The organism is Psychrobacter sp. T6-4, assembly GCF_052258425.1.
Lineage (GTDB): Bacteria > Pseudomonadota > Gammaproteobacteria > Pseudomonadales > Moraxellaceae > Psychrobacter.
In genome coordinates this window covers 1-57,671 of sequence record NZ_JBQQEZ010000012.1, presented here as the reverse complement: position 1 = coordinate 57,671, position 57,671 = coordinate 1, and the positions used below count along the sequence as shown (strand labels likewise).

The window sequence follows — 57,671 nt, the reverse complement described above, 5'->3', positions numbered from 1 at the left end:
ATTATGCAATAGCATTGGGCAATGGTACTTTAGCTCTAGATTTGGCACTACAAGCTTTAGGTATTGGCATAGGTGACGAGGTCATCGTTACGCCGCGTACCTTTATCGCGAGTATCTCATCTGTGGTTAATGCAGGGGCAACGCCTATCTTCGCTGATGTCGACGACGTATCAGGCAATATAACGCCTAAGAGCATCGCCGCGGTTATCACTAATAAAACTGAGGGCATCGTCTGTGTGCATCTAGCGGGCTGGCCCTGCGATATGGATGGCATTATGGCACTGGCCGAGCAGCATAACCTATATGTCATAGAGGACTGTGCACAAGCTCATGGCGCACGCTACAAGAATCGTAGCGTTGGGAGTATCGGTCATATAGGGGCATGGAGCTTTTGTCAGGACAAGATTATGACCACAGGCGGTGAGGGCGGTATGGTCACTACCAACGATGAGCAGCTATGGCGTAAGATGTGGGCTTACAAAGATCATGGCAAGAGCTTTGCTGCTGTTTATGAGACTGAGCATGCGCCGGGCTATCGCTGGCTACACGAGAACTTCGGTACCAATTGGCGTATGACTGAGATGCAAGGAGTGATCGGTCGCATTCAGCTTGAGCGTATGAATGATTGGACAGCCGCCCGTACTAAGAACGCGCAAGCTATACTAGCCGCTTGTGATAAATGGGCGGATAAAGGCTATTTATCTGTACCTAGGTTGGAGCAGACACTAGGTTTTGAGCAATCCCAGCATGCGTATTACAAATTATACGTCTATGTACAACCGAGTATACCTTTGGGCTGGTCAAGAGATCGCATCATCATGGAAGTAAATGAGAGGGGCGTCCCTTGCTTTTCGGGTTCAGCGTCCGAAGTTTATCTAGAAAAAGCCTTTGATAACACCAGTTTGCGTCCTGAAACTAGATTGCCTGTTGCAAGAGCGCTTGGGGAGACCAGTTTGATGTTTTTGGTACATCCAACCTTGACCTCACAAGAGATTGAAAAGACCATTCTTGCTATCGATGATGTATTTACCAAAATAGACAGAGCTTAGCTAAGCTGTAAGTAAAAAATGCTACCTATTATTAATAGATACTGTTACAAGCTTGTACCAAGATTGGTCAAATCAGGCATTGGTGGCAGCTCGTCCAAAGATGTCAACCCAAAAGCATCCAAGAACAGCGAAGTAGTATGCAATAGCGCCGGACGCCCTAGAGTCTCCTTAAACCCATCCTCTTTGATCCAGCCTTTATCGAACAGTTGGCGCAGCATGCTGCTCGATAAGGTGACGCCGCGTACGTATTCAATATCGCTACGGGTTACAGGTTGCTTATAGGCGATAACGCTCAAAGTTTCAAGCAGTGCCTGACTCAAGCGCTCTTGACGCTGCGGAAATACCTGCTGAATAAGCGCGCTATACTCATCCGCTATTTGTAGTCGGTAGCCGCTCGCGGTTTTATTGAGTCTTAATGCACCAGTAGCTAATCGCTGCTCTAGTTGTGCTAAAGCTAACTTCAATACTTTATCAGATAAAGACAAGTGCTTTTTGATCGCCTGAGCGCTAAGTGGGGCTTCTGAAGCGTGGAGTAATACCTCTATCTGTAGGCTATGAAATTCGCTATTACTTTCGGCAGGGTTAGGATTGTTATTTGCCATTAAGGATTGCTCTTTTCATTGGAAATAATTTGATAGTGCTATATCTGCTACGAGAATTTAATAAAACTAACCACAGCCTACGCCAACCATTCTAAGTGCAAATGCTCACCATCGTCATACTTATCACTTGCAATCACCCCAACCAACTGGCGTTTCATCAACTCTAGCACGGCGACGAAGCTGACGACCACGCCAATTTTGCCTTGCGCTTTATCTAGGAGCTGATAAAAATATTGCGCCTTGCCTGTACTGAGCTGTCTGCTGATACTAGCGATACGATCAGAGAGAGGGACACTATCAACTTTGATAGTATGCATTTGATAATCGGGCTTAAGTTGCATTTTAAATAGGCTTTCAATCAAAAGATTGGGTGAGTAGCTTGGCAGCTCAGCACGCATGACATCAACATTAGGTAGGCTAACCATGGCGTTGAAAACGTCACGTTCAAGGCGAACGAGCGCATCTAAGCGCCGGCTTGCCTCTTTGATCTGCGCGTAGGCCTCTAAGCGCTCAATCAGCTCAGCTTTGGGGTCGCGCTCATCGGTCGGGGTCTGCGCTTTTGGCAGTAGCAGCTGCGTCTTTATCGCAATCAAGGTCGATGCCATCAGCAGATAGTCACCTGCCAGCTCAAAGTGCTTGGTATCAAGCTCGCTGATATAAGCCAGATACTGCTTGGTGATCGGCAAGATGGGCAGTTGCGTTAAATCGACATTGTTTTTCTTAACTAAGTACAACAAAAAGTCTAACGGCCCTGCAAACTGCTCTAGCCAAATTGCAAAAGCTTGTGGCGGCACATATAGATCATCTGGCAGATGTGTGATAGGCGTCTGATAAATACGTAGTTCGCTATCATCGCGTGTCCTATCCTTAGTATCAGTGTTTTTAATGACAGACCCCGTGCTTAACTATAAAAGCTATCAACTTAAGCTTGACCCGTTACTTTAACTTAGCTAGCGGACGGATACCGATAGCGCGGCGCGTTTTATCCAGTTGCTTGCGGCTATGACGACGGGCCTTTTGCGCGCCCATTTGCAAGATTTCCTCTAACTCTTTTGGATTAGCCATCAGCTCTTCATAACGCGCACGAAAAGGCGCAATTTCGCTGTTTATTTTGTCGAACAATACTTGCTTGGCGTCGCCCCAACCAATTCCCGAAGCGTATTGCGCGCGCATATCAGCGATCTCGCTAGGGGTAGCAAAGGCTTTGTAAATCTCAAAAAGCGCCGAGTCGTCAGGGTCTTTTGGCTCCTCTGGCAATTGCGAGTTGGTGACGATTTTCATAATGGCTTTGTGCATCTGCTTCTCTGAGCTCACTTGTGGGTTGCCATCGCCAAATAATGGAATAGTATTGTTGTAGCTTTTGCTCATTTTGCGCCCATCAAGTCCCGTTAGTAGCGGCATATCTTCGTCAACAACAGCTGAGGGTAGGGTAAATAGCGGCTTGTATTTATGATTAAAGGTACCTGCAATATCACGCGCCATCTCAATGTGCTGTACTTGGTCACGGCCGACGGGTACGTGAGTGGCATTAAACATCAAGATATCTGCTGCCATAAGCACAGGGTAGCCGAACAGTCCCATCGTCACGCCTTGGTCAGGGTCGACGTCCGCTTTTTCTGTATTGACATCGACTGCTGCTTTGTACGCATGAGCGCGGTTCATCAGACCCTTAGCGCAGGAGCAATTTAGAACCCAAGTCAGCTCAGGTATCTCTGGCACGTCCGACTGACGATAAAAAGTGACACGCTCAGGGTCAAGACCGCAGGCGATCCAAGTGGCAGCGATAGCTTTGGTAGATTCATGAATGATAGCAGGATCATAACAGCCGATAATACCGTGATAATCGGCTAAGAAGAAAAACGCCTCATCATCGCTATTTTGAATAGACTCGATAGCAGGGCGAATCGCGCCGACATAATTGCCTAGATGCGGAATACCTGTAGGTTTGATGCCTGTTAAGATGCGTTTAGGCGCGTCAGTTTGATTACTCATAATAAATCCGTTAGTCGTTATTATAAAAAGGTGCTGAGTCACTGAAAATGACTCAATTTAATGGCGCAAAGTATAGCAAAATTCTTGATGGCTTTGTTTATGTATAGAGCATCAGGCTTACTTGTAGATATTACTACGGCCTTTAGGTCCGTGTTTGAAACGCCGATGAAACCACATCCACTGCGTTGGATCGATACGAATGAGGCCCTCTAATACTTCATTGACACGCGTTGCATCAGCTACTTCATCGCGGCTTGGATAATTATCTAAGGCAGGAGTAATAGTAATATGATAGTGCGGGCGCTTGCCGCGCGGCAGATTATCTGGCGTTTGCCGATAAGTATGTAGCGCTATCACTGCTGGCGGGTGTTTTTTGCTGCCAAGTTTGGCGAGCCTGCGCGGCATAGTAATCGTCGCGGCAGGCACGCCAAAAAATGGCGCCATTACGCCTTGCTTAAGACCATAGTCTTGATCCGGTGAGTACCATATAACATGACCTGAATTAATAGAATCGACCAGGCTGCGCATGTCACGGCTGGATATCTGCTTGCCAAAGATATTGGTACGACCGTTATAGATGAACCAATCTAACAGTGGATTGTTTTGCGGGCGATACATACAATCAGTAGCAAAAAACTGCGTGCAGAGCAGGCCACCCAGATCGAGCATGGTATAGTGAGCGCCCAATAAAATAACGGCGCGGCCTTCGTTTTGCGCATTGACTAGATGCTGTAAGCCTGAGATGGACACAGTGCGAGTAAAGACATTAGGACGAAACCAAGCGCACAAAGTCTCAAACACACCGATGCCTTGATTAACAAAGACTTGCTTGGCCATCAGCTCACGTTCAGCTTCAGGCTTCTCTGGAAACGCCAAGCTTAGGTTGATCATAGTATCGCGCCGCCGTGAGCCTGCTACTTTATAAATTCCAATACCAAGCTTGCGCCCAAGCCAAAACTGCCAGCGTAGTGGCAGATATATCATTGGCAAAATCATAGCCATGAGTAGCCAAATCGCCCAATATTTCGGGTGTAAAAACTGCCATAAAAAAGGCTTTTTGTCAGCATGTGCCGTTTTTTTTTGAGTGTCAGTGATGCTTGGTGTACCCTCAGGTAGTGCTGGCGACTTTGTCGTTTGCGCACTTGCTACTTTAGGGTCTGATTTATTATGCTTACTTGGATCGTATTGTTCAGGCGCTTTCATAGAATTAGATCAGTTATAAAAGGTATAGGTATGATGAGGTAGGGCGGATGACTTTGCAAGCAAATATGCAATCATACTTGAGCTGTATATCTAAGTTTAATAACATCACAAGCACAAAAAAGCCTTATAAGCACATTGGCACTTATAAGGCTTTGCAAATCTAGGCTTATTTATCGCGAGTCTTAAATTGCAATAAGTAATAGGCCGTAGCTTTGATTAACGCTTCGAGAATTGTGGACGCTTACGTGCTTTACGTAGGCCAACTTTCTTACGTTCAACTTGACGTGAGTCACGAGTGACAAACCCAGCCGCTTTTAGGGCAGGCTTGTTAGTCTCGTCAAGCTCGATTAGGGCACGAGTGATACCGTGACGAATCGCGCCTGCTTGACCACTGATACCACCGCCTTTGACAGTAATAAACAAGTCATAAGCGACAGGTGAGTCAAGTAATTCTAGCGGTTGACGAACGACCATGCGTGAGGTTTCACGGCTAAAATACTCATCAAGTGGCTTGCCGTTAACGACAATGCTACCAGTACCTTTAGCTAAAAAGACACGAGCGGTAGAGGTCTTGCGGCGACCAGTTCCGTAATTGCGTTCCATAAAATTATCCTTAGATGTCTAGTTCTTTAGGTTGCTGGGCTTCATGTGGATGCTCAGAGCCTGCATATAGCTTTAGCTTTTTGATCATCGCATAGCCAAGAGGACCCTTAGGAAGCATACCCTTAACTGCTTTATGTAGAACATCTTCAGGCTTATGTGCAAGCAGCTTATTGAAGTTGGTTTCTTTGATACCGCCTGGGTAACCACTGTGACGATAGTATTTCTTATCTTGCGCTTTTTTACCCGTTACTGTGATTTTATCAGCGTTGATAACGACAATGAAGTCACCAGTATCAACATGCGGGGTAAAAGAAGGCTTATGCTTACCGCGTAAACGAGTTGCGATTTGCGTAGCTAGGCGACCAAGGGTTTTGCCGTCAGCATCGACAACAAACCAGTCATGGGTCACTTCAGCTGGTTTTGCACTAAGTGTTTTCATGATAAAACCTTAAATTAGAATTCATTGAGAGTTTAGCTGGGAACGGGGCTCTCAAAAAACAGACTGCACATTATAAGCAGTAGCGCTTAAGCTTGCAAGCCGCATTGGGGTTTATTTTTGCGCATATCAGTCAAAAGCTAACATTTGGCTTGAATGTCAGCTATTAAAAAAGATTTGAGCATTAAAAAAGATAAAAGGATTATGACAACGACAGCTGATAAAGTCCAGCGACAACTTGTCCAACTTGAGTATGTTTTATACAATCAAAACCTTTTATATCTACGTGAGCTGAATTTTCACGCAAATTTATCGCTAATGCCTCAAGCTGAGGGCGCAAGTCTTTATCGGCTTCTAGATAAATAAGCGTCTCTCTAGTGATTAGAGACTGAGTGAGTAAGGCAGATAGTATGGGCTGCCACAAATCATCGGCATAAGGCGGATCGATAAACACAACGTCAAACGGCGAGTCTGGCATATTCATCAGTACTTGTTCAGCTGCACCATTGATAACGTGATAGTTATCAGGAGTAATATTAAGCTGCTTTGCGCTTTGGATGAGCATCTGGCTTTGGGCGCGGCTGGTTTCGATAAAGGTGCAGTACGCTGCGCCGCGAGATAGCGATTCAAACCCTAGCACGCCGCTACCTGCACAGCTATCTAACACGCGGGCGTCATGAATATCAGCCAGCAACCAATTAAAGAGTGTCTCACGCAGTCGATCTGGCGTCGGACGCAACCCTTCACTATCAATAAAGCCAATGCCGCGGCGCTTGTATTGACCACCGATAATACGCACGTTGCTGACAGCTTGGTGATCGGCGCGCCTAGTATTAGCTGGTACGGTATGAGTCGATACTTTTTGCTTACGGTTTTTGTGTTTTGCAGCCTTTGCCATAATCCTTTGACCCATAGGTATTTAAATTATTTTATTCGTCAGTCTGTACTCGCCGCCGCTTTTAGTTGTGCGGTTAGCTCAGCCTCTTGCTCACGCAGCAGATCACGCGCCGCTTTTTCTATTGCCTTTTGCTGTTTGATCTGTTTTAACTCATCAGGACTTGGTGGCAAGATAGGATTTTTTTTGCGCTGCATAACCCAATAGTCAAACAGCGCACGGCCAACAGGCGCAGCTACGGCACTACCGCCGCCACCGTTTTCGACCAGTACGGCTAAAGCGATAGAGGGCTCCTCAACAGGTGCAAACCCTGTGAACCAAGCATGATCCCAGTGGCGCTTATCGAGCGTTGATTTGTCGTAGCTTTTGCCCTGAGCGATAGACTTGACCTGCGCGGTACCTGTCTTGCCTGCAATACGGTATTTATCGGTATAAATGCCGCGAGCAGTACCTCTTTGAACCGTCTCTTCCATAGCATTGTGCATCAGCAGCCAGTCAGAGGGTTTGCCGTTATAGTCAATTTTGCCATCTGGCTTTTCGATGACTTTTACAGGTGCGGCGCCGTCACTACGCTTTAGTAAGTGCGGAGTAATATGATAGCCCTTGCTGGCAGTCATAGCAGTTGCGTTTGCAACTTGTAGCGGCGTCGCCAAAAAATATCCTTGACCAATACTGACTGAAATGGTTTCACCAGGCAGCCAGTTTTTGCCATAAGTCTCTTGCTTCCATTTAGGGGAGGGCATGATGCCAGATTTTTCATGAGGCAAATCGATACCTGTCTCTTTACCAAAACCAAAACGGCCCATCCAATCATGTAAGCGCTGAATACCCATCTCATAAGCCAGCTTATAATAATAAGTATCAACCGACATCATGATAGATTTTTTGAGATCGACGGTGCCATGACCGCCGCGCTTCCAATCTCGAAATCGGTGTGAGTCTCCAGGTAAGCTAAAATAACCAGGATCATAGATAGTGGTATTCCAATCACGCAGACCGTAATGAATACCGCCTAAACCCTCGAAGGGCTTAATCGTCGACGCAGGTGGGTACATTCCTTGTAGAGCGCGGTTGTATAGCGGCTGATCGAGATCCTCGCGCAGCGCGCCGTAATCTTTAAACGAGATACCTGAGATAAAGGGATTAGGGTCATAACTTGGGTTACTCACAAAAGCGAGTACGTCACCGTTACTTGGGTCTATAGCAACGATGGCGCCGCGCCTGCCATCGAGCTGCTGCTGGGCAATGGTTTGTAAGCCATAATCTAAGCTCAAGGTGATATCGTTACCTGCAACGGGCGGCTTGGATTCAAGCTGGCGTATGATATCGCCATGAGCGTCGGTCTCAACCGACTGATAGCCAGGTTGACCCAGTAAAATATCCTCGTAATAATCCTCTATACCTATCTTGCCGATTAAATCCGTGCCAGCATAGCGCTCTTTGTCGATGCGCTTGCTTTCTTTGTCATTGATGCGACCGACATAACCAATCACATGAGCAAACAGCTCATCATAAGGATAAGTACGGGTCAATTTACTCTGAATAGTCACACCGCGAAAGAAGGGTTTGCGCTCACTAAACTGCGCCAATTGCGCTTCAGTGAGATCAATTTTAATCGTCACAGGATCGTTTTTGTTTTTGCTTAGTCGCGCCAAAATATCAGTAATGTCAGTGTCAGTCAGACCAAAGATAGGGGCGAGCAAAGTCAACGTACGCTCTGGATTTTCGACTTCATCAGGGCTTAGCATAGCGGTAAAGACAGGTTTGTTATCAGCGAGCAAAATACCGTTACGATCATAAATATAACCCCGACTCGGCGGCGCTGATATGAGTTTGATGCGATTGTTATCAGCCTGCGTAGTGTACTGATCATGGGCGTAGACTTGCAAGTAGCCATAACGCAAGAGCAAGCCACTTAAGCCTAAGAATATTAATAACCCAAGTATGAGTATACGCCGCATAAAGATACGGTTGACGTAATCGGTGTCAGGCGAAATCATTTTATTCATAGACCATCAGTATGTAGCAATCAGATAAAGGTATAACTTACGACGTTATTTGTAATAAATTCAAGAATATAGCGTGACACTAGCACATCAGCTGATAAGCAGGTAGCCGAAAAGGATTATAGCAGAAGACAGGAGTAAAAGAGCAACTGCTCTCATGGTGCAAAGCGCTGCGCCTAGTCGTCTTTTGCTTATAAATTATGGGGCATAGTAGGTCAATTTCAATCATACCAGGCCTGCAAAGTGTGTCACCTTTAGTCACAACTAAGCCTAGCGTTAGCAGTGCTAATAAATGGCAAGTATGCTAAAATCAGGCGATTTATTTGTCTTACTTTTTTACTGATAAGCTACTAATAAGCCGCTTTGCATTTAATGATATAAAGCGAGCAACATTTTACTTCAATAATGGTTACGCTAGGGACATAAAGAGTTATGGTCGCAACTTCATTATGGCAGACGATCGTCCAGCATCCTCAGTTTTTTGCCATGCTGACCATTCCGCCTGTGACCGCATTTGTCACTTGGGTGCATGTATGGATGGCGCTTAAAATGCTATTTTACCCCATTAAGTTTCGGGGTATCAGGATTCCTAACTTTCCATTTTTTGGACTGCCTGGTATTGGCTGGCAAGGCATTGTACCGCGTAAGGCGGGCAAGATATCTGGTGTCATCGTCGATCAGACGCTCTCAAAGCTTGGCTCTCTCGATGAGTTCTTTCAAGCGATGGAGCCTGAGCAGATGGCCGTGTTTATTACAGACACTGTCGATCAGCATCTAGAGGCGCTTATTGATGAGATTATGCTTGAGCACTCGCCAGCACTATGGGGCAATCTGCCTTATGCACTCAAGCGCCGTATCTACGTGCAAGCGCACAAAGAGCTACCTGAGATTATGCAATCGCTAGTGACTGATTTGACTTATCATGTCGAAGATTTGGTCGATATGCGTCAAATGATCGTCAACAAGATGGAGAGTGACCGGCGCTTGATGGTCAATATGTTCCTAAAAGTCGGTCAAAAAGAGATCGATTTTATTTGGCATATTAGTGCTTTGATTGGATTGGTATTTGGTGTGATCCAGATGTTTATCTTTTTGGTCGTGCCGCAGCACTGGACGGTACCTTTCTTTGCCGCCATTTGGGGCTTTTTGACCAACTGGATTGCTATTTGGATGGTGTTTAATCCCGTTGAGCCGCATTTTATTCCTTATATTAAGATATTTGAGCGCACAAGCGGCTTTCCCTTTATTAAACCGCGCCTGCCGCATATCGCTCAGTTTCGCTTTCAAGGCGGCTTTATGAAGCGTCAAGAGGAAGTATCAGAGGTGTTTGCCGAGATTGTCGTCAGTGACTTGGTGACTCTTGAGAACATCATGAACGAGATGATGTACGGCGCGCGCGCGGCGCAAACGCGTGAGCTGATGAAATCGCACCTATATCAGATTTTGGAATCGCCTGTGGTCAGTACGACACTGCGCGTAAGCCTTGGTCGCCGCGATTATGGACAGTTAAAGAACACGATTATCGACAAATCCATTACCGCTACTATGGTGCCGCTGCGTGATCCTGAACTCAATGAGAGCCGCGCAAGCAAAATATTTGGTCTGTTTCGCGACCGTATTCGCGAGCTATCGCCTCGAGAATTTCAAAATCTTTTGCGTCCTGCCTTTCAGGAGGATGAAACCACGCTGATTATCTTGGGTGGTTTAACAGGGTTCTTAGCGGGTTGGCTACACTTGGTTTTGGTGTTCTTTCCCTCAATGTAGATAAGTATAGTAGCCGTTGTCATTAGAGTGCTGTCGTCAGATTATCGCTATCAAACCGTTGTTATCAACAAGCCTTTTGAGCGTTACTTGTTAGCACTCTTAGATTATGTAAATTGCCCTTAGGGTAAAAAGGTTAGAGACGTATGTTAATCACAGAATTGGGTTATTTTGCTTTGCTAGTCGCTTTTATGCTGGCTATCTTGCAAGTGGTACTACCAACTATTGGTGTCATGCGTAATATTGTCGCTTGGCAGCGATTAGCACCGAGCTTAGCGTGGGCACAGTTTGGAGCGATGATAACCTCATTTGTCGCTTTGATGGCAGGCTTTTATTACAATGATTTTAGTCTCGTTTATGTGACGCAGCACTCCAATACGTTACTGCCTTGGTATTATAAGTTATCAGCGACGTGGGGCGGACATGAAGGCTCGCTACTGCTGTGGATGACTATTATGGCGACGTGGTGTGCGCTGGTCTCCTACTTTAGCCGCGGTCTACCGCTATCCATGCGTGCGCGGGTGCTCATCATTCTGGCAGGCGTGCAGATGATGATGCTGGCAATGCTTATTTTTACCTCATCACCCTTTGATCGCACGCTGCCCAACATACCTGTCGATGGCGCGGATCTAAACCCAGTGCTGCAAGATTTTGGTCTGATTATCCATCCGCCTATGCTGTATATGGGCTATGTTGGTATGGTAGTACCCTTTGCCTTTTGTATGGCAGCGCTTTGGGAAGGGCGTTTGGACGCGGTATGGACGCGTTGGTCGCGCCCATGGGCGCTTGCCGCTTGGGGTTTTTTGACTATCGGTATCGGGCTTGGTTCATGGTGGGCGTATTATGAGCTTGGCTGGGGCGGCTGGTGGTTTTGGGATCCGGTTGAAAACGCCTCATTACTACCGTGGCTGGCGGGTTTAGCGCTTATTCACTCGCTTGCAGTGACTGAAAAGCGCGGCGTATTCAAAGCGTGGACGATCATGCTAGCGATTTTTGCCTTTGCGCTTAGTCTGCTAGGCACGTTCCTTGTGCGCTCAGGGGTCATTACCTCTGTGCATTCATTTGCCGCTGATCCAACGCGTGGCCTTGTTATCTTGATTATCTTGGGCATTATCGTCGGCAGTGGTCTGCTGATGTTTGCCGTGCGTGGTTGGCGCTTGACCGTCGAGAGTCAGTATCAGCTTATCTCACGCGAGTCGTTTTTAGTTATTAATAACGTCATTATCTTGATTGCGACTTTGGTAGTACTACTAGGTACGCTCTATCCAATTATCGCTGATGCCTTTAATTTGGGCCAGGTATCGGTGGGCCCTCCATACTTTAATGCGCTATTTGTGCCCTTAACTTGGCTGTTGTTAATCGCTATGGGTATGGGCTCCAACATCCGCTGGAAGCAGGACAAGCGTCCGCTACTCGGCGTAGGTATGGTCATAGCCGCTAGCAGTCTAGTATTGGCAGCGATTGTCACTTACTTTACCAGTCCGTCGGCCATGCTCAACATTGGCGTCACACTAGCGGTGAGCTTTTGGGTGCTCTTGTGGATGGTGGTTGATTTTAAAGATAAAACCAAGAACGCACCGAGCCTTGTTAAAGGCCTACGCCAATTGCGCCTTAGCTATTGGGGGCAACAAACGGCTCATATTGGCGTCATCATCGCTGTTATTGGCGTCGCTTTCACTAGTACTTTGAGTATCGAGCGTGACGTGGCACTTGGACCCAGCGACAGCGTCAATGTTCAAGGCTACGACTTTACGGTAAAAGACTTCCGTGAAGTGAAAGGTAGCAACTTTGATGGCATGCAAGCTGAGGTTGAAGTGACCAAAGATGGCCGCGACATCACTACCCTGTATCCTGAGAAGCGTACTTACATCATCAGTATGATGCCGATGACTGAGGCTGCTATTGATGCCAATCTTATGCGCGATCTGTATGTGGCATTGGGCGAGCCTATCTCGGAGGAGAGCAACCAATGGGCAGTACGTATCTATGTTAAACCGCTGATCCGCTGGATTTGGCTGGGTGCGATTATTATGGCATTGGGCGGACTGATTAGTATGCTGGATAAGCGCTATCGTCTTAAAAAGACCAAAAGATCTGCGCAAGTGATGACAAATACAGATACTTCTGTACGTATCGACGCTCCTGTAATCAATAAGGAGGCTTAATATGCCTGACAAAAACACAGCACCTGCGTCCAAAACTAAGACGATGAATAAAAAGCAGATGAAGATATGGTTTTTGATTCCGCTTATCGTCTTTGCAGGCTTTATCGTCATGCTCTATATGCGTTTAGGTCAGCCGACAGATATCGTGCCTAATACTGCGCTTGAGCGCCCTGTACCGACGTTTGAGCTACCGCTATTGTCAGATACGACGCGAGTCATGACCAATGATAATTTGCCCGAGCAGCCCTTTTTAATTAATGTTTGGGGCTCTTGGTGCCCTACTTGTATCGTTGAGCATCCATTTTTGATGGAGTTAGAAGAACGCGGCGTCAATATCGTCGGCATCAACTATAAAGATGAGATCGGTAATGCGCTAAGCTACCTAAACCAGCGCGGCGATCCATTCTCGATGTCTATCCAAGATCTATCAGGTCAATTTGCATTAGATTTAGGGTTAACCGGTGCACCCGAAACCTTTATCGTCGATGGCGAAGGGGTGATCCGTCAGCACATCATTGGTGAGATTAATGAGGCTAATTGGCAAGCGCGTATTACGCCATGCCTTATGGTACTCAATAAAGCCAATGAGACTGCTAGCACACCAGATGCTACTCAAGTTGAGGAGGCCTGCCAATGAGTATCAGTATCTATAATGTCATCAATAAAAATGGCTTTAGTAAACGAGTCATAAGGTTGGCAAGCGTGTTGCTAGCTCTAGTACTATCTTTGGTAATAGGAGTGAATGCTAATGCGGCAATTGACGTCTATGATTTTGACTCAGTGCAGCAAGAAGCGCAGTACCGAGGCTTGATCGAGGAGCTACGCTGCCCTAAATGTCAAAACCAAAATCTAGCAGGATCTGACGCACCTATCGCGCAAGATCTCAAACAAAAAACCTATGATATGGTCAAAGATGGCCGTAGTGATGGCGAGATTCGCGTTTATATGCAAGAGCGCTATGGCGACTTTATTAGCTACAAGCCGCCAGTACGCCCCTCAACTTGGATATTATGGTTTTTTCCGCCGCTGCTGTTGATTTTATTGATTGGTGGCTGGTTTTGGCAAAGTCGCCGTCGTCAGATCGCAGCTCAAAGTCAAACAGGTACTGCTGCCGAGCATACAGAGGCGTTGAGTGCGGCAGAAAAAGCGGAGCTGGATCGCTTACTATCACGAAGCAATGCGCGCGATAGAGTAGATCATGATATCACCAGCATAAAGGATAAAAAATGACCCTATTTTCTACTTTTGGCTTATTTATCGCCCTAAGCCTATTAATCAGCTTAGTATTAGCGGTCATCGTTGTTATGCCTTGGCTGCGTGCGGCTCGTAGACCTGAAAAGCCAGTAGATAATCAGCTACTCGATATCAACGTCGCTGTGTTCCGCGAGCGCCTCGCTGAGCTACAAACAGATAAAGACAGCGGCGTCATAGATGACACTCATTATCAAAACCAAAAGCTTGAGCTTGAGCGCCAACTGCTCGATGCGCAGCGTCAAATCACGCCGATGGTCGTACCCGGCGTCAAAAGCCGTTTGATTGTGATGATATGGGTACCTGTTTTGGCAGCGCTAGCTTATTTATTAATCGGTGATCGTACGCCTGTATTCAATCTCTGGGCAAGCGAGGACAAAGTCGGTCAAGTGGCTGATGATCTATTAACGGGTAAAATTGATCAGCCGCCTGCGTGGGCAATTGAAGATGGCAATCAGCTTATAAGTGCCATGCAGACCAATGTGCATCGTCATGCTGATGACCCTGATCGTTGGATGCGCTTATCCGAGCTATTCTTATCGCTTGAGGCCACGCCGTCTGCGATTGAAGCCCTATCGCGTGCGTACCGCCTCTCTCCAGATAACGAAGAGATTGCCGCCACTTACGCCCAAATCAGCTTTTTTGCTAATGAGGGTCAACTCAACGCCGACAGTCGCCGCGTATTGCAAGATTTGCTGGCCAAAAACCCGCAGCACGAAGGCGCGCAGATGCTCATGGCAATGGGCGAGGCGCGTAGCAGTAACTTTGACGAAGCGCAAAGTTGGATCAGCCGTTTGCGCGGCAGTATTGCCGCTAAGCCTGGTGATCATAGCCAGGCGCTGGCAAGTTTGGATGAACTCAGTGCTAACGTAAACGCGCAGCAAGAGCAAGCGGCTCAAGGTGTCGAGGTAACTGTAACGGTCAATAGTAGTTTGTTGCCTTTGATTAAAGGTGATGATGTGCTCTTTGTCGCTATTCGTGATGTCAACGGCGGACCACCGTTTGCTGCTAAGCGCTTGCCTATTAGTGTGATTAAGCAGGGCGAGGCGAGTATCAGTCTTAGTGATCTGGATGCGATGATGCCTGAGCGTACGCTAGCACAAGCACGCGCAGATAAAGTACAGCTGGCAGTCGTGGCACGTATTAGTCATAGCGGTAATGCTATTGCAGAGTCTGGCGACTTATCGGGCAATCCTGTCGTTATTAGCAGCGAGCAAAATCAAGTCAATGTTGCGATCAATCAGCAAGTACCCTAATGATTTTAATGAGCTGAGAAACTACTTTAAGACAAACTACCTAGCGCCATAATGGCGCGCAATAGTATTATTTGAACAGTGAAGTCATGACAATTGATGTCTAAGTTATGAAAAAACTTGAGCTTTGCAAAGCCACAAGGTAAGGTGAGCTTGCAATCAACCAATCCCTGATTACAATTTGTTATAAAACCTTATCCCAAAACCCTTTTAAGGAGAGTCGCTACATGATGCGTATTATTTTGCTAGGTCCACCAGGCGCTGGTAAAGGCACCCAAGCCCAGTTCATCTCAAAAGAGTATGATATCCCGCAAATCTCGACGGGCGACATGCTACGTGCGGCGATCAAAGAAGGTAGCGAGCTTGGCAAACAAGCTGAAGGCGTGATGAACGCAGGTGGTCTGGTATCAGATGATCTCATTATTAATTTGGTCAAAGAGCGCATCGCTAAACCTGATTGTGCTAATGGCTGTATTTTAGACGGCTTCCCGCGTACCATTCCGCAAGCGCAGGCACTAGCTGCAGCTAACGTCGATATCGACCATGTTATCGAGATTAGCGTCCCTGATGATGAGATCGTCAAGCGTCTATCGGGTCGTCGCCAGCATGCAGGATCAGGCCGCGTTTATCATATCGATCACAATCCGCCAAAGGTTGAAGGTATCGATGATGTCACAGGCGAGCCTTTGATCCAGCGTAAAGATGACAAAGAGTCGACGATTCGTGATCGCCTAGCGACTTATCATGAGCAGACCTCAACGCTAGTAGGTTTTTATCAAGAAAAAGCCAAAGAAGGTAGCAGTGCACCTAACTATGATAAGTTCGATGGTACGCAGCCTATCGAAGACGTTAAGGCACAAATTTTGTCAGCGCTAAAAGGCTAGTTTTATTTAAGGCTAATTTTATTTATAGTTATAAAAACCTCGACTGCTATGGTCGAGGTTTTTTGTATTTTAAAACCAAAAAAACCGCCAACTAAAAAAGAGGGCGGTTTTTTTACTCACTTAATGCTTAGCTTTTAATACAAGAGCTTAAGCATTACCTTGCGCGTCTACTTGTGCTTGCTGTTGGCTTTGCGCGTAGGCTTGGTCAAAGTTGACTGGCGCAAGCAATAACTGCGGGAAGCTACCACGAGTGACGATATCACTGATGACTTCACGAGCATAAGGGAACAAAACGTTAGGGCAATATGCACCTAGGATTTGACCGATTTGATCTTCAGGGATGTTCTTTAATAAAAAGATACCGGCTTGGTGAACTTCAGCGATAAAGGCCGGCTCTTCAGCATTCTTTGCATTGACACTCACCGTCAGAATCACTTGATAATGATCATCATCAAGTTTTTCAGCATTGCTTGATAAGTTGATATCAAGCTCAGGATTCCACTCTTTGGTAAATACGCCTGCGCCTGGGACTTCAAGTGACATGTCCTTAACATAAATGCGCTCTAGTGCCAATTGCGGTTGTGCTTGTTCTTCAGCCATGATAATTCCTTATAAATTTAAACAAAATATAGCCAATATGACGATAAGGCCAAACGACTATTTAATAGGTCACAAGATTTAGTAAGTAAAAAAGGTAATATAGCAGATTAACCCGCTAGTAGCTCATCGAGCTTGCCTTGCTGATTAAACTGATTGAGCTCATTAAACCCGCCAACAAAAGTATCACCGATAAAGATCTGCGGCACTGTGCGGTAGTTATTGGTTTTTTGCATCAAAGCGCGGCGCTCATCACTGCTGATGTCGTGCATGCCAATCTCTTCAAAGCTTACGCCTTTGGACTCTAATAGTTTTTTGGCGTTAGTGCAATATGGGCAAATAGGAGTGGTATATACTTTAACAGGTACGCTCATAATAGTTCTTCCTTAATAGTTATTGGAGTAGGGATGCAACGTTATCATTAGTAGACGCTACAGTAGTGAATCGTATAATAATAAAGTGAATCGTATAATAGACAGTATAGACAGCCATATTATCAATTGCCAATGAGTTAATGGCAATGATAACTTTAATTATTGTCATCTATAGAATGGGGCTTGGCCTATTAAAATCAAGTTTTAAGCATTCAGAGTGTTTTGCTTTTATCACTAAAGTGAGAAACAAAGCATAAAAAAAGACACCATATAGTTATGATGTCTGGTTTGAATATCTAAATCGCTACTGCTTATTTACTTAGTTTTGGCTTAGATTTGCCCTTTTTATTCTGCGTGTCTTTTAGGCCAACGAGTGGCATACCAGCGCCTTGCCAGCCGCCAATACCGCCCTCTAGACGATAGACGTTGTCTTTGCCAATCATTTGTATCGCCGCGCCTGCTTGTACACCGATGTCACAGATGATAATTACTGGATCTTCGATAGCCCGTATCTCATCCAAGCGATCTTTGAGCTGAGTGAATGGAATATTACGACTGCCTTGGATATAGCCTGTCGTATATTTTTTGGCAGGTCGAATATCAATCAGCTGCGCGTTTTGCGAATTGACCATCATACCGAGAGTGTTTGGAGATATCTTTTTGCCGCTACGCTTGCTCTCAATAGTAAAAAACAAGATAGCAAGTACGGCTAAAATACCGAATAAGAACGGGTGGTTACCCATAAATTCAAGTGCACGATCCAAACTAGACCTCCAAAATATAAGTGTTCTATCAGTTGGCCTGATAAAAATGAACAAGGGGCTATTATACCGACTAGGTTGTCTATAGTAAACGTATGAAAACTACTCAATGCGTCTGTCTTAATAAGGTTTGGTATCTGCCTCATCGGTAAGGGTCACTAAGTTCTCAACGCGGCGCTGAAGAACCTCGCCATCAGCGACTGCCTGCCATAGCGCGCAGCCTTTGGAGTTATGAGTATGGCGACAGTCTCGGAACTGACAGTAGCCTGATAGCGGTGCAAGCTCAACGAATCCTGAGATGATGTCATCTGGAGTCAGATGCCAGATACCATACTCACGAATACCTGGGGTATCGACGATGCCACCTTGAGTTAGATCAGCTGGATTGAAGGGTAGCAAACGGCTAGTCGTTGTCGTATGCTGCCCAAGCTGCGAGTTCTCTGAGATGATGTTAACGCTTTGCGCCGACTCTGGCAGCAGCGCATTAATCAGACTGCTCTTACCGACGCCAGACTGACCGGCAAATATCACCAGCTTGTTATCGATATAGCGTTTGAGCTCGCCAAGTCCTTGTTGTTCACCCGTCTGTAATACATTCTCTGGACAATCCACTGAGGTCAAGACACTATCATAACCAAGCGCTGCATATTGCGTTAATAGTTCACGCGTATTGACAGTAGACTCGCCCTCTAATAGATCCGCTTTATTGAGTACCAGCAGAGGTTGTACGCCTGCATGATGACAAACCACAAGATAGCGATCGATCAAGGTAGGCGCGGCAGCAGGTAGCGGCGCAAAGACAATCGCTAAGATATCGATATTGGCGGCAACCGGTTTGAGCTTATGGTAGCGGTCGGGGCGAGATATCATCGAGGTGCGCGGTTTTACTGACTCAATACGGCCAAAACCTGTGTTGGAGTCCGCCGTCCAGCGCACTTGGTCACCTGCAGCCAGCATCGGCAAGTTGGTACGCACATGACAGCGCCAGACATCACCCAAGGCCAACTCCTGCCAAAACGGCTCAGGGTCATCAGGGGCAAACTCAGGCTGCTTAGGTATCACAGCAGGTAAGCTTGTGACTTGTACCTCCAATTGCTTACCAAAGTGCGCCATCACCACGCCATCCATCAAGCTATCATCGATGCTGTCTTGGCTGGCAAGTTGTTGTTTGTCTATACGACGAATCTGCTGTTTAGTGAGTTTGCGCTGCCGTATCAATGCCATAAGTACTGCCTGTGTTGTTTTAATTGCGATAAAAATATGTCTCAGTGTAGCGTGAAAATTTGATAACATACAGCCTAAGCTTGACAGAGGTTTTGTAAAGCCTGCAAACCACTTGTACATCATCACTGTGCATACTACTAATAGGATCGCTTATGAGTACCGATGACCATCCCAACAAGATTAAAATTAAAAACCAAGGTAAGAAGGGTTTGGTCTGGATTGACCTTGAGATGACAGGGCTTGATACCTTGAACGATGAGATCATCGAGATTGCGACAGTGGTGACGGATGAGGATTTGAACGTATTAGCCGAAGGGCCTGTTTTTGCGATTAAAGTCTCTGACCAAATCTTGAACAAGATGGATGACTGGAACACCAAGCAGCATGGTCAGTCAGGTCTGGTCGATCGCGTACGTCGTAGTAAAGTGACACTAGCTGAAGCCGAAGAGGAAACCATTAAGTTTTTGAATAAATGGGTCGATAGTGGTAAGTCGCCGATGTGTGGCAACTCGATTTGCCAAGACAGACGTTTTATGGCGCGGCAGATGCCTGAGCTTGAGCGCTTTTTTCATTATCGTAATTTAGACGTGTCCTCGATCAAAGAGCTGTGCTTTCGCTGGCGTCCTGATATCCTAAAAAACTTTGAAAAGGGCGGTAGTCATTTAGCTTTAGATGATATCCGCGACTCAATTCGCGAGCTTAAGCACTATCGCCAGCACTTTTTTAAATTGATGGATTAAGGTTTTTGTCGGAGTTGTAGGTTGCGCCTTACGCACTAATTGACGATGATTAAGGTCTGGATGGTGCGTGAAATGCACCCTACAATCTACACTAAATAAATCATCTCACTAAATACTGAAACTCAACCAGTGCAAATTCTGCTTCATCTAAATGCTCGTCTGCCACTACTGCGCCAATCACCGCGCTCACTTTTGGCTGTCTTGACTCTGTATCGATCAGTCGCCAATCACCTAACACATAACGTATTTTGTTATTAGTCGTTTGATGAATATCTGGGCGATGCGTATGCCCATGCAATAAGGCATCATCGTTATTAACCGCCTGCGCGACGGACTGCTCATTGACGTCCATAATGTAGGCCGCCTTTTTACTATTATTTTGCTTACTTTTGGTGCGTATGTTGTCGGCGATGGCGAGGCGCTTCTCTAATGATTTATTGAGCAGATACCATTTGGCCAGTGGACTGCGAATCGCTTTACGAAACAGCTGATATTTTTTATCATCTGTACATAGCGCATCACCGTGCTCTAGGCGAAAATCTTGCTCACCAATCGTCAATGGATAAGGTTCAGCAATCAGCTCACCGCCAAACAGATTGAGAAATCCTCGATCCAGTAGAAAATCTCGATTGCCATGCATGACCAAGATCTCGCAGCCCTGCACACGTAGCTGTTTTAGCCTATTGATTAAAGGGGTTAGCCAGTGGCTTGTGCGTGCCTCATCCTCTAGTGACAGATACATATCATCACCGAGCCAGACCTCAAACCAGTCGCCTAATATAAACAGCCGTTTAAGATTTGGCAGCGCTAAGCAGTCATTTAATAGCGCTAAAAAAGCCTGCACAAGGGCAGGCTCATCAAGCGATAAATGCAAATCGCTAATCAGTACTTGCCGTATATCATGCGGGCGAGTGGTGAGTAAGTGATCAAAGCTTTGCATCTATCATAACCTCTTTTATCTTATAGGCTATTTACAACTAAGGGGTAAATAGCCGAGCAAAAACTACTCAGAAACGACTTTAGCAGAGTTGATAACGACCGCCTCTTTTGGCACATCGGCATGCATACCGAAACGACCAGTCGGAACGCCGCGCAGTTTTTCGATGACATCCATACCACTGGTAACTTTACCAAAGACAGTATAACCCCAACCCTGCGCGTTTTTACCGCTATGGTTCAAAAAGTCATTGTCTTTTACATTGATAAAGAATTGGCTGGTCGCTGAATGCGGGTCTTGAGTACGCGCCATAGCGATGGTGCCTTTATCATTTTTTAGACCATTATCCGCTTCATTCTCTACTGGCGCATTGGTCTTTTTCTCATTCATTTGGGCGTCCATACCGCCGCCTTGAATCATAAAGCCGTCGATGACGCGATGAAAGATTGTTCCTTCATAATGCCCAGAATTGACATAATTTAAGAAGTTCTCTACTGTTTTTGGTGCTTTTTCTTCATTGAGTTCAATAGTGATGTTACCCATTGAGGTCTCCAACTCTACGACTGGCATGTTGCTCATGGTTATCTCCTGATTGTTTGCGTTGGTTAATGGATCGGGCTGACTGTCTGTAGTGGTCGTACTAGCGCTATTGGTGCTACTAACGCAACCTAATATAAATAAAGGGGCAAATAAGCTGGCAAACCCAAATGATTTGATAGCGTGCATAGATCTTCCTTGTGTCTCTAAAAGGCAATCCTAATTTAGAGGCTAGTCTAACGGCTTTTTCATGTCATGTCATGTATCTGGCTGTTAATGAGTTTGCAAAAGCTGATAGAATAACGCTAATTTATTTTTTATATAAAATTAGAGCCTACCGTAAAAGGCTTAGGAGCACAAATTAATGACTGAGCATACAAAACCTAACGAGCCAAAAAACGATTTTATCCGCAATATTATTCGCCAAGATGTAAAAGCACAAAAATACGAGAAAATCGTTACTCGTTTTCCGCCTGAGCCTAATGGTTACTTGCATTTAGGGCACGTTAAATCCATTTGCCTTAACTTTGGCGTAGCAAAAGAGTTCGATGGTATCTGTCATCTGCGCTATGACGACACCAACCCAACTGCTGAAAAGCAGGACTACATCGACAATATCAAAAACGATGTGAAATGGCTCGGTTTTGAATGGGCAGGGCAGGCACTACACGCGTCTAGCTACTTCGATCAGCTCTATATATGGGCGGTGCAACTGATAGAGCAAGGCGATGCTTATGTTGATTTGCAAACCCCTGAACAAATCAAAGAGAATCGTGGCTCATTTAATGAGGCTGGCACACCGTCACCGCAGCGCGATGCTAGTGTCGAGGACAATCTCAAGCGCTTTGCTGATATGAGAGACGGTAAGTTTGCCGATGGCGAGGCCGTACTACGTGCCAAGATAGACATGTCTGATGCTAATATGAATATGCGCGATCCGATACTCTACCGCGTCATGCATCAAGAGCATCATCAGACGGGTGATAAATGGTGCATCTATCCGATGTATGATTTTGCCCATCCTTTATCCGATGCATTAGAAGGCATCACGCATTCGTTATGCACGCTTGAATTTGAAGATCATCGTCCATTTTATGATTGGGTTGTGGCAAAGATTGGCTTTGAGACGCCGCCGCATCAGTATGAGTTTAGTCGCTTAAACGTCGATCATACGTTGACCAGTAAGCGTAAGCTCAAGCAGCTCGTAGACGAAGGTATTGTTGACGGTTGGGATGATCCGCGTATGCCAACGGTTGCAGGTATGCGCCGCCGTGGTTATACGCCTGAGGGCTTGCGCGACTTTTGTGATCGTGTTGGTGTATCAAAGGCAGATGGCGTAACTGATATGCGCCTGCTTGAATTTAGCATTCGCCAGTCCTTAGATGATACGACAGCACGCGGTATGGCAGTACTCAAACCGCTAAAAGTAACCATTACGAACTTTAGCGACGCGGTTAGTCAGTGGCAAGATTTAAAAGCCGATAGCGTCAACGCCCGCTGGGACGCAGACGCGCAAACCTTGTGGCTGACCCAGCCCAAGCACCCTAATGTCGATATGGGCGAGCGTGAGATTCCTTTTACTAAGGAGCTGTACATTGATCAAGGCGATTACGAGATAGAGCCGCCAGCAGGTTATAAGCGTCTGTCGCCACAAAAGCCTGAGATACGCCTGCGTAATACTTATGTACTCGCAGTCACAGAGCATATCACCGATGATAGCGGCAACGTTGTTGAGCTAAAAGCTACCATAGATCCGACCACTTTGGGACAAAATCCTGAAGGCCGCAAGGTCAAAGGCGTCATTCATTGGGTATCGGCGAGCCAAGGTATTCCTGCCACAGTACGACTTTATGAGTCGCTATTTAGTGTCGAAGACCCAAGTAGCGTCAGCGATGTCCACGAAGCACTGAACCCCAATTCATTAACCGTACTCAACGCAGTCGTCGAACCTTCGTTAGTTGAAGCGGATGCAGGCACGCGCTTTCAGTTTGAGCGCGAAGGCTACTTTATCTCAGATAGCCAAGAGCACAGTACCGATACGCCAGTATTTAATCAGATTGTCAGCTTACGTGATAGCTATAAGCCGGCTTGATGCCAATTTACAATCGTCTTATATCAGAAATTTGTCTGGCTTTATAAGGCAGACTCAACTTTTAATATGTAAACTCATAGCAATGATAAGAGTAACGCGTTTATGACTAAAAAATCGATTAACCTAGCACTACAAGGTGGCGGCTCGCATGGCGCTTTTACTTGGGGCGTTTTGGATCACTTTATGGAAGATGGCCGCGTCAGTATCGAGGGCATCACAGGTACCAGTGCTGGCGCGATGAATGCGGCGGTACTGGCGCAGGGCTACATGGAGGGCGGCCCAGATGGCGCGCGCGAATCGCTTGAGAAGTTTTGGAGTCGAGTGGCCTACATGGGCGCGCTTAGTCCTATCAAGCGTAGTCCTTTGAGTATTCTGACAGGGAGCTGGGCGATGGATGACTCGCCCGCTTATCTTATGATGGACTTATTTAGCCGCGTAGCCTCACCTTATAATACCAATCCTTTGAATATCAATCCGCTACGTGATCTGATTGAATCCACTGTCGATTTTGACAAGGTTAGAGCTTGTAGTGTACTAAAGCTGTTTGTAGCGGCAACCAACGTCCATACGGGCAAAATAAGAGTGTTTGACCGTGACGAGTTGACCGCAGATATGCTGCTGGCTTCAGCATGTTTGCCTTCTTACTTTCAAGCGGTTGAAATTGATGGCGTACCGTATTGGGATGGCGGGTATGTGGGTAACCCGCCTCTGTATCCTCTGTTTCATACGACTAAGTCCAAAGATATTATGATCGTGCAGATCAATCCGATTGAGCGCAACGAGACACCCAAAAGCGCGATCGAAATACAAAACCGTATTAATGAGATTACCTTTAACTCATCATTACTTAGAGAACTGCGCGCCATTGATTTTGTTAGTCGTCAATTGCGTGAGAACAAGCTTGATAGAACACGCTACACTGAGGTTCTAGTACACCGTATTGAAGCGACAGAACAGATCAATCCACTGTCAGCATCTAGTAAGATAAACTCTGAGTGGGCGTTTTTGACACATCTACGTGATATTGGCCGCGCTTCAGCGAAAGCCTTTTTAGACGAAAACTATGACAGACTAGGTGAGGAGTCTACCTTCGATTTGCGCCGCGAGTTTTCATAAACACGTGATACCAGCCTTAAACTCAACATTAGTAGTTTGCAATTAAGCCCATTTCAAGTAAGCTTGAGATGGGTTTTTTATAAGCGCAAAATATTAAGGACGAGGCAATGGCGAAATTTTTAAACAGTAGCGGCACAACTTACCATTTAGAAGAGCTGATTAAAAATGCTTCTGATCGGCTGATTATTATTAGCCCTTATCTAAAGCTGAACGAGCGTATCAAAGAGTTATTAGAAGACCGTAATCGTCTCAAAATTGATATTCGTATCGTTTATGGCAAAAATGATCTGCATCCAGAAGAGATCAATTGGCTCAAAAACCTTACCTTTATACGCACTAGCTTTTGCAAGAACCTGCATGCTAAATGCTACTTAAATGAGAATGAATGCATCATCACTAGCCTCAATCTGTATGAATTTAGCCAAGTGAATAACAATGAGATGGGTGTACTAATCTTTCGCAATGATGATGCCAAGCTATATGCAGATACTTATGAAGAAGCGCAGCGTATTATCCGTATCAGTGATGAGGTACGCATGTCACTTGAAAAAGTAAGCGAGAAGGCGGCTGCGACTGACAACAGTATTACTGATGACAAAAATAAAACGGTAGACAATCACTCTTCTACCAAACCAGTAGAGATGACACCCAACTATTCTAAATTAACAACGGCTAAACTAGCCAAAGAGCTGGGGCTAAAGACGCAAGAGCTCAATAGTAAACTACTTGAAGCAGGTTACTTAGAGGATAAAGAAGGCGAGCTGGTATTGACCGAGGCAGGACGTACAGCAGGCGGTAGTAGCAAACGCGGAAGATACGGTGAATTTTGCCTATGGGAATCGGGTATGGTTATCTAAATATTTATAAACAAAAGTATTCATGTATAGTTAAAAATGGAATAAATATCTTACAATTGCTCACAGCATAGTCATAACCGATTTGCTAAAGTAAGATTAGGTTTTGCCTAGCGACTATTTTGCCTAGCTGCTATTTATTGCGGTATACTTTAGTAGCTTGTCAACATCAGCGTGACTAAATGAGCGGCGCAGATAGCGCTAAGCGTTTGTACAATTAAAACTAAAATTCACAACAAGGAGCTTTACATGGCACATTTACGTTTAGGTGATGATGCACCAAACTTTGATGCGAACACCACAGATGGTCAGATTAACTTTTATGATTGGGCGGGTGATAATTGGGTAGTGTTCTTCTCGCACCCAGCTGATTTTACCCCAGTATGTACGACTGAGCTTGGCCGCGCTGCTGCCTTGAATGGCGAGTTCCAAAAGCGCGGTGTCAAGCCAATCTGTATTTCTGTTGATAGTATCGAAGATCATCATCAGTGGGCAAAAGATATCGGCGAGACACAAGGCACGGACTTGAACTTCCCAATTATCGCTGATCCCAATAAAGAAGTGGCTGAGCTGTATGACATGATGCATCCTAATGCTGACAGCACGCATACCGTACGTAGTGTCTTTATTATTGATCCTAACAAAAAAATCCGCCTGACTCTGACCTATCCTGCCAGCTGTGGTCGTAACTTTGATGAGATCATCCGAGTCATTGATGCTATTCAATTGTCTGATGAGTACAATATTGCCACACCAGTAGACTGGAAAGATGGCGATGACGTTATTATTCCGCCAAGTGTCAAAAACGAAGACATCGCGACAAATTACCCTAAAGGTCATACTGAGATTAAGCCTTACTTGCGTACTACGCCTGCACCAAACAAGTAAGTCGTATTTAGCATGCACACTAAGAGCCTCATAACGTCACGTTATGGGGTTTTTTGTTGTCTATTATTATTTCAAAGATTGATTGCTGTGCTAGACTCAAGACGTAGAATATATTAACGTAGCTTACTAACAAACCATTATCTTAAACCATATAAAAGGACTTTATCATGAAAAAATTATACGTGACCCGCACGGCTCCCAATCCACGTAAAGCACTTATTTTAATGGCGTCAAAGGGTATAGATATCGACGATGTTGATGATATCGATATTGTAGATATTGACTTTGGTAGCAGTGAGCAGATGGGCGAGGCATTCACGCAGATTAACCCGATGCAGACGGTGCCAGTACTAACCTTAGGGGATGGGACGGTGCTCAATGACTCACAAGCAATATGTGAGTACCTTGACCGCGTTTACGGCGAGCGTTCAGTCATGGGCAATGATGTGGTACAGCGCGCGCAAGTGTGTTCAATGCGCCGCGTCGCTGAGTTTGAAGTGCTCTACAACTTTATGTTAGCCTTCCAGCACAGCCACCCCTCAAAAGCTGAGCGCGTAGAGCAGGTAGCCGATTTTGTAACGCCGTCCATCAATCGTGCCTTACAAGCGCTACCTTATTTTGAAAAAGCTTTAGAGGGTCGTGATTATCTAGTAGGTGATCAATTGAGTTTTGCAGATATTGTCTTGTACTTAGGTCTGGATTTTGGGAAAGCGCTCAAGGTAAATCCAACTGAACAAGGGGACAATTTAGCTCGTTTTTATCAGCATATGCATGAGCGCTTTAGTATCAAAAATATGGCTAAAGCTAAGCCTGCTAAAGAATAGGAATATAAAACTCTTAAATGATCTAAAACGTTGTAAGGTTTTTGTGAGAAAAACAAACAAGTTTTTACAGCGTAATCTAATATTTGCTAGTTATGATGATATGAGTGATAAGTACTTCTTATCACTCATATAGTTTTTAGTTGAACCATTATTAATTTAAACTTTTATCTATAACGATATAGGTAGAATCTGCGTAAGGTGATAGCGGTATGACATCAGTATATAAAGTGTTTGGAGTGTTGGTTGGCGCCGCTTTAGGTATTAGCGCTTGTAGTGATCCTGCGCAGAGCAGCGCTTCAAACGTAGAGCGCTCAAGCATAAATGATACAGACTTGTCTGATGATACTATTGCCCCAGCTGATAATACCACCACCTTAGCTGATGAACAGGCACCTTCTGTTGATAATAGTAGTGCAGAAGACAAATTGATTGATGATCTTATTCAGTATCGCTGGATTTTGGTAGATGCACTCAGTGATGAGAGTCAACCTTTAACTTCACTTTTAGATATCAAAAATCAAGTCACTGCATCGTTCATCCAGCGTCAAGGCAAAAACAGCTTAATCTATAGCGTTGGCTGCAACACGATGAGTGCAGGCTATCAGCTACAAGGCAATGAGATGACAATCGACAACAGCATGAGCACTAAAATGTCATGTGCTGACTTAGATTTGGTTGAAAATCGCTTGAACGATTTAATGCAAGGGGTCAATCAGTTAGAGCTTACTAATGATAAAGACAATGGCTCGATACTAACTCAAATAACTGATAATGGAGTTACTCTGCAGTGGCGCGGCAAAATGACGGCAAAAGCTAAGTATGGCAGTCGAGGCGAGACGATATTTTGGGCAATAGATGCTCAGACTACGCCGTGCACAGATAATAGCGCGCAAGTGTGCTTACAAGTAAAACCTGTAGTGTACGACGATCAAGGTATAAAGGTTAGCGAGGGCGAGCGCGTAGAGTTTGCAGGCACTATAGATGGCTATGAGCATAGTAGTGAGTTCGATCAAGTGCTACGTTTGCACCGTTATGCTCTAAACGCTAGCAATAATAGTATGCAAACTGCGTCAAACAATAACTATGCTTATGTGCTTGACACTATTGTTGAGCAAACTGAAGTCAATTAATTAGCGTATGTTACCTAGATCCTCTTCGCTTAGACGCCAGCGTCCTTTTTTCTTGGAGCTACCGCGTCCGCGCATGGCACTGTTAAGTATCAGCTTGTTCATAGAGTGACTCGAGTGCGCATGACAAATTGCGCAGGCGAGACCATCTGCCGCATCTTGCTGAGGCACCACATCTAACGACAGTATGCGACAAACCATTTCTTGTACTTGCTCTTTGGCGGCTGCGCCATAACCACAAACCGCTTGCTTAATCTGGCGCGCGGTATACTCTGACACTTCTAAGTCCAGCGCTACCATAGCGGCAATAGCAGCTCCGCGCGCCTGACCGAGCTTGAGCGCTGAGTCGGGGTTTTCTGCCATAAATACTTGCTCGATAGCGGTATAAATAGGCTCATTAGCATATTTGATGTGATATTCAGTAATGCGAGTGAGACCGTTAAATATGCGCTTTAGGCGCTCGGGCATCTCTTTGGTATCCGTACGAATAGTACCTGCATCAATAAAGGTTAGTTTGTCACCGGTTTGCTGGATGATGCCATACCCTGTCATACGAGAGCCTGGATCTATTCCAATAATAATTGCCATAAGGGTCCGTTTTTGTGTTGCGTATATTTTGTTTGGCAGCTTTGCACTTAAAATGCGGCGCTAAGTTTGATAGTATAGCAAGCCATCCCCATATACATCATACGTTAACGATTTTTTATTGACGATTACATTTTAAGTTTTTTACAGGACGACATTTTATGGGTCAGATAGTTGGTATCGCCATTGTTTGGTTTATTATCGAGATGCTCATTTGGTATCTGATTGCTCAGACCATTAGTGGCTGGTGGGTATTTATATGGTTTATTATTGCCGCTGTTATCGGCATCGCGCTCATCCGTAAAGGTATGGCGGCGCTAAATCCTATGGCGCAGCAAATGAAAGCTGGCGGCATGATGAACCCATCCATGCGCCCGCAAGAAGCCACAATGCTCAAAAGCGTAGCGATGGCTGGCGCAGGTATCTTGTTGTTGATACCAGGAGTCATTAGTGATCTGATCGCGTTGCTACTGGTCCTGCCACCTGTTCAAAAGAAGCTCAAAGATGTCGCTAATAACTATGTTATGAACAATCAGCAAAAGATGATGGAGATGATGGCAAAACAGATGGGTGGACAGATGGGTGGCCAAAACCCATTTGGCGGTATGAATGGCCAAAACCCATTTGGTGGACAAGGCGGCATGAACAATCAAAGCCCCTTTGGTCAGCAGCCAAATCCTTTTGAGCAACAAAACCCATTCGGTGATGTTTTTAAACAGAACACTACCATTGACGGTACTGCCAAAAATATCCCTAAAGATGTCAAAAAGATTACTAAGTCTGCCAATGATGAATAAGCGTTAGTTCTTATTTTGTAGTGCTCTTTTGATACTTATAAATTGGTACTCATAAAAAAGCCCCTACCTTGAAAAGATAGGGACTTTTTCGTACTACTCAATACGATTTTCTTAATACAACTCTCAGTAGCATATCAGCTAAGTGACAAATCATATTAATCATATAAAACAACCGAAGTGTCGCCGTAAGATGGTGACCCATGAACCGTGAAGTTCAGGGCGGATACGTCATCATCTCTGCAGGTTTCCTGATACACCGCAAGCGGTGCAGGCATACACAATGAGATAATAGATAGCGCATCCTGGTAAAGCATTATCGGCTCAGGGAATAAACATCTACTAGCCAACACTTCAGAATATAATCATAGTAACCAATGAATTAGGCTAATGCAAGTGCGATTACAGTTTGATACGTAGCTTTTGTACTAAGGTGCTTATGAGCTAATTGTCTAACTCAAACGTGAGTAAATGAGTAAAGAATGCTCAGTTTTCAAGTATTTTAAGATGTGTGGTAATATATAGGGCTTTTAGTATCCCAAATAACGGCGTTCATTCACTTGAGGAGCGGTAATCTATGAGCAATACGCAGACCCAGCCTAAGTCTACTGATGACAGTCAGACACATACTGACGATCAGAATAATAAAACTGATGATCAGAATAATAAAAAAACACCTCATGTTTTGATGATTTTGGATGGTTTTGGTCATCGTGAAGAGAGCGATGATAATGCGATAGCTGCCGCAAATACCCCGCATTTAGATAGTATCTACCAGCGCTATCCGCACGGACTGATATCGGCATCAGGTGAAGATGTTGGTTTGCCCCAGGGGCAGTTTGGCAACTCTGAGGTAGGTCATATGAATCTGGGCGCAGGGCGCGTGCTGTATCAGGATTCAACACGGATATCAAGTGAGCTTGTCAGCCGCGAGTTTTACAAAAACGAAGCGCTGGTGAACGCTGTGAACGCTGCTAATGACAAAGGTGGTAACGTGCACATTATGGGTCTGGTCTCTGATGGCGGCGTGCATTCGCATCAAGATCATATCGAGGCTATGTGCCACTCAGCACTGGTTCATGGTGCTAAAAATGTCTTTGTCCACTGCTTTTTAGATGGTCGTGATACACCGCCTAAATCTGCTGATAAATACATCAATCGTCTGCGCGAGCATATCAATAAATTGAACGCTCATTATGAAGGTGGCCGCGTGCAAATCGCTAGTATTATTGGTCGCTACTATGCGATGGATCGTGACAATCGTTGGGATCGCGTGCAAAAAGCTTATGAGCTGATTACCGAAGGCAAAGCCGATCGCATGTCAACTCGTGCTGATGGCGCGGTACAAGCGGCTTACAAATCACGTGAAACCGATGAATTCATCAGCCCCACAACCGTTATAGAGCACGGCGAAACGCCTTTTACCGTTGATGACAACGATGCGCTGATCTTTATGAATTTTCGCGCAGATCGCGCCCGTGAGCTGGCGCAGGCGTTTATACTACCTGATCATGAGTTCTCAGGTTTTGCCCGTCAAAAGCAGCCAAAGCTTGCCGCCTTTGTCATGCTAACCAAATACTCAGATGAGCTTGCAGACAACCCAAAAACCAGCGTTGCTTATTATCCAACTTCGCTAAACAATACGCTCGGTGAGTTTTTGCAAGATCACAACAAAACCCAGTTACGTATCGCTGAAACTGAAAAGTACGCGCATGTCACCTTCTTTTTTAGTGGTGGCCGTGAAGCTGAGTATGAGGGTGAGACGCGTATTTTAGTGCCGTCACCTGATGTGGCCACTTATGACTTACAGCCTGAAATGAGTGCGCCTGAGCTTACCGATAAGCTCGTCGCTGCGATTGATTCGGGTAAGCATGATGTCCTCGTTGTCAACTATGCCAATGGTGATATGGTCGGGCATACGGGCAATTTTGCTGCTGCGGTAAAGGCGGTTGAAGCGTTAGATGAATGTGTAGGCCGCGTTGAATCAGCGGTACGCGCAGCAAATGGTCATATGCTTATCACCGCCGATCATGGTAATTGCGAGCAGATGCATGATTATGATAGCGGGCAGGTGCATACTCAGCATACGACTGAATTTGTGCCTTTGATCTATGTCGGTGAGCAGCCGGTACAAGTGCGCAGCGGCGGTAAGCTTAGTGATGTCTCACCGACGATTTTGGCCTTGATGGAGATGGCGGCACCAGGCGAGATGACTGGTGAGAGTTTGCTGGTTAAAGCCCATTGATGTGCCTAAGATTAGTACGTCATTAAAGCTATACGCTTTATTAGATAGTATGACCTATAACTGCTACTACTGATCATTAACACGTTTGTCTACCGTAGTGAGCATTGATTAAGGGAGAGATACTATTATCTCTCCCTTTTTTATATGGCTTAGGGCGTTTAATTACACTATTATTAACGAGATATCCTCTTTGTTTTTTAGATGAGTCATCTATGTCCTACCTGCGATCTTCTATCTACACGGCTTTGAATAAGCCTATAGTACTGCAACCTACAGCGATAATGCATTACGCATTAGCGCTCAGCTTGTTTGGGTCATTGAGTATCATAGGGAGCAATACTTATGCTGCGCCTACTGACAAAAATACGCTTAAAGTTAGCGCTATAAGTCTCTCAAGTGAATATGACGATAGCGACAGTGATGCCGATGACGATGTCGATAGCGCTCCTGATAACAGTGCTTTGGATGACAGCGATGACTTCGGTAGTGACAACTCTGATGATGATTTGGAGTATCCAATGGACGACTCCGATGATTTGGATTCGGATATACCAGAGGAGGTGTCACGCGTTTCTCTCAATGCTATTAGTCCTGATACGCTAAAGACCTTTGTCAAGGTCGTCGGTTTGGTACGGCGAGAATATATCAATGCGGTAAACGATGAGGCACTATTTAATAATGCGATTAGCGGTATGCTGACTAAGCTTGATAGTCATGCTGAGTTTTTGGATGCAGAAGCTTATGACAACCTGCGTGCGTTTACCCAAGGAGATGTTGGAGATATCGGTATCACCGTTATGTATCAGCCTCAAGCGGGGTACTGGGTAGTCACGGACGTCATCTCCGACTCGCCGGCAGACGAAAATGATATCGATGTTGGTGATTATTTGCACCAAATTGATGACTTTGAGCTGGACGAAAACAACAGAAGTAATGATGTCAAACAGCTATTGTCTGGTATTGCTGGTACGCAGGTAGATGTGGTTACCTCTAGAGCAGGTAGGCGCAAGCATACAACGACGTTACAGCGTAATAATAGTAATCCAAAAGCCATAGAAACCCGACTAGTCGATGGTATCGCTATCATCAAACTGCCTGTATTTCAAAATAACAGCCGTGAAAAAATCATTGAAGGCGTGGTCGGACTTGACGCGCCAGTCTCTGGTATCTTGCTAGATGTGCGTGATAATCCAGGCGGCGTATTATCGTCAGCGATTAATATTGCTAGTCTGTTTATGACAGATACTGACGTGGTACAAGTCAAAAGCCGCAATGCAGATCCGCGTACGCTTAGCACCAAAGGCGTCGCTATTCTCAAACCATTACCTGTGGTGATCTTGCAAAATAGATATTCTGCCTCAGCAGCGGAAGTGTTAGCAAGCAGCCTACAAGCACAAAATCGCGCGCTGATCGTCGGTGAGATCAGTTATGGTAAAGGTTCGGTGCAGTCTGTGATTCCATTAGATAACGAGCAAGCTATCAAGCTGACTGTCGCGCATTATCTAACCGCAAATGGCGGTGAGATTGATGCAATCGGTGTTAAACCTGATGTCATGCTATTGGATAAAGAAAAAACGTGGGAGGCGCAGGCGCTGTCTATATTGCGTGAGCAGATACAGACTGACGGCATACGCTTTATAAATAAAAAAGAACAAAAAACCCAAGGTCAATAAGTTATGAATAATACAGCCATCTAGCGTTTTACCAAGTGACAGAGATATAACCTTACTGACTTGCTGCTAATCTACTTGCTTATCTTCTGCGATATCTAGTTTTTTCATACGATATCTTAAGGAGCGAAACGTAGTCCCTAAACGCTCGGCGGCTTGAGTTTTATTCCAGTCAGTTTGTTTCAAAGCAGTGAGAATCAACTGTTTTTCTTGTTCTAACAGATACTGCTCGAGTCCCTCTACTGGCAACTGTTCTACAGAAGTTTGAGACACGATCGCATTAGCATCAGTCGCTTGCTCGTCAGTAGAGGTGACGTGCTCTGGTTTTTGCTGACCAATCGGATTATCAAAAGCGGCCGCGCCGCGCTCGATCGCTAACGTGTGTCTAATAGCAGAAGGGTAGTGCTGAGTGGTCGTCCGATAAGGATACGCCGCCGTAGAATGCGGTTTGTCTATACTATTATCTTGAATGCTACTATTATCTTGAATGCTACTGCTATCTTGTGTAGTCGGCGGTACTGCGTTGTCAGCCGCATGATCGTCTGCAAGACTGGTTTTTGCGTTTGTCGTTTGCTCTGGTGCTGATACTTCACCAAGTCCTAAATGGGTGACATCAATCACTGAGGTATCAGCCAAAGTAATCGCGCGCTCAAGTAAGTTACGCAGCTCACGCACATTGCCTGCAAACTCGTGTTGCTGCAAGCGCAGGCAAGCCTCATCGGTAATTGTCGGATGCGTATCAAGTTGCCATTCGCGCGCGATCATATTCAAAAAATGCGTCGTCAAAATAGGGATATCATCACGGCGAGTATTGAGCGCCGGCAGTTTAAGCTCGATGACGTTGATGCGATAATATAAATCTTGCCTAAATGTACCCCTTTGTACCAATTGATCTAAATCTTTGTGAGTCGCTGATAGTATACGTATATCTACAGGCACCTCTTTGGTATCACCAATGGCGCGGACGTTTTTTTCTTGAATAGCTCGCAGTAGTTTGACTTGCATGGCAAGCGGCAAATCAGCCACTTCATCTAAAAATAACGTACCCCCATTGGCTTGTTGAAACAGCCCTTGTTTATCTGCGACCGCACCTGTAAAGCTGCCCTTTTTATGACCAAAAAACTCTGACTCCATCAGCTCTGAGGGAATAGCGCCGCAGTTTACAGCGACAAAACTACCCTCGCGGCGCGGACTTAAGTCATGAATCAAGCGCGCGACGACCTCTTTGCCCGTGCCTGACGCGCCAGATAAGAACACAGGCGCTTGCGAGCGTGCCAGCTTGAGTACCGTTTTTTTGAGCGTGAGCATAACCTTAGCGTTGCCGATAAGGCGCTCATCTAACATCTGCTGTTCAGGATTTGACTCAGGTTCAGATTCAGCTTTATGATCTTGGTGAATTACCTTTAGCGCACTCTCTACCAGTTGCCGTAGGCGCGGAAGCTCAAGGGGTTTATTGACAAAATCAAAGGCACCAATCTTTAGAGCCTCAATAGCCAGATCCATACTGCCATAAGCAGTAATCACCGCAACTGGACTGGTTGAGCTATTACTAATGAGCTTGACCAGATCTAGACCTGAACCATCAGGTAAGTTTAGATCCGTCAAACAAAAATCGTAGTGGCTCTCTTGCCAGTATTCTTTTGCCTGCGCCAAAGTATAAGCGACATCACTTTTGATACCCATTTTAGTCAAGGTAATTTGCATCAGACGACATAGATCAACTTCATCGTCGACGACAAGGGCAGTCGTGGTCATAGATATCCTTATTGTATTCAGGTAGCGCAGACAGCTATCGGCTTATAAAGTGCTCGTTCACAAAGTGCTGAATGTTATAATATCAGTATATAACGACTTTTAGTTTACGTTCTCATCATTTGTTTGTCGATAGCAGGAGCAATTAGACGAAAACAAGTTTTTTCGTGTTCAGGGACATACGTTAAGCGCGCTTGATTAGCCTCGCAAAAGGCTTGTGACAAATACAAACCCAAACCTGTACCTGAAGTATCTGTAGTAAAAAACGGGTTGAACAACTGCTCTATGTCGGCCAAGTCCACGCCTGCGCCATCATCTAATATATCAATAGCTATTTCATTATTGATGTAATAGATCTCAATTTTGACATAAGCGTGAGGGTGCGAGTAGCTGCTGTAACGCAGGCCATTGTTAATCAAGTTGATCAGTACTTGTTCTAATTGATGCGGATCAAATTGAATCATGGGCTGATCTTGAATACTCAAAAACACATCATGCTCTTTAAAGTAATTTTCTATAAATTCAGGTATCCACCCGGCCAAAGCAATAGCTTGCTGCGCTGCGCTTTGCTGGCGAGATAACTTTAGAATGTCTTCAATGATACGATTGACGCGTTTGGTTTGCGTAAATATCATCTTGTACAGTTCGTGGTTGTTAGCCACCGATGCTGACAACTCACTCTCGTTTTCAGCCTCCAAAGTATCTTCCATCAATAGCTCGCTGGCTTGGGAGATAGTGGCAAGAGGGTTTCTGATTTCGTGTGCGATACTGGCAGTCAATTGACCTAAAGATGCCAGCTTTAACTGCTGCGCGCTGGCTTGTTCGCGGCGTAAATCTTCTAGTATGATAAGTTGACTTGAACCCTTTAAAGGAGTGAGTTGTACGCGCAGTTTACCAACGATAGAGGCGCTATCTGATTTGGGTAATTCATAAATAAACAGACGCGACTGACCGGGTGCAACAGACAGGCAACCTGCAAACAGCTGCGGATGACGCTGACTAAATTGCTCCTCAAAGCGAGAGGCGATATTGAGCAGCTGATGGGCGGCGCGGTTGGCTAGAACCACGCGCTTTTGGTCAATGACAATGACGCCGTTGACCATTTGTTTGATAACCTCTTGATTGATAGTGTTGAGCCGCTCTACCTCGTTTGAGTGCTTAGCGGCTAGCTTTTCAACTTGTACCAAACGTTGTGATATCGACCAGCTCAAAAACCCGACGGTCAAAAAGCTGGCGGACATAAGGAGCGCGTCGCCAAGATTGCTAAGGCTCATGCTATTAGCAATAGCATAAAAAAACTGCTGGTAAATAACAAAGATAATCGCAAGTAAGGTGATGATCAACGCCTGTGACCCGCTTAGCAACATAAAGCTTGCCGCCACGACCACCATATAGAGCATGGTGAGCTGTAAATCAGGCGCGCCATTGGTATATAGCAGCAAGCTTAGGATCACAATATCTAACGCTAAGCCAAATATTAGTTGCTGGCGTGGCTCTTTGGTCACGACATAAAACAAACCTAACAAGATTAAACTGAGGATGACATAAAAAACGAGAGCAGTCTGCTGTAGTAAGCTTGGCAATAATGAGCTGTCATCAGAACCGATAGAAGCATAACTCATCAGTATGAAAAATAGACTTATGACTAATCGGTAACTGCTATAGATCAGTCCAAGCCTACGCAGCTGCGTAAGCGGTAGCGTATCGCCTCTTTGCAGATATTGAGTTAAGGCCGACGCCGCACTAGTCGCATATTTCATATATCAATCAGTAAAGGTAAGAGGTTGGTTGAATATAACGTAAGGCTGATTTGGTTTTGACGATAGTTGTTGTTTCTATTTCTATCGATATTATTGAGACTAAGACTAAGACTAAGACTAAGACTAAGGCTGAATCAAACCATGACGTATTGCTAGATGGGTAAGTTTGACGTCGCTATCGACACCGACCTTTTCGTAAATTCGGTAGCGATAAGTGTTGATGGTTTTGACACTGACAAATAATTGATCCGCAATCTGCTGCGGGCTTTGACAGTTGACCACCATCATAGCGACTTGTTTTTCGCGATCACTTAATAGATCAAAAGGGGAGGCTGCTTTATCTGAAAGCAGCACTTCTGCCAATTGCTCAGCGACATCGTTGCTAAAGTAACGCCCGCCTTGATAGACTTTTTTGACCGCACGTATCATCTCATCTAATGGCGTACCCTTAGTAATATAGCCATTCACGCCCGCCTTTAGCAGCATAGAAGGGTAGGGCTGAGCGACCACGCTACTCACTGCCAAAATTTTGATGCCCATATCCAACTGAATCAAGCGTTTGGTGGCTTCAAGGCCGCCGATGTTTGGCATATTGACATCGAGCAAAACGACATCAGGACGCAGCTGTTTGGCAAGCTTGATAGCCATGTCGCCACTGTCCGCTTCGCCTGCAACTTCAATATCTGGACTGTCTGATAACATACGGCTGATGCCCATACGTACCAAATCATGATCATCTACTACTAATACTCGAATCATAGTTTTACTCTTTGCTATCTATCATTATAGGGTATAAATTGTAAAGAAAATGGGCGCAGCATTAACGACTATACTTTGTAGGCATGTTCGATAAACCTTCGTGATTAAACCAAAGTAGCTAGAGTAATGTTTTTGTTGACTTTTTACCACAAAAAATATTGATGCTATAAAAGCAAATCGTAAATATTGCTCAAATGTTAATCAATATTACTGTAATATAAAGCAAATGTAATAAAGTTTGAACCGTCAACGAATGCCCTTGTTAAGTGAGTGCAACGCGTTAAACTAAAACGCAATCCATGATACACTAAAAATACAGGAACTCTTACCGAGTCTATACAAACATCTTTATAAACGCTACGCTTGCCAGTGATACTTCCTAAAATGAGTACTAGAGCGACAGCAGGGGGAAGAATGAAACATCTACCTATAAGCAAACAGCAACTTATCGCTACTATGATCTCACTTAGTTTAGGTAGCATGGCGCAAGCTGCGCTAACGATCAATGATAGTGGCGCAAGCGCTCGTATGAGTTGGGGCGGCGCTGATAGCTTGTCTGAAGCTCGCAATATTATGTACAAATCAAATAGTGGCTCTACCAATAGTGGCTCTACTATAAGAAAAGTAGACAACGGTTATGGTACAACCAACCTAACTAATGCTGGCAGCTATGGTAGTAGTAGCAACAGTTACAACACTACTAATAACTACAATACAACCTACCGCGGCAGTTTTGGTAGTACCACTGACATGATTCCCATTAGTACCAACTCACGTAGTGTGGCGGTAATTGATGCCGAAACCGGTGAGTCTATCTATGAGAAAAACGCTGATGTCGCTCGTCCTATGGCGAGTATTACCAAGATTATGACAGCGATGGTGGTGCTCGATAGCGGTCTTGATATGCGAGAGGAGCTCACCCTTGACCCTGAGGATTTTGTCGGTCCTAAGCGTGCAAGCTCACGTCTTAAATCAGGCGATCGCCTCAACCGCGCTGAGATGCTACTGATGTCACTTATGAAATCAGAAAATCCTGCGGCAAAGAGTCTGGCACGTAACTATCCAGGGGGCTATAGTGCCTTTATGCGCGCCATGAACCGTAAAGCACAAGATTTGGGTATGACCACTGCATTTTTTGGTGATCCAACAGGCCTTGATAAGCGCAACGTTGCCTCGTCAAATGATCTCGTCAAACTAGTACGCGCCGCGGGTAATTATGATGTTATTCGTCGTTTTTCGACCACCAAAAGCTACGATTTTTATGTGTCGAATTACTCAAACGGCAATCGTACTTATAAGGCTAATAACACCAGTAGCTTAGTACGCTCAGGTAACTATCCTATTGGCATCTCCAAAACAGGCTTTATTAATGAGGCTGGGCGCTGCGTGGTAATGGAGACTCGCGTCAATAATCGTCCCGCGATTATCGTCATCTTAGGCGCTAATAGTTCAGCGACGCGCTGGGGTGATGCCAAAAACATCTTGAACAGTTTGGCCACGCGCCGTACGGTATAAGTATTAATGCTACGATAAATGTTAAACATAAAAAAAGACCGTTATATGACATAACGGTCTTTTTTACTTAGATCATTTATCTTTACCATTTAAAGACAAGCTTGAGGGCTACTCAGCATGTTCCATACATAAGGTGGCATAAGGTAGAGCTTCAAGGCGCTTGTCTTCAATATCTCTGCCGCATACCTCGCACTCGCCATACGTACCATTTTCGATACGGCTCAAGGCATTATTGACATAAATGAGACCTTGCTGCGCCTCCGCTTTTAGACTTTTTCTCATGTCATTTTGACGATATGAGATGGCTTGGTCTTCCCAATGCTCATTAAGATCGTCTTGCGGGTTTTGAATATGATCTTCAATATTATCTATACGCGTCTGATACTCTTGTTGTAATTTTAACAACTCATTTTTTGCTTGGTCTAAATCTATACTCATGGTTTTCTCCTAATAAATCTTTATTGTTTTGACGCTTAATCATAGTAGTAACGAGGTACAACTACCACCACGAAATGTTATCAAGAACCCAACTTGATGTTCGATAAGCTATTTAGGGATGTATTTATAGACGCTTCTAGCAATAATTTGCATCAGTTATTTATGAGAAATCGATAAAAACTGCTAGAATACAGCGTTTGTGAGTAATGGTAGTTTTATTCATTAGCCATCGATGATTTATAAATAAAAATGAGCGGAGTAGACCATGAATTTTTTGCGTATGAGTGAGTTGGATTTGACGGACAAAGTGGTCTTAATCCGCGAAGATTTAAATGTCCCTATCAAAGATGGTAAGGTGGCTAGTGATGCTCGCTTGCAAGCTAGCCTACCGACGATTCAGATGGCGCTTGATAAAGGGGCTGCAGTTATCGTTTGCTCGCATTTAGGCCGTCCTACAGAAGGCAATTATGAGAGCAAATATTCGCTGGCACCTGTCGCTGATTATTTAAGTGAGAAATTAGAGCAGCCTGTGGCGATGAGTAGTGACTATTTAGGTGAGTCGGTCAATGTGCAAGCAGGACAAGTGTTGCTGCTTGAAAACGTACGCTTTAATAAAGGCGAGAAGAAAAACGACTCAGCACTGGCACAAAAATATGCCAATCTTTGTGATGTATTCGTCATGGACGCTTTTGGCACCGCCCACCGCGCCCAAGCCTCAACCGAAGGCGTCACGCAAATGATGCGTCAAGACAACAAAACCGTATGCGCAGGGCCACTGCTGGCAGCCGAGCTTGATGCGCTTAGCCAAGCGCTTGAAACACCTGCTCAGCCTATGCTATCGATCGTCGGTGGCTCTAAAGTATCGACCAAGCTTGAAGTGCTACACAGTTTGGCAGAGGTTTGTAGTCAGATCATCGTCGGTGGCGGCATCGCCAATACGTTTTTGGCAGCTCAAGGTCACAGCGTAGGAGCATCGCTATATGAAGCGGATCTAGTAGATACTGCACGCGCTATCATGAACAAAACAGAGATTTTATTACCGTCTGAAGTGGTAGTGGCAAGCAAAGACGATATTGATTTTGCAGACTTTACCGGCTCACTACAAAAAGCGGTTGCCACCATTAAGTCTGTTGATGCTATTGGTGAGCAAGATATGATTTTGGATATCGCGCCCGCTAGTGCCGAAAAGTTAGCGGATGCAATCTTAAATGCAAAGACCATACTGTGGAATGGTCCCGTAGGCGTCTTTGAGGTTGATGCTTTTGGCAAAGGCACGCAAATAGTGGCGAAAGCGGTGAGCGATAGTGAAGGTTTTTCAATCGCAGGCGGCGGTGATACGCTAGCAGCTATTGATAAATATCAAGTAGCGAATGGCGTCAGTTATATGTCAACAGGCGGCGGTGCGTTTTTGGAATTTGTAGAAGGTAAGGTGTTGCCAGCAGTAGCGGCATTGCAGATTAAAGAGTAAAGACGCGTAATGGATTGAAGATAGTAAACACAGACTGTTAAGTAGTTATTATTTGTTAATACTCAGATGATTTATATTGCAAGTGCTATATGCTATCTATAAAATAACGCCACCATGTATCTTGACATGTATTTTTATGAGAGGTTTACTATGTTAAAACGTCATTTATTACTTGCCAGCCTTCTAGCTGGTACTTTTGCAGTCACTGCATGTAGCCAACAGACTGAAGAGAACGCTGAAGTTGCTGTTGAGTCTGCAGGCGATGATATTGCTGCCAATACAGATGCTGCTGCTACTGAAGCTGAAATAGCTGCTCAAGAAGCAGGTACCGAGATTGCTGACGGCGCTGAAACTGCCGGTGCTGCTGCTACCAATGCTCTTGAAAACACAGGCGATGCTATTGCTGAAGGTACTAACGAAGTCGTAGAAGGCACAGCCTCTGCGGTCGCTGACGGCGCAAACGCAGTCGCTGACGGCGCATCTGACGTTGCTGCTGATGCTCAAGCGAATCAGGTTTCTGAAGATCAACAGTACTAATTGCTAGCTTATACTAGATAAGTAATGGTTAAGATTGTCATATTACAATATTTAAAAAGCCTTGGTTATTGCCAAGGCTTTTTTGCATTTAGCAATTAGCAATATCAAGTTAAAATTAAGTACGCTCAAGGCAGATAAACAAAGGCTAGTGCTACGGATGCTAGTCAAAATTTGCTATAATAATGAGCTAACAATTTAGTTGCTTTATACCCTTACTATTGGGGTTCATCTCCTATTGCTAAACTCAACTTGAGAGCGTTCTATGGCATTAATCTCTTTGCGTCAACTCCTTGATCATGCAGCAGAGCACAGCTACGGTGTGCCTGCGTTTAACGTCAATAATCTAGAGCAAATGCGCGCTATTATGATGGCAGCGGATGCTGCCGATTCACCCGTTATCGTCCAGGCCAGTGCAGGCGCGCGCGACTATGCTGGTGCCTCATTTTTGCGTCATCTTATCATCGCCGCAATTGAGGAGTGGCCGCATATCCCAGTGGTGATGCACCAAGATCATGGCATGTCGCCTGCTATCTGTCAGCGCTCCATTCAGCTTGGGTTTTCATCAGTGATGATGGATGGCTCGCTTGGCGAGGATGGCAAGACGCCTATGGATTATGACTATAATGTCAACGTAACTCGTGAGGTCGTTAAGCTTGCTCATGCGTGCGGCGTGTCTGTAGAAGGCGAGATTGGCTGCTTGGGTAGTCTTGAGACGGGTATGGCAGGCGAGGAGGATGGCTCTGGGGCTGAGGGTGTGCTAGGTCACGAGCAGCTGTTAACGAGTGCTGATGAAGCGCAGGATTTTGTGAGAGATACCAAGGTGGACGCACTAGCAATCGCCATTGGTACCAGTCACGGTGCTTATAAGTTTACCCGTCCTCCTACAGGCGACATCTTGTCCATCGAGCGGGTAAAAGAGATTCATGCGCGTATTCCTAACACTCATTTAGTGATGCATGGCTCATCATCAGTACCGCAAGAGTGGCTTAAAGTCATCAACGATCATGGCGGTGATATCGGCGAGACTTACGGCGTACCCGTAGAGCAAATCGTTGAAGCGATTAAGCATGGCGTACGCAAGGTCAATATCGATACCGATTTGCGTTTGGCATCGACAGGCGCAATCCGCCAGCATTTAGCTGATAACCCGAGTAACTTTGATCCGCGCAAATACTTTAAAGCCTCAATGACCGCAATGTCTGATATCTGTAGTCATCGCTTTGAGGCGTTTGGATCTGCTGGACAAGCCCATAAAATTCGTCCGATCAGTCTTGAAAATATGGTTAAATTTTATCAATAGCTTATGGCGAATTTAGATAAGCAGATATCACTGAACGGTTTTAAACTTAAGGCATTTAAACAGGTAAGATATGATAGGACTGATTACTGGACAAGTACTACATTTGATGGCACCTGTCGCCTGCGTCATGACAGGATCAGGTGTGGGCTACGATATCGAGCTGCCATTGCCATCGTTCTGTCAGCTACAAGTGGGACAAGAGGCAAGCATTTGGACGCATTTTCATGTTCGTGAAGATGCGCAATTGCTCTTTGGCTTTATTGACCGCAAGGAGCGCGACGTCTTTCGCCAATTGATAAAGATCAACGGCGTCGGTGCAAAAATGGCGTTAGCTATGCTATCGGCAATGTCAGCGGCTGAGCTTAAGATGCACGTCGAGCAAGACTCGGAGACCGCGCTGACGCGTATTCCAGGGATAGGTAAAAAGACGGCCCAGCGCCTACTTATCGAGCTCAAAGACAAGCTCAAAAATATAGAGGTTGACAATAGCACTTTAGAATTGGCTATGCAGCCTACTGAAGTGTCGCACGAAGGCAGCATCATCGCTGAGGTCGAAGGAGCTTTGATGAGTTTGGGCTATAAAGAAAGAGAAGCGCAGCAAGCAATCAAGGCGGCCAAGAGCAATGGCGCAACCTTTGGCGATACGCAAAGTCTACTAAAGGCGACGTTACAGCAGTTATCTAGCTTTTAGTCTGATGTAGGTATCACTCAAAATACTGTATTAAGCCTCTTATCTTTTTAACTTTTCAAGCGACATCATTTGTCGCTTGTTTTGTTTGATATAGCCTTTTTACATGACTTATGGTCATGATTTGGTTATGCTATTTGTATTCATCTCTTTTTTATATAATGACAAAACCTATGATGCAAGATCGATTAATTAATCCACTAGAGGGTGCAAGTGATGCTCCTGATGCCAATATCCGTCCTGCATTGCTGGCTGAATATATCGGTCAGCCAGTGGTGCGCGAGCAGATGGAGGTATTTATTGGTGCCGCGCGCGGGCGTGAAGAAGCGCTAGATCATACTCTAATCTTTGGTCCGCCAGGCCTTGGTAAGACTACACTTGCCAATATCATCGCGCGAGAGATGGGCGGCAACCTGCGCTCAACATCAGGCCCTGTACTTGAGCGTGCAGGCGACTTGGCGGCGATGCTGACCAACTTGGAGGCAGGTGACGTTCTATTTATCGATGAGATTCATAGACTCAGTCCTGTTATTGAGGAGATACTGTATCCTGCGATGGAGGACTTTCAGTTGGATCTTATGATCGGTGAAGGTCCTGCCGCGCGCTCTATTAAGCTTGATCTGCCGCCGTTCACCTTGGTCGCAGCAACGACGCGAGCAGGACTTTTGACCTCGCCACTTCGTGATCGCTTTGGCATTGTGCAGCGCTTAGAGTTTTATAGTATTACCGATTTGACCACGATTGTGAGCCGCGCGGCACGCTTAATGCGTGTGCCGATGACAGAGGATGGGGCAGTTGAGATTGCTCGCCGTGCTCGCGGTACGCCGCGTATTGCTAATAGGCTGCTACGCCGAGTCAGAGATTATGCCGAGGTCAAAGGCGATGGCAGTATCAATGGGCAAATTGCCGCAAGCGCGCTTGATATGCTCGCTGTTGATAGACGCGGTTTGGATCATTTAGATCGCCGTTATATCGAGATATTACATGAGCGCTTTGATGGGGGTCCTGCGGGTGTTGAAGCGGTAGCTGCTGCTATGGCAGAGGATCGCGGTACTCTAGAGGATGTGATTGAACCGTACCTTATCCAGCAAGGCTATGTACTACGTACTGCTCGCGGCCGAGTCCTGACACAAATGGCGATTGATCAGATGTTATAGTTTTATCATATGAATATAAAAAGGCGCTTACCTTCTATAGAAAGTAAGCGCCTTTTTACGATCGTATCATGGTTATGACTGGCATTTATCCTAAAATACGCCAAACTACTGCTAATATAGCCAGCACATAAAAGATAGGAGATAGCCAGCCAATGACTTGGGTGGCAAGGGCAATAAAGACTCCAAACCCTGCTAGCGCTAGCCAATCACGGCGACGGTCGTTGAGCATATCAGCGCGAATTTGTTGTATCTCGCGTAGTTGACTGTCTTGTCGCGCGCCTTGTGACGCCAGACTTTGCAGACCTTGATCGAGCAGTTTAGGTATATCGGTACTTGATAGTAATATCTCAGGCAATTGGGTACGTAGCTGTTGTAAGTTGCGTACCGGGTCGAGCTGCTCTTTGATCCAGCTACTCAAAATAGGTTTGGCAAGTGACCAGATATCCAAATCAGGGTACAAGTCACGACCAAGCCCTTCAACATGGACCAAGGTTTTAAGCAATAGCATGAGCTGCGGCGGGATACTCATATGATGGCGGCGAGCGATATCTAGTATCTGCATGAGTACGCCAGCGAAGTCGATCTCGTTAATTGATTTTTGTAGCATAGGGCCGACAGTACGCTTCATATCACGCATCAACGCATGCTTGTCAGTGTTCGGCGGTATCCAGCCTGCGCGGCTGACGATATCGACAACAGCAGTAAAATTATTATTCATAACTGCAAGTAGCATACGCGCTACGATCAGTTGATCGTCTCGAGATAGCGAACCCATAATAGCGCAATCAAGACCGATATAACGTGGCTCATGAGCGATACTATTGACGCCATCCGCCATACTGTTGATGCTAGGTGTTTCAACGAACACGTTACCTGGATGCATGTCAGCATGAAAGAAGTTATCACGAAAGACTTGCGTAAAAAATATCGTCAAACCTTTTTGAGCAAGGGCAGCACGGTCATAACCAAGCTCATCAAAGATATGCGTCTGCGAGATAGGCACCCCTTGAATACGCTCCATAACCATGACGTTTTTGGCAGCAGCATAAACCTCAGGCACATACATTAGCGCGGAACCCAAAAAGTTATTGCGCATCTGCGTGGTATTGTCCGCCTCAAGCACCAAATCAAGCTCATTGAGCATCACTTGGCGATAGTCCTCAACGATATCTATGATATGTACTGCCCGCGCCGCCTCCACGCGCGCGGACACCCAGCTGGCAAGCTCACGTAGTAGCTCAAAGTCGTTAACGATAGTGGTACGAATATCGGGTCTGACGACTTTGACGACGACCTCACGACCATCGTGAAGGGCTGCGGTGTGCACTTGCGCGATGGAGGCGGCGGCTAAAGGTTTTATGTCAAAACGCGCAAATAGCTCATCAATAGATTGACCTAAGCCATGTTTGGGATCTTGAATCTGGGTGACGGCAGTGTCAGATGAAAAAGGTTTGACCCGATCTTGCAGCTGGACAAGCTGATCGATAATAGCTGGTGGCACAAGATCGCGGCGCGTTGAGAGTAGTTGCCCAAGCTTTAAAAACAGCGTACCCATGTCCTCCAATGCGTATTTAATCGCATTGGGTTGGTGTTTTTTACCCCAAGCGGCAGGATGGCTGCGTATAAGGCGCGCCAAAGGTTGCAACTGCGGCGCCTCTTCGATTGAAAAATGCGTATCAATACGATAACTGGCAGCGATGCGCCAAAGCTCAAGTAGACGCGCGCGATGAGATAATAGCATGAGCAACCTTACTCTAAATCAGATATTTATTTGTTTAATAAACGCGCTTGTTCGGCTTTTATAACGGCTAGGCGTGTCTCTTCACGCTCGATATCAGCGCGCAGTTTGAGCAGCTGCTGCTTGAGCTCATCAGCTTGCGTTTTGAGTACAGGATCAGGTTCACTCATGCCTGCGACATCATTAGCCCAATCACTGACATCATCAAAAGCGCGCTTGGCACTATGACGAAAGCTACCTTTGAGCTGCGAGATAAGCAGCTGCAATTGACTTGCCATAGGCTTGCCAATAAACGGCTCAAGCTGCCCTGCTAGGTCAGGATCAAAGCCTGCTACTAATTGCTTAACTTGCATCAGTACTTTGTAGTCGCCTGCAATAGGCAAGTTGCCCTCAGCCCCGCGCATAAGGTTTAGTAGTTGCGCAGGATTTTGCACAGAGATAACGCAGTCAGGCGTACTATGACCTAATCCTGCCATAGCGATAGTGGCTTTTTCATGCTCACTTAAACCGCCTGCGGTTTCAAATACGCTCTCGGTCGTAACCGGCTCAAAACGCAAACGATCATGATTAAATAAGATATCCAAATGCAGCTCAGGCATCGCCATCTCAAGGCGCAGCACTTTGCCTGCTAGTGGCACTAGTCCTGCACGGGTAATATCATCGCTTGCGATAGCGACGTTAATGAGTTTTTCGGCACCTGCTAAAAGCAGTACAGTTAGCATAATAGTCTCGTCTATGTCAGGGCAGATGTAAAAGCTATCGCTCGGTTAAAAGTGCTTAGTCTGTTAGCACTGCTTATGGTATTAATATCAAGCTTTAAAGCCGCGATGCACGGCGACAATACCTGCCGTCAAGTTATGATAATCGCAGTTCTCAAAACCTGCTTGCTGCATCATTTGCTTAAGTGTCTGCTGATCAGGATGCATGCGGATTGATTCGGCCAAGTACTGATAGCTCTCAGAATCATTGGCGATAATTTTGCCCATCATAGGTAGGGCTGTAAACGAGTACAGATCATAAGCTTTTGATAAAGGCTCAAACACAGGTTTTGAGAACTCTAATATTAGCAAGCGACCACCGGGCTTGAGCACGCGGTACATGGATTTAAGCGCAGCATCTTTGTCCGTCACATTACGCAGACCAAAACTGATAGTGACAAGATCAAAGCTTTCATCATCAAAAGGCGCTAACGTCTCGGCATTGGCAAGGACAAAATCAACGTTATTGCAGCCAGCATTTATCAAGCGCTCACGGCCCACCTCTAGCATTGCTGCATTGATATCGGACAATACTACATGACCACTTTTGCCCACTTCACGGCTAAATACCTTTGCCAAATCACCCGTACCGCCTGCGATATCGAGCACGTGCTGACCGGCGCGAACCCCTGATAAGCTAATGGCGTAGCGCTTCCATAAACGATGAATACCAAATGACATCAAATCATTCATGATGTCGTATTTTTTGGCGACTGAGGTAAAGACGTCTGCTACGCGCGCTTGTTTTTCTGCTTTGTTGACTGTTTTATAGCCAAAATGCGTCTGCTCTAAGCCATCAGTATCAGGGGTGTGCGGATTATTGATATCGTCGCGCTGATTAAATAGGGTTTGCTTGGGCAAGTCAGCAGTAGGAGCCTGCGCTCCTGCTGTCTTGGTTTGACTATGAGTCTCGCTAGTGCTACTTAGCATAGTGGTTTGCTGACCTTGAGGCGTCCCTGTTGGCAGATCTTGCACTTGAGTAAAGTCCATATTGGCATCTTTATCAACATGGTGACTTGCCTTTACTTGTGCAGTGATGTTCTGGTTTTGTGCAATGCTGTCCTTGACCAATTTGTCTTGTAATTCGTACTGCGTCGCAGCGTCGTTATTGGGCATGCTATCGTTGTTAGAAGTGTCGCTCATAGGGGTATCCTGTTGCACTAATATGGATAAATAAAGCGGATACTAAAGGCGTATCAGCTGTCTAAAAATGGTTAGTAAATGATGATTATCATACACCAAACCCAGCAGGTTTACCGTGACTATCAGGCGCATGCACTTGGTCTACGATAGTGAGTTCGCGCTCACAAAATGGCTCGATAAAACTACTCACGCTCTTAAGCGGTTTCATCGCCGCAAACCCTGAGTTGATAAAGTCATATAAAGGCTGATAGCCATGACGATAGGCGGTGCCTTTAGCCAGTCCAAATGCTTTTCTGAGCATAAATGAGTTCAGATGCTTATCTGTGCCATAGCAGACGTCTTTTAGATTATTAATCTGTAAGCGGCGCTCATCTGACTCATCAACCGTGCGATAAGCACTCATCATATTGTCTTCATTAACATCCAAATCATTAGCGATTAGCCACTGAGCTAAATGCATATCCAGCTCAATAGCGAGAATAGTAGCCTCTATAGCCTTGCTACCTGTCTCTAATGCTGCCTCTTTTGCTAAGCGCTCAAGTTTTTTGGCTTTTGGCAAGATACGGGTGATCTGTTCTGCGAGTTTTTTGAATTCTTCACCGTTATAAAGCTGAGTCAAAAAATACTCTGACATGGGCTGGTTTTTTGGTTGCTCAAACAGCGCTTTATGAGAGCGTTTGATACGCTCGCGTTGCCAAGACTGTACTTCGTATAATTTGGACTCAAGTACTTTATCTTCATGAATCGGTAGCGCCCAGTAACGGTTTAGATGGTTTTGTAATTCTGACAATGCGGACATAGTAAACTCTCAAATAAAGATCTAATAAGTGTCCTACCAACAATAGGCTCAAACAGCGAGATATTGCCGTAGAAAAAGATGCGTCTATGATACACCAGACCTTGCAAGCTTGTCGCCTCTCGCTTTTTGTATTTGATCAATAATCATCAGCTCACGCGTACAAAAGGGCTCGATAAAGCTACTAACACTCTCAAGGGGACCCATAGCGTCAAAGCCTGCTTCGACAAAATCATAAAGGGGCTGATAGTTATTGTTATAAGCCGTACTCTTTGCCAATTTAAAAGCTTTTTGTAAAAAAAATGAGTTAAAGTATTTATCACTGCGATAACACACTTCTTTTAAGTTACTGATTTGATCGCGGCGCTCATCAGATTTATCACTAGCGCTATAGGCGATCATAATGTTTTTTTCGTTAACTGGCATATTGCGATCATCAAGCCACTGAGCCAGATGCAGATCCATCTCAATCGCCAAGACTGCGGCTTGAATCGCCATGCTACCTGTCTCAAGAACCGACTCTTTTATCATACGCTCAAGCTTTTGCGCTTTAGGTAAAATACGCGCTAATTGCACTGCTAGCAGTTTAAATTCTTCGCCGCCATAAAGCTGAGTGAGAAAATAGTTCGCCATTGGTTGATGCTTGGGCTGCTCAAAGAGTTCTTTGTGGGTGTTTCTGATACGAATGCGCTGCCATGCTTGTACTTGAGCGAGCATCTCACTGAGATTTTCATCATCATGATAGGGCAGTGCCCAGTAACGCGTTAAGTGTTGTTGTAACTCTAAAAAAGCAGTCATGACCGTTAATCCTGCGTAGTTTAATCCGTTAGTTAGCAAACAGGTCTTGATATAATATTTTCAATTATGACATCTAAGTGCTATATATAAAGCATACCACTCACTTAAGGTGATAACTTTAAATAAAATATAATATATACAAACCCTAAACCGTTATCGCGACTAAGATCAAATAACCCTGTTTTTGGCGCCAACATCTCTTTACTGTAGTGAGAATAATATGAGTAAAAAACACAATAAGAAAAATAAGCAAACGGTCAGCGAACAGTTAAGCCAAAAGGTGGTTGATGCGCGCCTAACGCCTAATCCACTCAATCATGTTTTTATGGATGAAGAGACTCTAAGACTGGCTTTGGTGACTGCGCAATACGCACTACGAGCCACGCGCCAAGAGTCGCCACCGAGCAGCAATCAGCCTACAGGCCTGCTGGTGCTCGTCAATGGTATGGAGCAAGCTGGCAAGGGTAGCGCTGTCAAGCAGCTACGCCAATGGGTCGATCCACGCCTGCTCAAGGTTGAGGCAACTATCGGCTATCCGCCACTTGCCTATCAGCCGCTTTGGCAGGCGCATACCAAGGCGATGCCGCGTCATGGCGACGTTATGGTCTATTTTGGCAACTGGTACGCTGATCTGCTCTATCAAGTTATGCTGATGGCAACCCAGTATAAAGAGGCAAGCGACGCTCAACACGACACAGCTACCAAACGTCATTTTCAATCGTTACCAGACAAAGGGTGGCAAGACTATCTTAGCGAGCAGCTAGTAGCGCTCAAATCATTTGAAGATGATCTGGCACTCAACCAAACTAAACTATTAAAGTGCTGGTTTCATATCGATGCAGAGACTTTGAAAAAGCGTTTAACGGATAAAGAGGCAGACCCCGCTTACCTTTATCAAATCGATTGGAGCGATAGCGAAGTGTTAGAGCAGTTCAATCAAGTGGCAGCAGTACTATTGCAGCAGCAAGACGATTGGGTGGTAATCGACGGTAGTGACAAAGATAAAGCCACTACGCTTTTTTGTCATGAGGTACTAGAGGCCATGCAAACGGCGCTGATAGCGAGCCGGCCGATAGACGATAATAATCAGCAAGTCAAAGACGATACTTGCATAAGCTCTGATACCACCCAGCAAACGATTTGTACGCCTGTACCCTTTGAGCTTGCCAAAATATCTGAGCAATTAACAGATATAGACGATGATAATATCGATAAGGCAAAATACCGTAAACAGCTCAAAGACAAGCAAGAGCGCCTGGCTAAGCTTTTGCGCGCGCGCGGCGGTCGTCATGTTGTCTTTGCTTTTGAGGGAATAGATGCTGCTGGCAAGGGCGGGGCGATTAAGCGTTTGGTTGCGCCGCTTGATCCGCGCGAGTATCAGGTCTATAACATTGGCGCGCCCATGCTCTATGAACTACAGCACCCTTATTTATGGCGGTTTTGGACGCGTCTGCCAAACGAGCAGACCGACCGCATCAGCCGTATCGCTATTTTTGATCGTACTTGGTATGGACGGGTATTGGTTGAGCGCGTTGAGCAGTTTGCGACAGATAGGCAGTGGCAACGCGCTTATGAGGAGATCAATCGCTTTGAAGCTGATTTGATGGCAGCGGGTACATTAGTCATCAAATATTGGCTCGTTATCGATAATGATGAGCAGCTCAAACGTTTTGAGGCACGTGAAAAGACGCCGCACAAACAGTTTAAACTCACCGATGATGACTGGCGTAATCGCGAAAAATGGTCAGAGTATCTACAAGCAGCGGCGGATATGCTAGCACGCACCGATACCGAGGTTGCGCCTTGGCATGTGATCGCAACCAACCACAAACGCGTTGCGCGGCTACAAGTATTAGATCATGCGATTGAACAGTTGTCAGCGTATGCAAATGAGTAAAACGTACCTAGCAAAACTGGCACAATCTTTGCTTTCAATAGCTTTATGAAATAAGGGCTATCGTCAAATCAAAACGGTGAATGGGCGATACATTTATAGTTACAAATTTCATGATATCGGCCTGCATTATGCGCTCATATTTAATATAATGAGCGCGTAATAACTGGGATGCCAGAACCTAACATCCAAGAGCAGTATGACAATCTAGACCTAATTTGGTTTAGCACGTTCATGTTACAAGCCGCAAAATGCACCAATCGAACGATTTGGCGATATCTTTGCGGCTTTATGACATTTCTAAATCCTAAAAGATTCTAAATGCATAAAGATAACGGTTTAAATTAGCATGATTGCGGGTTATGACCACTCGTTAAGTCAATGTGAAATATTTATACCAGTTAAAGCTAAATACTAAGTGGCGTTTTGATTAGTAGCGCTTGCCAACTTAGGCAATGCCACCAATCATAGCGCAGTGTCATTGATCGCAAATCTCTTCAATCCGCTTATGCAGGGCATATAAATTTATGGGTACTAGCAACCGTTCGACTGGGTCAACCAATGCTGTTGGCTCTATGAGAATCAATTTATTTTTTGCTATTTTACTGATTGCGATGACCAGCTATTTTTTATGGTGGGGACTCGATTACACAATGCGTCAGCAGACGACGCTATTTATTGTAGCAACCGCTTTTGGTGTCTTTATGGCATTCAACATCGGTGGTAACGATGTCGCTAACTCTTTTGGTACTTCAGTGGGTGCAGGGACCCTCACTATTCCGCAAGCGCTAGGAGTGGCGGCGATATTTGAAGTATCGGGCGCTGTGCTGGCAGGCGGCGAGGTGACGGATACCATCCGTAAAGGTATCGTCGACTTAGATGGTCTGAGCGTCACGCCCAACCAGTTCATCTATGTCATGCTCTCCGCCCTTATCGCGGCCGCCTTTTGGCTGTTATTTGCCACGCGTAAAGGCTTACCAGTGTCAACCACGCATTCTATTATCGGCGGGGTGGTTGGTAGCTCTATCGTACTAGGTATCACTTTAGGTGGTACGGAGATGGCGCTATCGACCGTGAATTGGGGCACGATAGGCACTATTGCGATTTCTTGGGTACTATCGCCACTCTTAGGCGGCGTTTTAGCCTATCTGCTCTACGGTCAAATCAAGAAAAACATCATTGAATATAACGATAAAACCGAAGCTCATATTAGTGAGCTTAAAGCTGATAAAAAAGTTTTGAAGCAAAACCATAAAGCGTACTTAGATGAGCTATCAGAGTCAGAGCAACTGGCATACACCTCAGCGATGCTGCGTGATCAAGAGATATATAAAGACGACGATACCGCCGTTGATGACCTAGAGACAGACTACTACAAAAGTCTGTATGAGATTGAGCATGAACGCAGCAGCCTTGATACTCTAAAAGCCATCAAGCAGTGGGTACCCGTTATTGCCGCATTAGGCGGGGCAGTCATGACCTCGTTAGTAGTCTTTAAAGGTCTAAAAAACGTCAATAGCAATATGACGACTCTACAAGGCTTTTTGATTATGGGCATGATCGCAGCGCTGGTGTGGCTTGCGACCTTTATTTATACCAAAAGTATTCGCGGTAAGCACAAAGAGGATCTGACCAAGGCGACCTTTATTTTGTTTAGCTGGATGCAAGTCTTTACCGCTTCAGCATTTGCCTTTAGTCATGGCTCAAACGATATCGCCAATGCGGTCGGCCCGTTTGCTGCAATTATGGACGTGATTCGCACCAATGAGATTGCCTCACAAGCTGCCGTGCCACCTGCGGTCATGCTCACCTTTGGTGTGGCGCTTATCGTCGGTCTGTGGTTTATCGGTAAAGAGGTGATTCAAACGGTCGGCACCAACCTTGCCAAGATGCATCCTGCTTCTGGTTTTTCAGCGGAGCTGGCAGCAGCGGCAGTGGTTATGGGTGCATCAACGATGGGCTTGCCAGTCTCTAGTACGCATACTTTGGTCGGAGCCGTACTAGGTATCGGTATCGTTAACAGAGACACCAACTGGGCGCTAATGAAACCGATTGGACTGGCTTGGGTGATTACTCTACCTGTTGCCGCAGGCTTGTCAGCGATTAGCTTTGTAGTCTTAAGTTATATTTTTTAATGTATAATACGTAAGTCAAAAAAACGCTTATTCGCCTTATGCAAATAAGCGTTTTTTGTGTATTAAACGATCTTATGCAGTGCCAAATTGCTGGCGCTTTTTGGCAAAGAAGCGATCTAAGCGATCCATAGCGTCCTCTAATTCGTACAAATTGGGCAAGAACACTACGCGAAAATGATCGGGTGCATTCCAGTTAAAGCCTGACCCTTGTACCATAAGAACCTTTTCATCGATCAGCAAATCCATCATAAACTGCATATCATCTTCGATAGGGTAGATGTCAGGATCCATCTTTGGAAAACAATAAAACGCTCCTTGCGGCATAGTACACGAGATACCAGGTATAGCGTTCAGGCGTGACACTGCCATCTCACGCTGCTTATACAGCCGTCCTGTGTTAGCAGTAAGTGCTTGCATGCTTTGATAGCCACCCATCGCAGTTTGAATCGCGTACTGACCTTGGACGTTTGAGCACAGACGCATGGAGGCGAGCATATCTAAACCTTCAATAAAGTCAGTGGCATGTTGTTTTTTGCCGGATACCATAAGCCAACCTGCACGAAACCCTGCAATACGGTGCGACTTCGACAGACCATTATATGATAATACCAAAGCCTCATCCGTAAGGGTGCTCATAGGCGTATGCACTGTGTCATCATAGAGGACGCGATCGTAGATCTCATCGGCCATAATTACCAGATTGTGCTCTATCGCCACAGCTATGATTTGCTGGAGTATCTCATCAGAATACAGCGCGCCCGTTGGATTGTTGGGATTGATGACGACAATGCCCTTGGTTTTGTCCGTAATCTTTGATTTGATATCCTCAATATCTGGATGCCAATTGTTGTCCTCGTTACAGCGATAATGTACGGCCGTACCGCCTGATAAGTTGGTCGCTGCCGTCCAAAGGGGATAGTCAGGCATCGGAATCAATACCTCATCGCCATCGTTCATCAGCGCCTGCATAGTCATCACAATCAGCTCAGAGACGCCATTACCCAAGTAGACATCACGTACATCGACCGCGGACAGCAGGCCCTTAGATTGGTAGTATTGCAGCACTGCCTTTCGCGCGGCAAAAATGCCTTGCGAGTCCGAATAGCCAGTTGCCTCAGGCAAGTTCATCGCCACATCGCGCAATATTTCATGCGGCGCTTGCAGACCAAAGGGCGCAGGATTACCGACGTTAAGCTTAAGTATACGTGTGCCTTCGCTCTCCATCTTGTTCGCCGTTTGCAGTAGTGGACCACGAATGTCGTAGCAGACGTTCTGTAATTTTTCTGACTTTTTAAGCTCAGGTTTATTTGGCGTATTTGTAGATAAGGTCATAGAAATAGTGCTCGTCATTTGAGATGGTAATTTTGTACGGTTAAAGGATACTGACTCGCTGGCATCGTTTTTTGTTGTAGAAGGTAGCGGTATTGGTTTTGAGATCGTAGACGTATTGTTTTTATGATTTGTCTCACTGCTGCTTTTGTCACCGCTGCCACTATCAGCGCTGGTATTGTCACCATTGGCATTATCATCATTGGCATTGTCACCACGTAGCAAGTAGCCTTCACTACATCCTAAAATACGTGCAAGCGTCGGTAGTTTCGACGATACAATGCCATTAGTACCGCGCTCCCAGTTAGAGATAGCGCCGCGGCTTACTTTCGCGCCTGCATCCGTCATCGCTTGCGCTAATTGCTCAGCAGTCAAGCCTCTATCACGGCGTAGCTGTGCCAAACGTTCCGCTTGTGATTCATGGTTTGCCATTATCAAGGTGCCTTAAATCGTTATCGATTTATCAAATAATAATGCAAGATATTATTGCATTTATAAAATTGATGCAAGCACTATTATTAAACTTTGCAAGTATAACTTGCAAGGTTTATCAATTTTATTCAAAAGTTAAGCTTTGTCTAGATTCTACGTGTGCATTTAGTAAACGTAGCTCAGCAAAACTTGTAAATAAGCAGATAACTACCATATCTTATCTATCAAAACGTTTATCAATTTGACTTACAATTAAAGGAATATACGATGCAAGATAATCAATTAACCAAAGAAGAGATCAGCCAACTTACCGAAGCGGACTGGAAGGAGCGCTTAAGTAGCGATGAATATCATGTGATGCGTGAAAAGGGTACAGAGCGTCCTTTTACTGGCGTCTATAACGATGTCAATGACAAAGGTATCTACCGCTGTAAGGGCTGCGGCGCCAAATTGTTCGACTCTGATAGTAAGTTTGATGCAGGCTGCGGCTGGCCAAGCTTTGATCAAGGGATTGATAATGCGGCTATCGATGAGCACGTCGATGACTCGCTCGGTATGCGCCGTACTGAAGTCACTTGTAGCAACTGCGGCGCGCACTTAGGCCATGTCTTCCCTGATGGGCCTCGTGAGACAACAGGTATGCGCTATTGCATCAATTCAGTCTCTATTGATTTGGATCAAGCTGAATAAGCGAGTATTTAAACGATTAAAAAGTAGTGAAGTTATCGTAACATTACGATGGCTTCGCTTTTTTTTTGCTATATTAACAAGCGTTTTATGTTAATACTTTATAAACGCAAGAAATTATCACGCCAAGCTATCAAGGAGCGACTATGAGCACGATTTATGATTTTAACGCCGAGCGTATGGACGGCACCTCACAAGCCTTTGCCGATTATGAGGGACAAGTATTACTCGTGGTCAATACGGCGAGCAAATGTGGATTTACGCCGCAGTTTGAAGGTCTAGAGACGCTTAGTAAGGAGTATCAAGAACAAGGATTAACGGTTATTGGTTTTCCTTGTAATCAGTTTGGGAGTCAAGACCCTGGTAGCAACGACGAAATTGGCGCATTTTGCCAAAAAAATTACGGCGTCAGCTTCCCTATGATGGCAAAGACAGACGTTAATGGCAAAAATGCACATCCTATCTACAACTGGCTAAAAGACCAAAAGGGCGGCGTGCTCACAGACGGTATCAAGTGGAACTTTACCAAGTTTTTGATTGGTCGTGATGGGCAAGTGATCGACCGTTATGCGCCAACGACCAAACCTGACGCTATCAAAGCAGATATCGAAAAGGCACTGAACAACAAATAATTAAATGGTTGTGCTAATAAACGCAACAAAAACAGCTGCTTGCTAACAAGCAAAAAATACTTTGCTTAAAGTGGCGAAAAATATTTGACAGGCAGGCGTAAGTCTATATAATACACACCCACAGCAAGGGGCTTTGATAGTCTTCATGTTGTGGGAAGTTTTTCAAAGGGTGACAACTTTGGATGATAAGACTTTCGGAAATTCTACAACCTAGTATAGGTACAGGATTTCTAGAAAATTCCCTTTAAGGAATTTCAGTAATACCTAGTTTGGATGCATAGCTTTTAGAATTTACGACAATGTAAATTCTCTTGCACTCGGACGAAGCAGTTTTATTTGTAAGATTGCGTTTAGGTGTTAAGCTTTAGAAAATCCTATTTAAAGGATTTTCCTTGCGAAGCTAAAAAAGCAGTGCTTTTTTTATACGCTTCTCAGGGTGATTAGCTCAGTTGGTAGAGCGTCTGCCTTACACGCAGAATGTCGGCGGTTC

General features: G+C 45.3%; 52 protein-coding genes and 1 other RNA gene (1 of these 53 running past the window's edge). 27 read left to right on the top strand and 26 right to left on the bottom strand.

The features are described 5' to 3' along the window. On the top strand, positions 1-1,049 hold the 3' portion of the coding sequence (locus ACTXGE_RS09595; RefSeq protein WP_443541388.1) for a DegT/DnrJ/EryC1/StrS family aminotransferase. It extends 151 nt beyond the left edge of the window; only the last 1,049 of its 1,200 coding nucleotides appear in the window; the start codon falls outside the window, past its left edge; it ends in the stop codon at positions 1,047-1,049. Between the two features lie 44 nt (positions 1,050-1,093). Here ACTXGE_RS09595 and scpB read toward each other — a convergent pair whose 3' ends face one another. From scpB to mrdA, 8 genes are all read right to left on the bottom strand, one after another. After that, a complete protein-coding gene (gene scpB / locus ACTXGE_RS09590; RefSeq protein ID WP_443541389.1) occupies positions 1,094-1,651 on the bottom strand; it encodes an SMC-Scp complex subunit ScpB in 558 nt (185 codons plus the stop codon). Positions 1,652-1,728: 77 nt separating this feature from the next. Continuing rightward, positions 1,729-2,538, bottom strand: coding sequence for a segregation and condensation protein A (locus tag ACTXGE_RS09585; protein ID WP_443541490.1), 810 nt, complete (start codon positions 2,536-2,538; stop codon positions 1,729-1,731). Positions 2,539-2,587: 49 nt separating this feature from the next. After that, positions 2,588-3,643, bottom strand: a complete 1,056-nt coding sequence (gene trpS, locus ACTXGE_RS09580) for a tryptophan--tRNA ligase (RefSeq protein ID WP_443541390.1) — start codon at positions 3,641-3,643, stop codon at positions 2,588-2,590. Positions 3,644-3,760: 117 nt separating this feature from the next. Next, a complete protein-coding gene (locus tag ACTXGE_RS09575; RefSeq protein ID WP_443541391.1) occupies positions 3,761-4,846 on the bottom strand; it encodes an LpxL/LpxP family acyltransferase in 1,086 nt (361 codons plus the stop codon). 216 nt (positions 4,847-5,062) lie between these two features. Beyond that, positions 5,063-5,449, bottom strand: coding sequence for a 30S ribosomal protein S9 (gene rpsI / locus ACTXGE_RS09570; protein ID WP_317199887.1), 387 nt, complete (start codon positions 5,447-5,449; stop codon positions 5,063-5,065). A gap of 10 nt (positions 5,450-5,459) precedes the next feature. Then, on the bottom strand, positions 5,460-5,888 hold the full coding sequence (gene rplM / locus ACTXGE_RS09565) for a 50S ribosomal protein L13 (RefSeq protein ID WP_317199888.1): 429 nt from the start codon (positions 5,886-5,888) through the stop codon (positions 5,460-5,462). Between the two features lie 199 nt (positions 5,889-6,087). Continuing rightward, on the bottom strand, positions 6,088-6,783 hold the full coding sequence (gene rsmD, locus ACTXGE_RS09560) for a 16S rRNA (guanine(966)-N(2))-methyltransferase RsmD (protein WP_443541392.1): 696 nt from the start codon (positions 6,781-6,783) through the stop codon (positions 6,088-6,090). Between the two features lie 38 nt (positions 6,784-6,821). Beyond that, the gene (gene mrdA / locus ACTXGE_RS09555) at positions 6,822-8,789 is read right to left on the bottom strand and encodes a penicillin-binding protein 2 (protein WP_443541393.1); all 1,968 of its coding nucleotides are present in this window, start codon (positions 8,787-8,789) and stop codon (positions 6,822-6,824) included. Positions 8,790-9,218: 429 nt separating this feature from the next. Between mrdA and ACTXGE_RS09550 the strand changes: the two genes are divergently transcribed. The 6 genes from ACTXGE_RS09550 (at position 9,219) to adk (ending at position 16,100) form a co-directional block, all read left to right on the top strand. Beyond that, on the top strand, positions 9,219-10,550 hold the full coding sequence (locus tag ACTXGE_RS09550) for a hypothetical protein (protein ID WP_317199891.1): 1,332 nt from the start codon (positions 9,219-9,221) through the stop codon (positions 10,548-10,550). A 143-nt stretch (positions 10,551-10,693) separates the two neighbouring features. Further along, a complete protein-coding gene (locus tag ACTXGE_RS09545) occupies positions 10,694-12,712 on the top strand; it encodes a heme lyase CcmF/NrfE family subunit (RefSeq protein WP_443541394.1) in 2,019 nt (672 codons plus the stop codon). 1 nt (position 12,713) lies between these two features. Next, positions 12,714-13,349 (top strand): DsbE family thiol:disulfide interchange protein, encoded by a 636-nt coding sequence (locus ACTXGE_RS09540; RefSeq protein ID WP_317199893.1) that lies wholly within the window; start codon positions 12,714-12,716, stop codon positions 13,347-13,349. Then, on the top strand, positions 13,346-13,942 hold the full coding sequence (locus tag ACTXGE_RS09535; protein ID WP_443541395.1) for a cytochrome c-type biogenesis protein: 597 nt from the start codon (positions 13,346-13,348) through the stop codon (positions 13,940-13,942). The genes ACTXGE_RS09540 and ACTXGE_RS09535 overlap by 4 nt, the downstream gene beginning before the upstream one ends. Beyond that, positions 13,939-15,219: a c-type cytochrome biogenesis protein CcmI gene (gene ccmI, locus ACTXGE_RS09530; RefSeq protein WP_443541396.1), complete on the top strand. Its 1,281-nt coding sequence runs from the start codon at positions 13,939-13,941 to the stop codon at positions 15,217-15,219. Before ACTXGE_RS09535 ends, ccmI begins: the two co-directional genes overlap by 4 nt. A gap of 224 nt (positions 15,220-15,443) precedes the next feature. Further along, positions 15,444-16,100 (top strand): adenylate kinase, encoded by a 657-nt coding sequence (gene adk / locus ACTXGE_RS09525; RefSeq protein ID WP_317199896.1) that lies wholly within the window; start codon positions 15,444-15,446, stop codon positions 16,098-16,100. Between the two features lie 147 nt (positions 16,101-16,247). Here adk and secB read toward each other — a convergent pair whose 3' ends face one another. From secB to rsgA, 4 genes are all read right to left on the bottom strand, one after another. Further along, on the bottom strand, positions 16,248-16,700 hold the full coding sequence (gene secB, locus ACTXGE_RS09520) for a protein-export chaperone SecB (RefSeq protein WP_317199897.1): 453 nt from the start codon (positions 16,698-16,700) through the stop codon (positions 16,248-16,250). Between the two features lie 107 nt (positions 16,701-16,807). Continuing rightward, complete coding sequence (gene grxC / locus ACTXGE_RS09515) at positions 16,808-17,071, bottom strand: glutaredoxin 3 (protein WP_317199898.1); 264 nt, start codon at positions 17,069-17,071, stop codon at positions 16,808-16,810. 311 nt (positions 17,072-17,382) lie between these two features. Continuing rightward, positions 17,383-17,835, bottom strand: coding sequence for a rhodanese-like domain-containing protein (locus tag ACTXGE_RS09510; protein WP_317199899.1), 453 nt, complete (start codon positions 17,833-17,835; stop codon positions 17,383-17,385). Positions 17,836-17,952: 117 nt separating this feature from the next. Further along, a complete protein-coding gene (gene rsgA, locus ACTXGE_RS09505) occupies positions 17,953-19,056 on the bottom strand; it encodes a ribosome small subunit-dependent GTPase A (protein ID WP_435950509.1) in 1,104 nt (367 codons plus the stop codon). A 152-nt stretch (positions 19,057-19,208) separates the two neighbouring features. On the opposite strand from rsgA, the gene orn reads away from it, so the two are divergent. Continuing rightward, positions 19,209-19,796 carry an oligoribonuclease gene (orn, locus tag ACTXGE_RS09500; protein WP_317199901.1) on the top strand — a complete coding sequence of 196 codons (588 nt, stop codon included), beginning with the start codon at positions 19,209-19,211 and terminating at the stop codon, positions 19,794-19,796. A 100-nt stretch (positions 19,797-19,896) separates the two neighbouring features. Here the strand turns inward: orn and ACTXGE_RS09495 are convergent, their stop codons facing one another. Together ACTXGE_RS09495 and ACTXGE_RS09490 are read right to left on the bottom strand one after the other, a co-directional pair. Next, positions 19,897-20,736, bottom strand: a complete 840-nt coding sequence (locus ACTXGE_RS09495) for a UDP-2,3-diacylglucosamine diphosphatase (RefSeq protein ID WP_435950511.1) — start codon at positions 20,734-20,736, stop codon at positions 19,897-19,899. Between the two features lie 63 nt (positions 20,737-20,799). Continuing rightward, positions 20,800-21,312 (bottom strand): peptidylprolyl isomerase, encoded by a 513-nt coding sequence (locus tag ACTXGE_RS09490; RefSeq protein WP_443541491.1) that lies wholly within the window; start codon positions 21,310-21,312, stop codon positions 20,800-20,802. A gap of 322 nt (positions 21,313-21,634) precedes the next feature. Between ACTXGE_RS09490 and ACTXGE_RS09485 the strand changes: the two genes are divergently transcribed. The 6 genes from ACTXGE_RS09485 (at position 21,635) to ACTXGE_RS09460 (ending at position 28,174) form a co-directional block, all read left to right on the top strand. Further along, positions 21,635-23,362 carry a glutamine--tRNA ligase/YqeY domain fusion protein gene (locus ACTXGE_RS09485; RefSeq protein WP_443541397.1) on the top strand — a complete coding sequence of 576 codons (1,728 nt, stop codon included), beginning with the start codon at positions 21,635-21,637 and terminating at the stop codon, positions 23,360-23,362. Between the two features lie 102 nt (positions 23,363-23,464). Continuing rightward, complete coding sequence (locus tag ACTXGE_RS09480) at positions 23,465-24,478, top strand: patatin-like phospholipase family protein (protein WP_443541398.1); 1,014 nt, start codon at positions 23,465-23,467, stop codon at positions 24,476-24,478. Between the two features lie 107 nt (positions 24,479-24,585). Then, positions 24,586-25,335 (top strand): phospholipase D family protein, encoded by a 750-nt coding sequence (locus tag ACTXGE_RS09475; protein ID WP_443541399.1) that lies wholly within the window; start codon positions 24,586-24,588, stop codon positions 25,333-25,335. A gap of 246 nt (positions 25,336-25,581) precedes the next feature. Then, the gene (locus ACTXGE_RS09470) at positions 25,582-26,220 is read left to right on the top strand and encodes a peroxiredoxin (RefSeq protein WP_443541400.1); all 639 of its coding nucleotides are present in this window, start codon (positions 25,582-25,584) and stop codon (positions 26,218-26,220) included. 167 nt (positions 26,221-26,387) lie between these two features. Beyond that, complete coding sequence (locus ACTXGE_RS09465) at positions 26,388-27,044, top strand: glutathione S-transferase family protein (RefSeq protein ID WP_435950519.1); 657 nt, start codon at positions 26,388-26,390, stop codon at positions 27,042-27,044. A gap of 209 nt (positions 27,045-27,253) precedes the next feature. After that, positions 27,254-28,174: an META domain-containing protein gene (locus tag ACTXGE_RS09460; RefSeq protein ID WP_443541401.1), complete on the top strand. Its 921-nt coding sequence runs from the start codon at positions 27,254-27,256 to the stop codon at positions 28,172-28,174. Here ACTXGE_RS09460 and ruvC read toward each other — a convergent pair whose 3' ends face one another. Further along, positions 28,175-28,759 carry a crossover junction endodeoxyribonuclease RuvC gene (gene ruvC / locus ACTXGE_RS09455; protein WP_443541402.1) on the bottom strand — a complete coding sequence of 195 codons (585 nt, stop codon included), beginning with the start codon at positions 28,757-28,759 and terminating at the stop codon, positions 28,175-28,177. Between the two features lie 158 nt (positions 28,760-28,917). Between ruvC and ACTXGE_RS09450 the strand changes: the two genes are divergently transcribed. Beyond that, positions 28,918-29,553, top strand: a complete 636-nt coding sequence (locus ACTXGE_RS09450; RefSeq protein ID WP_443541403.1) for an FxsA family protein — start codon at positions 28,918-28,920, stop codon at positions 29,551-29,553. A gap of 165 nt (positions 29,554-29,718) precedes the next feature. Here the strand turns inward: ACTXGE_RS09450 and ssrS are convergent. Continuing rightward, positions 29,719-29,914, bottom strand: a non-coding RNA gene (ssrS, locus tag ACTXGE_RS09445) — 6S RNA. Between the two features lie 213 nt (positions 29,915-30,127). On the opposite strand from ssrS, the gene gpmI reads away from it, so the two are divergent. Continuing rightward, entirely contained in the window at positions 30,128-31,795 is a 1,668-nt protein-coding gene (gpmI, locus tag ACTXGE_RS09440; protein WP_435950521.1) for a 2,3-bisphosphoglycerate-independent phosphoglycerate mutase, read from the top strand. A 212-nt stretch (positions 31,796-32,007) separates the two neighbouring features. Beyond that, the gene (locus tag ACTXGE_RS09435) at positions 32,008-33,468 is read left to right on the top strand and encodes a S41 family peptidase (RefSeq protein ID WP_443541404.1); all 1,461 of its coding nucleotides are present in this window, start codon (positions 32,008-32,010) and stop codon (positions 33,466-33,468) included. Positions 33,469-33,534: 66 nt separating this feature from the next. On the opposite strand, the gene ACTXGE_RS09430 is transcribed toward ACTXGE_RS09435, so the two are convergent. The 3 genes from ACTXGE_RS09430 to ACTXGE_RS09420 form a co-directional block, all read right to left on the bottom strand. After that, on the bottom strand, positions 33,535-35,220 hold the full coding sequence (locus ACTXGE_RS09430) for a sigma-54-dependent transcriptional regulator (RefSeq protein ID WP_443541405.1): 1,686 nt from the start codon (positions 35,218-35,220) through the stop codon (positions 33,535-33,537). 104 nt (positions 35,221-35,324) lie between these two features. After that, positions 35,325-36,977, bottom strand: a complete 1,653-nt coding sequence (locus ACTXGE_RS09425; protein WP_317199914.1) for a sensor histidine kinase — start codon at positions 36,975-36,977, stop codon at positions 35,325-35,327. Positions 36,978-37,100: 123 nt separating this feature from the next. After that, complete coding sequence (locus ACTXGE_RS09420; protein ID WP_317199915.1) at positions 37,101-37,736, bottom strand: response regulator; 636 nt, start codon at positions 37,734-37,736, stop codon at positions 37,101-37,103. A gap of 414 nt (positions 37,737-38,150) precedes the next feature. Here ACTXGE_RS09420 and ACTXGE_RS09415 point away from each other — a divergent pair, with 414 nt between their 5' ends. Beyond that, positions 38,151-39,251, top strand: coding sequence for a serine hydrolase (locus tag ACTXGE_RS09415; RefSeq protein ID WP_435950527.1), 1,101 nt, complete (start codon positions 38,151-38,153; stop codon positions 39,249-39,251). A 108-nt stretch (positions 39,252-39,359) separates the two neighbouring features. On the opposite strand, the gene ACTXGE_RS09410 is transcribed toward ACTXGE_RS09415, so the two are convergent. Further along, positions 39,360-39,689, bottom strand: coding sequence for a TraR/DksA C4-type zinc finger protein (locus tag ACTXGE_RS09410; protein ID WP_443541406.1), 330 nt, complete (start codon positions 39,687-39,689; stop codon positions 39,360-39,362). A 265-nt stretch (positions 39,690-39,954) separates the two neighbouring features. On the opposite strand from ACTXGE_RS09410, the gene ACTXGE_RS09405 reads away from it, so the two are divergent. From ACTXGE_RS09405 to ruvB, 5 genes are all read left to right on the top strand, one after another. Further along, positions 39,955-41,157: a phosphoglycerate kinase gene (locus ACTXGE_RS09405; RefSeq protein ID WP_443541407.1), complete on the top strand. Its 1,203-nt coding sequence runs from the start codon at positions 39,955-39,957 to the stop codon at positions 41,155-41,157. Positions 41,158-41,307: 150 nt separating this feature from the next. Beyond that, positions 41,308-41,694, top strand: a complete 387-nt coding sequence (locus ACTXGE_RS09400; RefSeq protein WP_443541408.1) for a hypothetical protein — start codon at positions 41,308-41,310, stop codon at positions 41,692-41,694. A 262-nt stretch (positions 41,695-41,956) separates the two neighbouring features. Continuing rightward, positions 41,957-42,994 carry a class II fructose-bisphosphate aldolase gene (gene fba / locus ACTXGE_RS09395; protein ID WP_317199920.1) on the top strand — a complete coding sequence of 346 codons (1,038 nt, stop codon included), beginning with the start codon at positions 41,957-41,959 and terminating at the stop codon, positions 42,992-42,994. A 70-nt stretch (positions 42,995-43,064) separates the two neighbouring features. Next, positions 43,065-43,685, top strand: a complete 621-nt coding sequence (gene ruvA / locus ACTXGE_RS09390; RefSeq protein WP_317199921.1) for a Holliday junction branch migration protein RuvA — start codon at positions 43,065-43,067, stop codon at positions 43,683-43,685. 173 nt (positions 43,686-43,858) lie between these two features. Further along, the gene (gene ruvB, locus ACTXGE_RS09385; protein ID WP_317199984.1) at positions 43,859-44,839 is read left to right on the top strand and encodes a Holliday junction branch migration DNA helicase RuvB; all 981 of its coding nucleotides are present in this window, start codon (positions 43,859-43,861) and stop codon (positions 44,837-44,839) included. An 85-nt stretch (positions 44,840-44,924) separates the two neighbouring features. Here ruvB and ACTXGE_RS09380 read toward each other — a convergent pair whose 3' ends face one another. The 5 genes from ACTXGE_RS09380 to ACTXGE_RS09360 form a co-directional block, all read right to left on the bottom strand. Then, positions 44,925-46,580, bottom strand: coding sequence for an ABC1 kinase family protein (locus ACTXGE_RS09380; RefSeq protein WP_317199922.1), 1,656 nt, complete (start codon positions 46,578-46,580; stop codon positions 44,925-44,927). A gap of 26 nt (positions 46,581-46,606) precedes the next feature. Next, positions 46,607-47,299: a ubiquinone biosynthesis accessory factor UbiJ gene (locus ACTXGE_RS09375; protein ID WP_443541409.1), complete on the bottom strand. Its 693-nt coding sequence runs from the start codon at positions 47,297-47,299 to the stop codon at positions 46,607-46,609. Positions 47,300-47,386: 87 nt separating this feature from the next. Next, complete coding sequence (gene ubiE / locus ACTXGE_RS09370; RefSeq protein ID WP_443541492.1) at positions 47,387-48,325, bottom strand: bifunctional demethylmenaquinone methyltransferase/2-methoxy-6-polyprenyl-1,4-benzoquinol methylase UbiE; 939 nt, start codon at positions 48,323-48,325, stop codon at positions 47,387-47,389. 241 nt (positions 48,326-48,566) lie between these two features. Continuing rightward, positions 48,567-49,277, bottom strand: coding sequence for an FFLEELY motif protein (locus tag ACTXGE_RS09365; protein WP_443541410.1), 711 nt, complete (start codon positions 49,275-49,277; stop codon positions 48,567-48,569). Positions 49,278-49,361: 84 nt separating this feature from the next. Continuing rightward, positions 49,362-50,072 (bottom strand): FFLEELY motif protein, encoded by a 711-nt coding sequence (locus tag ACTXGE_RS09360; protein ID WP_443541411.1) that lies wholly within the window; start codon positions 50,070-50,072, stop codon positions 49,362-49,364. A gap of 220 nt (positions 50,073-50,292) precedes the next feature. Between ACTXGE_RS09360 and ACTXGE_RS09355 the strand changes: the two genes are divergently transcribed. Together ACTXGE_RS09355 and ACTXGE_RS09350 are read left to right on the top strand one after the other, a co-directional pair. Then, the gene (locus ACTXGE_RS09355) at positions 50,293-51,969 is read left to right on the top strand and encodes an ATPase (RefSeq protein ID WP_443541412.1); all 1,677 of its coding nucleotides are present in this window, start codon (positions 50,293-50,295) and stop codon (positions 51,967-51,969) included. 524 nt (positions 51,970-52,493) lie between these two features. Further along, on the top strand, positions 52,494-54,101 hold the full coding sequence (locus ACTXGE_RS09350) for an inorganic phosphate transporter (protein ID WP_317199927.1): 1,608 nt from the start codon (positions 52,494-52,496) through the stop codon (positions 54,099-54,101). Positions 54,102-54,173: 72 nt separating this feature from the next. Here ACTXGE_RS09350 and ACTXGE_RS09345 read toward each other — a convergent pair whose 3' ends face one another. Continuing rightward, positions 54,174-55,862, bottom strand: coding sequence for an aminotransferase class I/II-fold pyridoxal phosphate-dependent enzyme (locus tag ACTXGE_RS09345; RefSeq protein ID WP_443541413.1), 1,689 nt, complete (start codon positions 55,860-55,862; stop codon positions 54,174-54,176). Positions 55,863-56,129: 267 nt separating this feature from the next. On the opposite strand from ACTXGE_RS09345, the gene msrB reads away from it, so the two are divergent. Together msrB and ACTXGE_RS09335 are read left to right on the top strand one after the other, a co-directional pair. Then, a complete protein-coding gene (gene msrB, locus ACTXGE_RS09340; protein WP_317199986.1) occupies positions 56,130-56,552 on the top strand; it encodes a peptide-methionine (R)-S-oxide reductase MsrB in 423 nt (140 codons plus the stop codon). Positions 56,553-56,695: 143 nt separating this feature from the next. Then, positions 56,696-57,181: a glutathione peroxidase gene (locus tag ACTXGE_RS09335; RefSeq protein ID WP_443541414.1), complete on the top strand. Its 486-nt coding sequence runs from the start codon at positions 56,696-56,698 to the stop codon at positions 57,179-57,181. Positions 57,182-57,671 lie beyond the last annotated feature (490 nt).

Bases quoted from the DNA above. Each gene is read 5' to 3' on its own strand.
- scpB (WP_443541389.1), bottom strand. From the start codon at position 1,651: ATGGCAAATAACAATCCTAACCCTGCCGAAAGTAATAGCGAATTTCAT.
- trpS (WP_443541390.1), bottom strand. From the start codon at position 3,643: ATGAGTAATCAAACTGACGCGCCTAAACGCATCTTAACAGGCATCAAA.
- ACTXGE_RS09575 (WP_443541391.1), bottom strand. From the start codon at position 4,846: ATGAAAGCGCCTGAACAATACGATCCAAGTAAGCATAATAAATCAGAC.
- rpsI (WP_317199887.1), bottom strand. From the start codon at position 5,449: ATGGAACGCAATTACGGAACTGGTCGCCGCAAGACCTCTACCGCTCGT.
- rplM (WP_317199888.1), bottom strand. From the start codon at position 5,888: ATGAAAACACTTAGTGCAAAACCAGCTGAAGTGACCCATGACTGGTTT.
- rsmD (WP_443541392.1), bottom strand. From the start codon at position 6,783: ATGGCAAAGGCTGCAAAACACAAAAACCGTAAGCAAAAAGTATCGACT.
- mrdA (WP_443541393.1), bottom strand. From the start codon at position 8,789: ATGAATAAAATGATTTCGCCTGACACCGATTACGTCAACCGTATCTTT.
- ACTXGE_RS09550 (WP_317199891.1), top strand. From the start codon at position 9,219: ATGGTCGCAACTTCATTATGGCAGACGATCGTCCAGCATCCTCAGTTT.
- ACTXGE_RS09545 (WP_443541394.1), top strand. From the start codon at position 10,694: ATGTTAATCACAGAATTGGGTTATTTTGCTTTGCTAGTCGCTTTTATG.
- ACTXGE_RS09540 (WP_317199893.1), top strand. From the start codon at position 12,714: ATGCCTGACAAAAACACAGCACCTGCGTCCAAAACTAAGACGATGAAT.
- ACTXGE_RS09535 (WP_443541395.1), top strand. From the start codon at position 13,346: ATGAGTATCAGTATCTATAATGTCATCAATAAAAATGGCTTTAGTAAA.
- ccmI (WP_443541396.1), top strand. From the start codon at position 13,939: ATGACCCTATTTTCTACTTTTGGCTTATTTATCGCCCTAAGCCTATTA.
- adk (WP_317199896.1), top strand. From the start codon at position 15,444: ATGATGCGTATTATTTTGCTAGGTCCACCAGGCGCTGGTAAAGGCACC.
- secB (WP_317199897.1), bottom strand. From the start codon at position 16,700: ATGGCTGAAGAACAAGCACAACCGCAATTGGCACTAGAGCGCATTTAT.
- grxC (WP_317199898.1), bottom strand. From the start codon at position 17,071: ATGAGCGTACCTGTTAAAGTATATACCACTCCTATTTGCCCATATTGC.
- rsgA (WP_435950509.1), bottom strand. From the start codon at position 19,056: ATGGCATTGATACGGCAGCGCAAACTCACTAAACAGCAGATTCGTCGT.
- orn (WP_317199901.1), top strand. From the start codon at position 19,209: ATGAGTACCGATGACCATCCCAACAAGATTAAAATTAAAAACCAAGGT.
- ACTXGE_RS09495 (WP_435950511.1), bottom strand. From the start codon at position 20,736: ATGCAAAGCTTTGATCACTTACTCACCACTCGCCCGCATGATATACGG.
- ACTXGE_RS09490 (WP_443541491.1), bottom strand. From the start codon at position 21,312: ATGAGCAACATGCCAGTCGTAGAGTTGGAGACCTCAATGGGTAACATC.
- ACTXGE_RS09485 (WP_443541397.1), top strand. From the start codon at position 21,635: ATGACTGAGCATACAAAACCTAACGAGCCAAAAAACGATTTTATCCGC.
- ACTXGE_RS09480 (WP_443541398.1), top strand. From the start codon at position 23,465: ATGACTAAAAAATCGATTAACCTAGCACTACAAGGTGGCGGCTCGCAT.
- ACTXGE_RS09475 (WP_443541399.1), top strand. From the start codon at position 24,586: ATGGCGAAATTTTTAAACAGTAGCGGCACAACTTACCATTTAGAAGAG.
- ACTXGE_RS09470 (WP_443541400.1), top strand. From the start codon at position 25,582: ATGGCACATTTACGTTTAGGTGATGATGCACCAAACTTTGATGCGAAC.
- ACTXGE_RS09465 (WP_435950519.1), top strand. From the start codon at position 26,388: ATGAAAAAATTATACGTGACCCGCACGGCTCCCAATCCACGTAAAGCA.
- ACTXGE_RS09460 (WP_443541401.1), top strand. From the start codon at position 27,254: ATGACATCAGTATATAAAGTGTTTGGAGTGTTGGTTGGCGCCGCTTTA.
- ruvC (WP_443541402.1), bottom strand. From the start codon at position 28,759: ATGGCAATTATTATTGGAATAGATCCAGGCTCTCGTATGACAGGGTAT.
- ACTXGE_RS09450 (WP_443541403.1), top strand. From the start codon at position 28,918: ATGGGTCAGATAGTTGGTATCGCCATTGTTTGGTTTATTATCGAGATG.
- gpmI (WP_435950521.1), top strand. From the start codon at position 30,128: ATGAGCAATACGCAGACCCAGCCTAAGTCTACTGATGACAGTCAGACA.
- ACTXGE_RS09435 (WP_443541404.1), top strand. From the start codon at position 32,008: ATGTCCTACCTGCGATCTTCTATCTACACGGCTTTGAATAAGCCTATA.
- ACTXGE_RS09430 (WP_443541405.1), bottom strand. From the start codon at position 35,220: ATGACCACGACTGCCCTTGTCGTCGACGATGAAGTTGATCTATGTCGT.
- ACTXGE_RS09425 (WP_317199914.1), bottom strand. From the start codon at position 36,977: ATGAAATATGCGACTAGTGCGGCGTCGGCCTTAACTCAATATCTGCAA.
- ACTXGE_RS09420 (WP_317199915.1), bottom strand. From the start codon at position 37,736: ATGATTCGAGTATTAGTAGTAGATGATCATGATTTGGTACGTATGGGC.
- ACTXGE_RS09415 (WP_435950527.1), top strand. From the start codon at position 38,151: ATGAAACATCTACCTATAAGCAAACAGCAACTTATCGCTACTATGATC.
- ACTXGE_RS09410 (WP_443541406.1), bottom strand. From the start codon at position 39,689: ATGAGTATAGATTTAGACCAAGCAAAAAATGAGTTGTTAAAATTACAA.
- ACTXGE_RS09405 (WP_443541407.1), top strand. From the start codon at position 39,955: ATGAATTTTTTGCGTATGAGTGAGTTGGATTTGACGGACAAAGTGGTC.
- ACTXGE_RS09400 (WP_443541408.1), top strand. From the start codon at position 41,308: ATGTTAAAACGTCATTTATTACTTGCCAGCCTTCTAGCTGGTACTTTT.
- fba (WP_317199920.1), top strand. From the start codon at position 41,957: ATGGCATTAATCTCTTTGCGTCAACTCCTTGATCATGCAGCAGAGCAC.
- ruvA (WP_317199921.1), top strand. From the start codon at position 43,065: ATGATAGGACTGATTACTGGACAAGTACTACATTTGATGGCACCTGTC.
- ruvB (WP_317199984.1), top strand. From the start codon at position 43,859: ATGCAAGATCGATTAATTAATCCACTAGAGGGTGCAAGTGATGCTCCT.
- ACTXGE_RS09380 (WP_317199922.1), bottom strand. From the start codon at position 46,580: ATGCTATTATCTCATCGCGCGCGTCTACTTGAGCTTTGGCGCATCGCT.
- ACTXGE_RS09375 (WP_443541409.1), bottom strand. From the start codon at position 47,299: ATGCTAACTGTACTGCTTTTAGCAGGTGCCGAAAAACTCATTAACGTC.
- ubiE (WP_443541492.1), bottom strand. From the start codon at position 48,325: ATGGACTTTACTCAAGTGCAAGATCTGCCAACAGGGACGCCTCAAGGT.
- ACTXGE_RS09365 (WP_443541410.1), bottom strand. From the start codon at position 49,277: ATGTCCGCATTGTCAGAATTACAAAACCATCTAAACCGTTACTGGGCG.
- ACTXGE_RS09360 (WP_443541411.1), bottom strand. From the start codon at position 50,072: ATGACTGCTTTTTTAGAGTTACAACAACACTTAACGCGTTACTGGGCA.
- ACTXGE_RS09355 (WP_443541412.1), top strand. From the start codon at position 50,293: ATGAGTAAAAAACACAATAAGAAAAATAAGCAAACGGTCAGCGAACAG.
- ACTXGE_RS09350 (WP_317199927.1), top strand. From the start codon at position 52,494: ATGGGTACTAGCAACCGTTCGACTGGGTCAACCAATGCTGTTGGCTCT.
- ACTXGE_RS09345 (WP_443541413.1), bottom strand. From the start codon at position 55,862: ATGGCAAACCATGAATCACAAGCGGAACGTTTGGCACAGCTACGCCGT.
- msrB (WP_317199986.1), top strand. From the start codon at position 56,130: ATGCAAGATAATCAATTAACCAAAGAAGAGATCAGCCAACTTACCGAA.
- ACTXGE_RS09335 (WP_443541414.1), top strand. From the start codon at position 56,696: ATGAGCACGATTTATGATTTTAACGCCGAGCGTATGGACGGCACCTCA.